The 57,194-nt window shown below is 65.0% G+C and carries 50 protein-coding genes and 1 rRNA gene (1 of these 51 only partly in view); 22 read left to right on the top strand and 29 right to left on the bottom strand.

What is annotated here, in order from left to right; translation table 11 throughout:
• A protein-coding gene (locus IT430_03815) for a ParB N-terminal domain-containing protein (protein MCC6907046.1) crosses the window boundary here: on the top strand, positions 1-1,343 show its 3' portion. The gene continues 25 nt to the left of window position 1, outside the view; the window shows 1,343 of its 1,368 coding nt (coding positions 26-1,368); the start codon falls outside the window, past its left edge; its stop codon occupies positions 1,341-1,343.
• Positions 1,340-1,894, top strand: a complete 555-nt coding sequence (locus IT430_03810) for a hypothetical protein (protein ID MCC6907045.1) — start codon at positions 1,340-1,342, stop codon at positions 1,892-1,894. The genes IT430_03815 and IT430_03810 overlap by 4 nt, the downstream gene beginning before the upstream one ends.
• 10 nt (positions 1,895-1,904) lie before the next feature.
• On the opposite strand, the gene IT430_03805 is transcribed toward IT430_03810, so the two are convergent.
• The 6 genes from IT430_03805 to IT430_03780 form a co-directional block, all read right to left on the bottom strand.
• Complete coding sequence (locus IT430_03805; GenBank protein ID MCC6907044.1) at positions 1,905-2,156, bottom strand: hypothetical protein; 252 nt, start codon at positions 2,154-2,156, stop codon at positions 1,905-1,907.
• Between the two features lie 3 nt (positions 2,157-2,159).
• The gene (locus tag IT430_03800; protein MCC6907043.1) at positions 2,160-2,435 is read right to left on the bottom strand and encodes a hypothetical protein; all 276 of its coding nucleotides are present in this window, start codon (positions 2,433-2,435) and stop codon (positions 2,160-2,162) included.
• Positions 2,436-2,438: 3 nt separating this feature from the next.
• Positions 2,439-3,014 (bottom strand): winged helix-turn-helix domain-containing protein, encoded by a 576-nt coding sequence (locus IT430_03795; GenBank protein ID MCC6907042.1) that lies wholly within the window; start codon positions 3,012-3,014, stop codon positions 2,439-2,441.
• A 90-nt stretch (positions 3,015-3,104) separates the two neighbouring features.
• Positions 3,105-3,404, bottom strand: coding sequence for a hypothetical protein (locus IT430_03790; protein ID MCC6907041.1), 300 nt, complete (start codon positions 3,402-3,404; stop codon positions 3,105-3,107).
• A 39-nt stretch (positions 3,405-3,443) separates the two neighbouring features.
• Positions 3,444-3,926 carry a hypothetical protein gene (locus IT430_03785; protein ID MCC6907040.1) on the bottom strand — a complete coding sequence of 161 codons (483 nt, stop codon included), beginning with the start codon at positions 3,924-3,926 and terminating at the stop codon, positions 3,444-3,446.
• Positions 3,927-3,965: 39 nt separating this feature from the next.
• On the bottom strand, positions 3,966-4,223 hold the full coding sequence (locus tag IT430_03780) for a hypothetical protein (GenBank protein ID MCC6907039.1): 258 nt from the start codon (positions 4,221-4,223) through the stop codon (positions 3,966-3,968).
• Between the two features lie 362 nt (positions 4,224-4,585).
• Between IT430_03780 and IT430_03775 the strand changes: the two genes are divergently transcribed.
• The 4 genes from IT430_03775 (at position 4,586) to IT430_03760 (ending at position 6,757) form a co-directional block, all read left to right on the top strand.
• Positions 4,586-4,999 (top strand): hypothetical protein, encoded by a 414-nt coding sequence (locus tag IT430_03775; GenBank protein MCC6907038.1) that lies wholly within the window; start codon positions 4,586-4,588, stop codon positions 4,997-4,999.
• A complete protein-coding gene (locus IT430_03770) occupies positions 4,996-5,244 on the top strand; it encodes a hypothetical protein (GenBank protein ID MCC6907037.1) in 249 nt (82 codons plus the stop codon). Before IT430_03775 ends, IT430_03770 begins: the two co-directional genes overlap by 4 nt.
• A complete protein-coding gene (locus IT430_03765) occupies positions 5,244-5,462 on the top strand; it encodes a hypothetical protein (GenBank protein ID MCC6907036.1) in 219 nt (72 codons plus the stop codon). The genes IT430_03770 and IT430_03765 overlap by 1 nt, the downstream gene beginning before the upstream one ends.
• A 284-nt stretch (positions 5,463-5,746) precedes the next feature.
• A complete protein-coding gene (locus tag IT430_03760) occupies positions 5,747-6,757 on the top strand; it encodes a transposase (GenBank protein MCC6907035.1) in 1,011 nt (336 codons plus the stop codon).
• Between the two features lie 250 nt (positions 6,758-7,007).
• Here the strand turns inward: IT430_03760 and IT430_03755 are convergent, their stop codons facing one another.
• The 3 genes from IT430_03755 to IT430_03745 all read right to left on the bottom strand — a co-directional run bounded on the left by IT430_03755 (position 7,008) and on the right by IT430_03745 (position 11,201).
• Positions 7,008-10,265, bottom strand: coding sequence for a protein kinase (locus IT430_03755; GenBank protein MCC6907034.1), 3,258 nt, complete (start codon positions 10,263-10,265; stop codon positions 7,008-7,010).
• Complete coding sequence (locus tag IT430_03750) at positions 10,262-10,828, bottom strand: sigma-70 family RNA polymerase sigma factor (GenBank protein MCC6907033.1); 567 nt, start codon at positions 10,826-10,828, stop codon at positions 10,262-10,264. Before IT430_03750 ends, IT430_03755 begins: the two co-directional genes overlap by 4 nt.
• A 109-nt stretch (positions 10,829-10,937) precedes the next feature.
• Positions 10,938-11,201 (bottom strand): hypothetical protein, encoded by a 264-nt coding sequence (locus IT430_03745; GenBank protein ID MCC6907032.1) that lies wholly within the window; start codon positions 11,199-11,201, stop codon positions 10,938-10,940.
• Between the two features lie 647 nt (positions 11,202-11,848).
• Between IT430_03745 and IT430_03740 the strand changes: the two genes are divergently transcribed.
• The gene (locus IT430_03740; GenBank protein MCC6907031.1) at positions 11,849-15,370 is read left to right on the top strand and encodes a lamin tail domain-containing protein; all 3,522 of its coding nucleotides are present in this window, start codon (positions 11,849-11,851) and stop codon (positions 15,368-15,370) included.
• 419 nt (positions 15,371-15,789) lie between these two features.
• On the opposite strand, the gene IT430_03735 is transcribed toward IT430_03740, so the two are convergent.
• Positions 15,790-18,735, bottom strand: a complete 2,946-nt coding sequence (locus IT430_03735) for a protein kinase (GenBank protein MCC6907030.1) — start codon at positions 18,733-18,735, stop codon at positions 15,790-15,792.
• Between the two features lie 43 nt (positions 18,736-18,778).
• Positions 18,779-19,390, bottom strand: a complete 612-nt coding sequence (locus tag IT430_03730) for a sigma-70 family RNA polymerase sigma factor (GenBank protein MCC6907029.1) — start codon at positions 19,388-19,390, stop codon at positions 18,779-18,781.
• Positions 19,391-19,664: 274 nt separating this feature from the next.
• Here IT430_03730 and IT430_03725 point away from each other — a divergent pair, with 274 nt between their 5' ends.
• Entirely contained in the window at positions 19,665-20,717 is a 1,053-nt protein-coding gene (locus IT430_03725) for a hypothetical protein (GenBank protein ID MCC6907028.1), read from the top strand.
• Between the two features lie 35 nt (positions 20,718-20,752).
• Here the strand turns inward: IT430_03725 and IT430_03720 are convergent, their stop codons facing one another.
• Positions 20,753-21,931, bottom strand: a complete 1,179-nt coding sequence (locus IT430_03720) for a methionine adenosyltransferase (GenBank protein MCC6907027.1) — start codon at positions 21,929-21,931, stop codon at positions 20,753-20,755.
• Positions 21,932-22,096: 165 nt separating this feature from the next.
• Positions 22,097-22,807 carry a hypothetical protein gene (locus IT430_03715; protein MCC6907026.1) on the bottom strand — a complete coding sequence of 237 codons (711 nt, stop codon included), beginning with the start codon at positions 22,805-22,807 and terminating at the stop codon, positions 22,097-22,099.
• 1,061 nt (positions 22,808-23,868) lie between these two features.
• Between IT430_03715 and IT430_03710 the strand changes: the two genes are divergently transcribed.
• Positions 23,869-24,075 (top strand): hypothetical protein, encoded by a 207-nt coding sequence (locus tag IT430_03710; protein ID MCC6907025.1) that lies wholly within the window; start codon positions 23,869-23,871, stop codon positions 24,073-24,075.
• 209 nt (positions 24,076-24,284) lie between these two features.
• Positions 24,285-25,439, top strand: coding sequence for a phosphoribosylformylglycinamidine cyclo-ligase (locus IT430_03705; protein MCC6907024.1), 1,155 nt, complete (start codon positions 24,285-24,287; stop codon positions 25,437-25,439).
• Between the two features lie 78 nt (positions 25,440-25,517).
• Here the strand turns inward: IT430_03705 and rpmA are convergent, their stop codons facing one another.
• Positions 25,518-25,793: a 50S ribosomal protein L27 gene (gene rpmA / locus IT430_03700; GenBank protein MCC6907023.1), complete on the bottom strand. Its 276-nt coding sequence runs from the start codon at positions 25,791-25,793 to the stop codon at positions 25,518-25,520.
• Positions 25,794-25,918: 125 nt separating this feature from the next.
• A complete protein-coding gene (locus IT430_03695) occupies positions 25,919-26,473 on the bottom strand; it encodes a hypothetical protein (GenBank protein ID MCC6907022.1) in 555 nt (184 codons plus the stop codon).
• Positions 26,474-26,699: 226 nt separating this feature from the next.
• Here IT430_03695 and IT430_03690 point away from each other — a divergent pair, with 226 nt between their 5' ends.
• The 5 genes from IT430_03690 (at position 26,700) to IT430_03670 (ending at position 32,225) form a co-directional block, all read left to right on the top strand.
• Positions 26,700-27,794 (top strand): GNAT family N-acetyltransferase, encoded by a 1,095-nt coding sequence (locus IT430_03690; protein MCC6907021.1) that lies wholly within the window; start codon positions 26,700-26,702, stop codon positions 27,792-27,794.
• A 745-nt stretch (positions 27,795-28,539) separates the two neighbouring features.
• Positions 28,540-30,069, top strand: a complete 1,530-nt coding sequence (locus IT430_03685) for an AAA family ATPase (protein MCC6907020.1) — start codon at positions 28,540-28,542, stop codon at positions 30,067-30,069.
• 166 nt (positions 30,070-30,235) lie between these two features.
• Positions 30,236-31,462, top strand: coding sequence for a DegT/DnrJ/EryC1/StrS family aminotransferase (locus tag IT430_03680; protein ID MCC6907019.1), 1,227 nt, complete (start codon positions 30,236-30,238; stop codon positions 31,460-31,462).
• 45 nt (positions 31,463-31,507) lie between these two features.
• A complete protein-coding gene (locus IT430_03675) occupies positions 31,508-31,819 on the top strand; it encodes a hypothetical protein (protein ID MCC6907018.1) in 312 nt (103 codons plus the stop codon).
• A 124-nt stretch (positions 31,820-31,943) separates the two neighbouring features.
• A complete protein-coding gene (locus IT430_03670; protein MCC6907017.1) occupies positions 31,944-32,225 on the top strand; it encodes a 50S ribosomal protein L28 in 282 nt (93 codons plus the stop codon).
• Between the two features lie 63 nt (positions 32,226-32,288).
• On the opposite strand, the gene IT430_03665 is transcribed toward IT430_03670, so the two are convergent.
• Positions 32,289-33,443, bottom strand: coding sequence for a hypothetical protein (locus IT430_03665; GenBank protein MCC6907016.1), 1,155 nt, complete (start codon positions 33,441-33,443; stop codon positions 32,289-32,291).
• 69 nt (positions 33,444-33,512) lie between these two features.
• On the opposite strand from IT430_03665, the gene IT430_03660 reads away from it, so the two are divergent.
• The 4 genes from IT430_03660 (at position 33,513) to IT430_03645 (ending at position 38,314) form a co-directional block, all read left to right on the top strand.
• Entirely contained in the window at positions 33,513-34,211 is a 699-nt protein-coding gene (locus tag IT430_03660) for a UvrB/UvrC motif-containing protein (protein ID MCC6907015.1), read from the top strand.
• Positions 34,208-35,359 (top strand): protein arginine kinase, encoded by a 1,152-nt coding sequence (locus IT430_03655; protein ID MCC6907014.1) that lies wholly within the window; start codon positions 34,208-34,210, stop codon positions 35,357-35,359. Before IT430_03660 ends, IT430_03655 begins: the two co-directional genes overlap by 4 nt.
• A gap of 37 nt (positions 35,360-35,396) precedes the next feature.
• Positions 35,397-36,269 (top strand): ComF family protein, encoded by an 873-nt coding sequence (locus IT430_03650; GenBank protein ID MCC6907013.1) that lies wholly within the window; start codon positions 35,397-35,399, stop codon positions 36,267-36,269.
• A gap of 561 nt (positions 36,270-36,830) precedes the next feature.
• A 16S ribosomal RNA gene (locus tag IT430_03645) occupies positions 36,831-38,314 on the top strand.
• 896 nt (positions 38,315-39,210) lie between these two features.
• Here the strand turns inward: IT430_03645 and IT430_03640 are convergent.
• The 3 genes from IT430_03640 to IT430_03630 form a co-directional block, all read right to left on the bottom strand.
• A complete protein-coding gene (locus IT430_03640; protein MCC6907012.1) occupies positions 39,211-41,883 on the bottom strand; it encodes a site-specific DNA-methyltransferase in 2,673 nt (890 codons plus the stop codon).
• Positions 41,884-41,973: 90 nt separating this feature from the next.
• Complete coding sequence (locus IT430_03635) at positions 41,974-45,036, bottom strand: DEAD/DEAH box helicase family protein (protein ID MCC6907011.1); 3,063 nt, start codon at positions 45,034-45,036, stop codon at positions 41,974-41,976.
• 69 nt (positions 45,037-45,105) lie between these two features.
• On the bottom strand, positions 45,106-45,930 hold the full coding sequence (locus IT430_03630; GenBank protein ID MCC6907010.1) for a hypothetical protein: 825 nt from the start codon (positions 45,928-45,930) through the stop codon (positions 45,106-45,108).
• 354 nt (positions 45,931-46,284) lie between these two features.
• On the opposite strand from IT430_03630, the gene IT430_03625 reads away from it, so the two are divergent.
• The 3 genes from IT430_03625 (at position 46,285) to IT430_03615 (ending at position 48,377) form a co-directional block, all read left to right on the top strand.
• Positions 46,285-46,665: a hypothetical protein gene (locus IT430_03625; protein MCC6907009.1), complete on the top strand. Its 381-nt coding sequence runs from the start codon at positions 46,285-46,287 to the stop codon at positions 46,663-46,665.
• A 240-nt stretch (positions 46,666-46,905) separates the two neighbouring features.
• Positions 46,906-47,853: a zinc ribbon domain-containing protein gene (locus IT430_03620; GenBank protein MCC6907008.1), complete on the top strand. Its 948-nt coding sequence runs from the start codon at positions 46,906-46,908 to the stop codon at positions 47,851-47,853.
• Entirely contained in the window at positions 47,850-48,377 is a 528-nt protein-coding gene (locus IT430_03615) for a hypothetical protein (GenBank protein ID MCC6907007.1), read from the top strand. The genes IT430_03620 and IT430_03615 overlap by 4 nt, the downstream gene beginning before the upstream one ends.
• 185 nt (positions 48,378-48,562) lie before the next feature.
• On the opposite strand, the gene IT430_03610 is transcribed toward IT430_03615, so the two are convergent.
• From IT430_03610 to IT430_03565, 10 genes are all read right to left on the bottom strand, one after another.
• Entirely contained in the window at positions 48,563-49,882 is a 1,320-nt protein-coding gene (locus IT430_03610) for a hypothetical protein (GenBank protein ID MCC6907006.1), read from the bottom strand.
• A gap of 441 nt (positions 49,883-50,323) precedes the next feature.
• Positions 50,324-51,043, bottom strand: coding sequence for a hypothetical protein (locus IT430_03605; GenBank protein MCC6907005.1), 720 nt, complete (start codon positions 51,041-51,043; stop codon positions 50,324-50,326).
• 9 nt (positions 51,044-51,052) lie between these two features.
• Positions 51,053-51,823: a hypothetical protein gene (locus tag IT430_03600; protein ID MCC6907004.1), complete on the bottom strand. Its 771-nt coding sequence runs from the start codon at positions 51,821-51,823 to the stop codon at positions 51,053-51,055.
• Positions 51,824-51,859: 36 nt separating this feature from the next.
• Positions 51,860-52,186 carry a hypothetical protein gene (locus IT430_03595; protein ID MCC6907003.1) on the bottom strand — a complete coding sequence of 109 codons (327 nt, stop codon included), beginning with the start codon at positions 52,184-52,186 and terminating at the stop codon, positions 51,860-51,862.
• A 456-nt stretch (positions 52,187-52,642) separates the two neighbouring features.
• Entirely contained in the window at positions 52,643-53,473 is an 831-nt protein-coding gene (locus IT430_03590) for a hypothetical protein (protein ID MCC6907002.1), read from the bottom strand.
• A gap of 9 nt (positions 53,474-53,482) precedes the next feature.
• Positions 53,483-54,262, bottom strand: a complete 780-nt coding sequence (locus IT430_03585) for a hypothetical protein (GenBank protein ID MCC6907001.1) — start codon at positions 54,260-54,262, stop codon at positions 53,483-53,485.
• A 1-nt stretch (position 54,263) separates the two neighbouring features.
• Entirely contained in the window at positions 54,264-54,794 is a 531-nt protein-coding gene (locus IT430_03580) for a hypothetical protein (protein MCC6907000.1), read from the bottom strand.
• A gap of 62 nt (positions 54,795-54,856) precedes the next feature.
• A complete protein-coding gene (locus tag IT430_03575; protein MCC6906999.1) occupies positions 54,857-55,513 on the bottom strand; it encodes a zinc ribbon domain-containing protein in 657 nt (218 codons plus the stop codon).
• A 9-nt stretch (positions 55,514-55,522) separates the two neighbouring features.
• Positions 55,523-56,311: a hypothetical protein gene (locus tag IT430_03570; GenBank protein MCC6906998.1), complete on the bottom strand. Its 789-nt coding sequence runs from the start codon at positions 56,309-56,311 to the stop codon at positions 55,523-55,525.
• A gap of 9 nt (positions 56,312-56,320) precedes the next feature.
• Complete coding sequence (locus tag IT430_03565) at positions 56,321-57,079, bottom strand: hypothetical protein (protein MCC6906997.1); 759 nt, start codon at positions 57,077-57,079, stop codon at positions 56,321-56,323.
• Positions 57,080-57,194 lie beyond the last annotated feature (115 nt).

Genomic DNA, 57,194 nt, shown 5'->3' with positions numbered 1-57,194 from the left:
AGCTTCGTCCAATTGAGTCGATCAAGCCTTACGACAAGAACCCGCGGAAGAACGACCCGGCCGTGGATGCGGTGGCGCGGTCGATCGTGGACTTCGGCTTCCGGCAGCCGATCGTCGTTGATGGCGAGGGCGTCATCGTCGTGGGCCACACGCGGTACAAGGCGGCGCAGAAGCTCGGGCTGGCGCGCGTGCCCGTGCACGTGGCGACGGACCTGACGCCCGACAAAGCCAAGGCGTACCGCATCGCCGACAATCAGACCGCAACCATCGCCGACTGGGACTTCGAGATTCTGCCGATCGAACTGGCGGAGTTGAAGGACCTTGGTGTGGACATCCGCCACCTCGGGTTCGACGACGATGAACTGGCCGAGATCATGGCCCCGCCGGGGAACGCGGGTCTGGTCGATCCCGACGAGGTGCCTGCGCCGCCCGACGCCGCGATCACGCAGCCGGGCGACCTGATCATCCTCGGCAACCATCGCCTGCTCTGCGGTGATTCATCGAAGCCCGAGGATGTGGACAGGCTGCTGGATGGGCAGCCGGTGCATCTCTGCAACACCGACCCGCCGTACAACGTTCGTGTTGAGCCACGATCCAACAACGCGATCGTCGCCGGTCTGAGTTCGTTCTCGCTCCCTGGCAAGGCCGATCAGCACGACCAGCAGAGCGCAGACCTCAACCGATACCCCGAGAAGGGGCGCGCAACGCACAAGAAGCTCAGGGCCAAGGATCGCCCCCTGGCCAACGACTTCGTCAGCGATGACGAGTTCGACCGTCTGCTCGACTCGTGGTTCGGCAACATCGCGCGCGTGCTCATCCCCGGCGGTGGCTTTTACATTTGGGGCGGCTACGCCAACTGCGGCAACTACCCGCCGGTCCTGAAGAAGCACGGGCTGTACTTCTCGCAGGCGGTGATCTGGGACAAGCAGCACCCGGTTTTGACGCGCAAAGACTTCATGGGCGCTCATGAATGGGCGTTCTATGGATGGCGTGAGGGCGCTGCGCACCGCTTCTTCGGCCCCGCCAACATCCCCGACCTCTGGCACGTGAAGAAGGTCAACCCGCAGTCCATGATACATTTGACCGAGAAACCCGTCGAACTCGCGGCTCGTGCGATGGCGTACTCATCCAAGCCCGGCGAGAACGTGCTCGACCTCTTCGGCGGCTCAGGCTCGACGCTCATCGCCGCCGAGCAGCAGGGCCGACGCGCGTTCCTCATGGAACTGGACCCGCTCTACTGCGACGTGATCGTGCAGCGGTACGAGTCGTTCAGCGGGAAGAAGGCCGAGCGGATTGCCAACGTTGGCACCACGGTCGCCCACGACGCGGAGTCGCCCAAGTGACCGCCCGCCTTCCCCGCTCCCGCGCCTACGCCCGCGTGGCCCGCCTGGAGGCCCGCGTGGCGGTTGCGCAGAAGATGACTATCCACGAAGCTTGCGACCGCTGGACCGACCGCTACGAAGCCGCCAGCGCCGACCACGCCGACCTGATCCGCCGCATCATCGACCGACGCAAGGTGCTGAACTACACCTGGTTCGGCGAGCCCGGCAAGCCCCGCCCGTGCGCGGCCCATCTCTCGTTCGGGCTCATCTACCAGGCCCCTGACCGGCTGTGGCCCAAAGACGGCTTGCCTCCCAAGGCGCCGCTCGTGCCCGACTCCAATGTGGTCGTGGCGCTGTTCATGGAGTTCATGAACTCGCTGGTGGAGTACCAGATCAGCCGGCGCGACCTGTACCCGCGCGAGCAGGCGGGCATCCGGGAACTGGCGCTTCAGCAGATCGCGCGGCGGCGGGAGCTGGCCGCAGCGGCGGCTCGGGCGGACACCGCTACGGACGCGCACTTGAAGTGCAGCACTGAGAAAACCCCGGCGGTCACCGGGGTGGGGGAGGCGTGAAGCCATGCGATCAAGCGGCGGGCTTCGGTTCGACGGGTGCTGGTTCCGGCGTATCGACCCTGCGCCGCAGCTTCGCCGCCGAGGCGAACGAGGTCTTGCGGCCCGTCCGCTCGTTGACCACGTCGATGCGCTTGCGCCAGCCACCTTTGTCGTCGTGCCACGCGGGGGGCACCTCGCGGATCGCCAGCACGCGGACGGTGGTGAGTTGGCCCGAGACCTTGGCGGTGTAGCGGCCGCCGACTTCAATCTCGTTGAGCTTCATGGGTTAGGCCCCCTTCCTGTCGCCGGAGGGCGCGTCGTCCGTTGGCGGGTCGTACCGCAGAGTCCCGGTGCCATCGGCGTTGATGATGGGCGGGTCGCCGTCCCATTCCCAGTCGCGCGGCTCCTCGTAGCACAGGATGTAGAGGCTCAGTACGCCGCCATGCACCTGCTGCATGGCGTCGGCGGCGTTGTAGCAATCGCCGTTGATGATGCCGGCGATGACCGGCGCATCGGGGTCGAGCCCGTTCAGGATGTCGGAGAGCTTGGCGACGGTCAACATGGTTCAGTTCGCCCCCTTCCCGGCCACGAAGAGGCCGCGGTCGTGCTTCTTGAAGCGAGCCTCGCGCCCCTTGGCGGCGATCTCCCTGATGACGGCGGCGTACAACGTTGCCTCGGGCGTGAGGCCCTTGCCGGTCTTCCACAGACCCTTCGCTTCCATCGCCGCGATCATGTCGGTGGCCTTCATGGGCTTGTCGCTGGCGGCGAGCACCTGCGCGGCGGCGTCGAGGCAGGAGACCTTCTTGACCTTCGGGGGCTTGGGCGTCTTGACCTTCTTGGCCTTCGGCTCCTTCGCGGGTTTCGGGGCCGGGGTCTTCGCGCTCTTGGCCGACGTTCCCGCGGGTGCGGCCTTCGCGCCCTTGCCGCGCGTGGTGCTTGGCTTGGTTTCGGCCGCGTCTTGGGCGGCCGTCGGGTCGGGGCCGGGTGCATCGGTCGCGTCCAGTCGCTCGATGCGTTCCTGAATCTCCGCGCTGGCCGCCTTGCGGGCCTTGTCGCTCGCGCCCTTCGCTGGCGTGCTGGGGGGGGGCTTGTTCGTGCTTTTCGCGCCTGCGCGCACCGATGTCTTCTTCTTGCTGCTCATGGTCGTCTCCAAATCAGGTTGCGGAACGCCCGTCGCACATCGCGTTGGGCAAGCGTGGTCGGCGCGGGCTACCGCGCCGCCGCGTGCAGTTCATGCTGTGGGCAACTCGGGGTTGCGCGGGCTGCTCGGGGCTGTGCCGCCCGCGGACTCCGCGCACGCATCGCCCCGCCCCTGTCGGTAGCCCGCGTGCAGACCCTCGCGGTAGCCGGTCTCGAAGGCGTGCCGCACGATGTCCTTGATCGACCACACGGGTACCTCGTGAATGTCGAGCGCGTCGCGCTTGCGGGTTTCCAGCGTCTCCAACAGCAGTTCGACCTTGGCCCACTCCATCTCGGCGCTGAGGGCGTTCTGCTTGGCGGTTCGGTCCAGGTTGGTCTTGGTGGTGCTCACGGTGGTGATCTCCTGGTGGTTGGTGGGGGGTGCGTGGGGTTACTCGCCGAACACGTAGTCGGCCAACCCGTGGGCGAGCAGGCCGGTGATGTTCTTGGCGGCCGCCGTGCTGGGTTTGATGGACCACCCACGGTCGAACTCGCAGACCACCTGGTCGGTGAGCTGGTCCCGCAGCCAGAACTTGCTGATGCGGCTCTGGTCCATCTCGTAGTCGGGGCTTTCCGCGTGCTCGGGGAACACGAGCGCCTCGAACTCGTGGCGGGCCAAGCATCCGGCCACCCAGCGGCCGCCCGCCCCGCCGCGCCGACCTTCGTTCTTCGTGATGCGCAGGTCGTCGAGAATCTCGTCGGCCGGAATCTCGCGCTCCCCCAGCAGGTCGAGAACCCGCGCGGCCGCGGCCCGCTGGTTGGCGGTGCTGTTGTTGCAGAACGCGTCCACCATCGTGCGGCAGGCGTCGGCAAGGGCCTGGTACTCGGGGGTGTGCGTGGCGGGGGGGGCGGGGTTGGTCGTTGTGTTTGTCATGTTCGTGGTCTCCTGGTGGTTGGTGGTGTGGTGGCCGGTTCAGATGCCCGCGACGCGCTCGATCTGGTCGAGCACCGCGTGAACCATCGAGTTGGTCGCCGCCGCGCCGCCCCGCCTGTCGGCCCGGTAGATGGCCCGCGCCACCGAGACGGCGCTGGCGTAGCGGTCCTCGCGGTCGTCACCCCGGCTGACCTCGGCGATGATGTCGTGGTTGCGGGTGGCTTGCGCCCCGGTCGCGGTGCGGGTGATCTCGACATCCCCGTTCGTTCCCTCGATGACGATGGCTTTGATGTTCATGGTCGTGTGCTCCTTCGCGGCGGGGGCGTTGGTTCCCGCTCGCGTGTGACACATGAAGCCATGCAATCCCCCCGTCAGCAAGGCGAATCCGAGAAGATTCTGCGGCATGTGGGCAAGTTCTTCGGCGCGCCTAACACGCGCCTAGTGCCGTCCGTACTTCAGCCCCACGGCCTGGCTGTTCATGGTGCTTCCGCGCCGTTGGGCGACGTTGGCCCGCGCGGGGCCGTTCCCGTCCGGCGGCGATTGCCGCCACGCGTTCCCGCTCGCGCCCACGCCGCCGCGTCGGCCAACGACCGCCGCGCTGGCCGATACGCCGCGCGTACGGGGTTACAATTCGCCATCACCATTCCGGGGGTGCATTCATGGAGTTCACGTTCGACGAGGGGCTGACGCCCGAGCAGGAGGCCGCGATCGCGGCGCTGCTCACCCAGCCCACGCTCGCCAAGGCCGCCAAGGCCGCCGATGTCAGCGACCGCACGCTCCGGCGCTGGCTCCGGGAGCCGGTGTTCCGCGAGGCCTTCCGCTCGGCCCGCCGCCAGATGTTTGCGCAGGCGATCGCGCTCACGCAGCACTACACGCCGCTCGCGGTGAACGTGCTGGCCAAGGTCATGACCGACCCGCTCAGCGCGAGCCCGTCGAAGGTGGCCGCGGCCGCCGCGATGATGCGCTTCGGCCGCGAGTCGATCGAGCTGGACGACTTGGTCGAGCGCATCGAGCGGCTGGAGGACGGGCAGCAGGGTGGCGACAAGCGCGAGGGCGAGCAATGGCGCGGTTGACCGCACGAGTCGGTCGGCTGGAGCGTGTGCACGCCAGGTTCGTGCGGGCGATGGCGCCGCGCCTGTGCACGTGCTGCGGCGGTGTCGATCCCGAGACCGGCACCGGCCCGCTCCGCGGCTGCACACAGCTCAACGATGACCTGATCATCTGCCGGGGCTGCCCGCGCGCGTGGCGGGGCAGGCTCGACGATTCCGGCGGCAGGCTGGTGCTCACCGGCGGTGTGCCGGCGGAGACGCCCTACTGATGGGACGCAGCCCCCTCCAGCGCCGCGTCTCGGCCATCGAGCGCCGTCTCGTGGCGGTTGCCGCGCGCTGCGACCTCTGCGGCGGCAATGGTCCCGGCGGTCTTGTGTTCGCCATCGAGCCCGACGAGCCCAAGCCCCCTTCGCCATGCCCCGGCTGCGGCCGCGCGAGCCGCGCGCTGCTCTTCAGAATCGGGTTGGCGACACCGCCCGCACGCTGACATTCGGGTGCCGGTAGGGTGGCAAACGCGGTGGTGTCAGCCAGGTGCCTTCAACCACCGTGGCGCAACAGCAGGCTGGTTTTCTCGCCAGATCATCCCCGCTACCGGGGAGATGCGCGCGGCGGCAAACCCGCCGTTAAGCGGCCAAAACCGGACACGAAACCCACCGCCACCACAGGAGGTCGAGTTGAATGTGAAGGTGTAGCCCTGTGACTTCGCTGCATTGCAACGTGTGCAAACTCCTGTGCAGCGGAGTATTGAGCGATCGAAAGTAGGCTGTCGGGATGGTGGTGTTCCTGACGTTTCTCCGCGGGGTCTTGGCAAACCACGCGGCACTGGCTGCGGAGAATGCCCTGTTGCGGCATCAGCTTTCTGTGCTGCAACGGTCGGTGAAGCGGCCGCGGCTGACGCGGCGGGATCGGATGGTGTGGGTTGTGGCGCGGCGGGTGCTGCGGCGATGGCGGGAGTGCCTGGTCATTGTCAAGCCGGCGACGGTGGTCGGGTGGCATCGAGCCGGGTTCCGGCTGTTCTGGCGCTGGAAGTCGCGGGGCGGGCGGCCGCCGGTAAGGACGAATGTTCGAGCTCTCATCAAGCGGATGGCGTCCGAGAACCCGCTGTGGGGAACGCCGCGGATTCAGGCGGAGCTGTCGATGCTTGGGCACAGGATTGGGCGGGCGACGATCGCCAAGTACCTCGGCCGTGATCGTGAGCGCGGGCCGCGGTCCTCGACGTGGCGGGCGTTCATCCACAACCACCTGGACTGCACGGCCGCGATGGACTTCTTCGCCGTACCGACCATCACGGGCCGCGTGCTGTACGTGTTCGTGATCTTGCACCATGCAAGGCGACGAGTCATCCACTTCAACGTGACGGCCCATCCGACGGCGGAGTGGGTTGTGCGTCAACTGCGAGAAGCCTTCCCGTTCGACTCGGCGCCACGGTTCCTGATCCACGACAATGACTCAGTTTTCGGCCAAGCGGTCGATCGGTGCTTGAGCGCGATGGGGATCACGCAGGTTCGGACCTCGCTCGGCTCGCCCTGGCAGAACGCGTACGCGGAGCGGGTGATCGGGACAATGCGACGAGAATGCCTCGATCATGTCATCGTTCTGAACGAGCAACACCTGCTGAGGTTGGTCGGGGATTACTTGAACTACTACCACGAATCCCGCTGCCATCAAGCGTTGGGTCGTGACTCGCCGAACGGACGCACGCCAGACCTTCCTGGGGACGGGCCGATCATCGCGGAGCCGATGGTCGGTGGCCTCCACCATCGCTACCGGAGGGCGGCATGACCGCCAATTTCGGGGACGTGATGAGGTAGTTGGCACCCACAGGGCTTTTTTTGTGAAATTATCCCCGCTACCGGGGAGATGCACGCGGCGGCAAACCCGCCGTTAAGCGGCCAAGACCGGACATTCCAGCGGCCGACCACAGGAGGTCGAGTTGAAGGCGCGAACGAAGCAGCGCACACACGTGGGGAACTCTCGACCTTTCCAGGAGCGAACTGGTCATTCTGGAGTCGATGGTCGGTGACCCTCACCATCATCGTGGCCAATCCGTCTCCGGCGTCGAGCGGTTGCTGTGCGCGGGCCACCAGCGGATGGTCGCCGGGGCGAGTGACTCAAATGTCAGCAGTCTTTGCTGGTCCGGATGCACGCGGGATCCCAGCCAGCTGCGTCCCGCACGCATGACCAGGGTTGATGCGAAGTCACGTGTGCTCCACACGCGAAGGTAGCCCGCAACATCAGTGACAACAAGGCTATCGCCATCCGCCATGAAGCCGACCGAAAGCGGCGCGGAATCAAGTTCCAGGTCCGCAATCAGAGTTGTGTCGGCAATTCGCCACACTTGCAGCTTAGAATCCCAGCTACCAATGGCCGCGAAGCGGTCGTCGGGTGAGACGGCAGCGCAGTTGACTCGATCGTTCGTGTTCTCCGGCAAGGTGCACACGACCGCGCCGCGTTCGATGTCCACAACACGCGCGACGCCGATGTCGGCGCAAACCGCTAGCCGACCGGTAGGACCTACCGCCAGCGGCAGTCCCAGCGAGGCTCCGGAACTGCTTAAGGGCACGGTGCGGAGGGATGCGGCGTCGATCCTCCAAGCGCTTCCGCCGGGTGATCCGATCAGCACTTCATTGCTGTTGGGCCTTGCCGCGAGCGCCGAGTCGTGGGCGACACCGCCGGGGACCTCGATTGTTCGAACGTGTTTACTGTCGACATCGATGCTGACCGTGCCGCCGACGCCCGAGGCAATCAAGGTATTGCGCTCGTGGACAAACTCAGCCGCGGAGACTCTCGAAAGCCCCGATTGGAGTTCAGCGCTTGTTCCAAGATCCTGCGAGCGGAGGATCGAGACCCTTCCTCCGTGCGGGGCAATCAAGGCCAATGCGTTGCCGTCGGATCGTATGGAAACACTGATCGGGGGCTCGGAATCCCGCTGCGCGAAGCCGAGTTCGGTGAGGCTCCAGCGATGAACCTGCCCGTCATAAGAACCCGTGAAGAGCGTACGGCCATCTGCGGATTGAGGGCCCACGAAGACGCCTCGCCCCGGGCAGAGCAACCGGTGCGAGACGATTCCAGATGCCGGGTCGATCAGTCGGAGTGCAGCGTCGACGCCTCCACCAGCGATCCAGCGATCGCCGCATACGAAAGCACCCGTGATGAATCTGGACACGGCGCTGACCCGAGCCGTGGTCCGCAGTGCGCTCGTCTCGAGAACTATCGCCTGGTCCGACATGGTCGCCATCCGTGCGCCGGATGACGAGACGCAGACATCAGCGAAGCCGTCGGGGATGACCGCATGTCGAACCAACCGACCGCTCTCGTCATGCACACACGCGCGGCCGGCGCCGACGGTCACAATGTTGCGCGATTCAGGCAGAAAAGCCAGGCCCCGGACCTCGTCTCCGAAGCGGGTGCGCTCCTTGAGGCTTGGATACTCACACAGAACAACCCGATTGTCGCGAGCATCTCGGAAGGCAATCAACGAGCCGTCTGTCGAGACCAGAAGGTCGTCGATCGGCACGGTCGAAGATTCACGCACAACTTCAAACGACTCCGCGCTGTACGACCTGAGACGGCCGTCCCATGCGCCGACGATCAGGACCGGCTCGCGCGGATGGAAGGCGCAGGCGATCGACTGCTGTCCGGCAAATCCCGGCAGAATCGCAACCGTTTCCAGGGTTGTCGAGTCCAGAACACGTATGTCTTCGTACGTCGCCGCGGCCGCGAGAAGACGTCCATCCGGGTTCAGGCTCAGTTCTTCGATGTTGTTCCGGAATGGGCGAGCCCGGGATTCCGCTCGGTCGGACTCCGCCGCGAGAAGTCGCCACTCCCACGGTCTTTCGTCGGGAGGAATGCTCAGGAGGCGCTGTTGAGCCGCAGTGGCGTCGCCGACTTCGATGTGGGCGGCTGCCGCCGCCAGGTTTGCCAGCGTTCGCTGGCGGCGCAGTTGCCGGTTGGCCTCCTCGAGTTCGACCCCGCGCCGAGTTGCCTGCTTGAGCGCATCGTCTGTCACCAGTCGCAACGAACGCTCCTGACGCGCCGCCCGCAGTTGCATGACAGAGACGGCAATGAGTGAAAACACACCGATCAGCACGGCCGCGACCGGGCCTTTGTTCCGTGCAGCGAGTTTTCGGAGGCGGTAGGTGCGAGAGTCAGGGCCAGCGGAAACGGGCAGCCCTGAAAGACATGCGACGAGGTCTGCCGCGAACTCCGCGGGACTCTGATATCGCCGGTCCGGTTCACGTCGAAGCGCCTCCATCGCGATCCAGCCCAACTCACGGGTCAGCCGAGCCGAGGCCGCAGTCGAGCGTGTGCCGTGCAGAGCGTTGGAACTGGGAGCGGGGAAGATCGGCTCAGACTCACAGATCAATCGAGCGATGCTCTCCGTGCTACGACCTTCGAGTGCCGTCTGATAGGCCGGTGGGCGATCGCTGATCAACTCGTAGAGCACGGCTCCCAACGCATAGACATCGGTCCGTGTGTCGATCTCGCCCGCCTCAATTGAGAACTGCTCCGGGCTCATGTACTCGGGGGTTCCCAGTGGGCCTCGTCCTTCCAGCGTGAGAGAGGGGCCTGCCGTGGCCTCGGCGATCTTGGCGATGCCGAAGTCGATCACGACAGGTCTGGGCCTGTCCGGCGCTCCGGCTACGAGGATGTTGCCCGGTTTCAGATCGCGGTGAATGACGCCCTTGGAGTGAGCGTACTGAATCGCCGCGGCCACTTCGACGAGCAACTTGATGCGCGTCGGGATCGGCGGATTGTGCTCGCGACAGAACTTCGACAGCGAGACGCCCTCGACATACTCCATGGCGAAGTACGGTCGTCCCTGTTCCGTCTCGCCGGCATCAAGGATCTTCGCGATCGCTGGGTGTGACAGGAGTGCCAGAGCGCGTCGCTCGTGATCGAAGCGGCTCAGGATTGCCCGTGTGTCCAGCCCGGGCTTGAGCACCTTGATGGCGACGAGTTGGCGAAATGGCTCCGTCCGTTCGGCGAGGTACACAAGGCCGTACCCGCCCTCACCCAACGATCGAATCGATCGGTAAGGGCCGAACGCCGCTGGAACCATCGAATCAGACTCTGCATCGAGCGCGCTGGCCGCGTACGCCGGGCTTATCGGCCTGACGATCCCGTGGGCTCGGCTCGATCGTTCCAATGCTGCAAGTAGCTGCTCGACTTCTGCCCTGAGCTCACGGTCTTCACCGCAGAGTTCGGTGAGCCGGCGTGCCCGTTCCTCCGGGGCAAGATCGACCACCTTGTCGAAGATCTGCTGGAGCTCTCTGACCGGATCGCTCATGGAGAGCGCCCCGGCGCTGCGATGTCGAGTTCCCGCTGGAGCCACGCGCGTGAGAATCGCCACTCCCGCTCGACCGTCCGCACCGACAACTCCATCGCCTCGGCGATCTGTTCGTGCGTCATGCCGACCAACAGGTGCAGGGAGGCGAGTTCGGCCTTGCGGGCGTCGAGGGCCTCCAGCCGCCCGATCACCTCGCCAAGCCGCTCGACCCCTTCGTGGGATTCATCACTTCGATCCTCAAGATCGACCGTTAGGCCCAGACGCACGCGATCGCCGCCTCGCTTCAGGCGGCTCCTCCGCCGTGCGTAATCGACGAGGATGAGCCTCATCGCCCTGGCCGCGGCACCGAAGAAGTGCGCACGCCCCTTCCAACGGGCATCCCCGCTCTTGACAAGCCTGACGTATGCCTCATGGACCAGCGCAGTGGTCTGGAGTGTCTGGCCTGGCCTGATCTCTCGGAGCCGCGCCCGGGCCAATCGGCGGAGTTCCTCATAGACCTCGGGGAAGACCTCGTCGGTCCGAAAGGAGCTCGTGGAAGCTGATGCGTCGGGTTCGGTCGTCATGGTCGCTCTGGGTGCCGGCCGCGGCCGGCATCCAGCGTCACATTGTCGCAGGAATCCTCTCGCGACGCAAGGCCTGCACGGACTCTGAACATGCCGACTTCCCCCGACCCTACGGCCTGCCGGCCGGCAACGCCTGCACGCGTCCCGCCCACTCGTTCACGCTCCGCTGGACCTGTTCATCTTCAGGGGCCAGAGCGTTTCGTCGCTCCCAGGCACGCAACATGAGGCGAGTCGCCGCGGCCCGCGCCGAGGCAGGAATGCTCGTCGGCGAACGACGATCGTTGAAGAACCAGTCGAGTTGCCGCACCGCCTCTTCGGCTCGATCGAGCGCGATGAGGGACTCTGCGAGCCCCAGGCGAGGGTCGATCGTCATCGGCTCAACCGCTACCGGACTGACCTCAAGACGGGTACGCACCGAGATTCGAGTGCGGAGGAATGGTCGGTACATCCAACGCCTCGGCCGTGACGCGAGGATCGATCGGAGAACCCAGCACGCCGGTCTCGCACGACCGGTCATAGGCATTGAGAAGCTCTTCAACCTCTTTCCGCACTTCGGGCCGTCCTGTGCAGAGCGAGTCGAGCAATTCACCCCGGCGGGAGCGGGGGTGAGAGACCGTCGCCTCAAAGACCTGCTCGACGGTTGGGGTATCAGAAGAACCCGGGTTCATTTGGGTGACTCGATTCGAGGCTGCAAGCCGCACGCCGCGGCGAAGGAGCCCGCTTTGTTCGCCGCTCTTAAACCCACCGTCTTCATTCGTCAAGGACCCACAACACCCGACGAAATCTTGTCGGGTCGCGTCAAACTCCGGCGAATGTCCTGTCAATGCCCCGTCGTGCGGCGGTCGGCAGCCCATCGTCCGGGGCCGAAGCCATCCCACGGCCGGATCCAGCCCGAGTCACAGTTTACAGCGCGAGGTCCCCATGAGAAGTGTGCTCCACCGAGAACCGCTCCCCTGTACGAACGGAAGCCAACTGGTCCCTGTTTCGCCGCGTGTGCGCCGACCGACCCGAGCCGCGATCATGATGCTCGGCCTGCTCGCCCCCAACGCGATCGCCAGCGCGGGTGACGTGGTCATCAGCCAGGTCTACGTGAATGGCGGAGCCGCAAGCGCAACATGGCGCAACGACTATGTCGAGCTGCACAACAGGTCTTCCAGCCCCGTGTCGCTGTCGGGTTGGTCAATCCAGTATGCCTCAAACACTGGGTCCAGTTGGACCCGCACGAACCTGTCCGCTACGACGTTGGCAGCAGGGCAGTTCTATCTGATCCAGCTCAGCGCCGGCGCCGGTGGTGGTCTCCAGCCGCTTCCCACGCCCGATGCGACCGGCACCACAAACATCGGCAACGGCAAACTTGCGCTGATGCGGATCAGCACGACGATCGCGTCGGGAACATCGTGTCCGGTATCAGATGCAAACGTTGCCGTCGACCTCGAGGATTTCGTCGGACTAGGCTCATCGAACTGCTTCGAAGGCGCCGCGGTGGCCCCGGCGAACCCGAGCGGATCAACGGCAACCTACCGGCGAGAGGTCGCGCTCGGTTGCACCGACACCGATCAAAACGGAGCCGACTTCACGACCGGCACGGCCGATCCACGCAATACGGCGTCAACACCAGCCTGGTGCGATGATGGCGCGTGCTGCTTCGGCGTCAACTGCACGGTCACCTCGCAGGCCGGCTGCAGCGGCGGCGTGTTCCATGGCGCAGGCTCATCTTGCAGTCCGGACCCTTGCTCGCTCGGCGCGTGCTGCCTGGACACCGGAGCCTGCCTGCTGCTCGACATCAATGACTGCGGTCTGCAGGGCGGAGTGGTTTTCCTCGGCGAGGGCACGACCTGTACCGGCGGCGCGTGCACGCCCGGTGCGTGCTGCTACGAAGGGGGGTGCTATTTCTATCCGCGCGAGTGGTGCTCGACCAACCCTCCCGGCCGCTACAACGGTGACGGCGTGGTCTGCGCGGGGCTCGATCCGTCATGCTCGCTCGGGGCGTGCTGCAGGGCTGACGGCCAGTGCACGTACGAACTGGAGCAGGACTGCGTCTCTGCCGGCGTGTTCATGGGCCTCAACGCGACTTGTGCGCCGGCGCTGTGTGCCCCGGCAGGCGCGTGCTGCTTCGGGACGTTTGGCACCCTGTGCGAGGTCCGATTTGCATCCAACTGCGTGTTGTCATCGGGGAGCGTCTACCGCGGAGACGGCACAACATGCACGCCGGGGCAGTGCCCAAACACGACAGGTGCCTGCTGCCTGCCGGATGAGACCTGCGTCCAGGCGAGCATCGGAGAATGCGGGTTCCTGAACGGGACGCACCAGGGCGTCGGGCTTGCGTGCACGATCAACCTCTGCGTGAGCGATCCCGTCGGTGCGTGCTGCCGCACGGCGATCTGCGAGATCCTGACCCAGTCGCTGTGCGCGTCAGTCAGCGGGACGTTTGTTCCGAACCAGACCACCTGCGCATCCAACCCGTGCGGCGCGCCGCTGGGGGCGTGCTGCTTCGGCATTAACTGTTCTATCGTGAGCGCTTCGGTCTGCGGCGGCAACCTCTTCCTGGGCGCGGGCTCATCGTGTCTGCCCGACCCGTGCGGCACGGGTGCGTGCTGCACGCTGGCGGGCGCGTGCAGCATCACCGATGTCGCGATGTGCGAAGGCGCGGGCAGTATCTACCTGGGCAACGGCGTCACGTGCTCGCCCGGAATGTGTGCAGACATCGGCGCCTGCTGCTTCGACAGCCAGTGCTACCTCTTGCCAGCCGTGCCGTGCCAGAACCTGAACGGCGACCCACGGGGCGCGGGCACGGGCTGCACGCCATCGAATGACTGCTTGACGGTGGTCTTCCGGGCGTGCTGCCAGACAGATGAATGCATGCTTTGGGATGCCGACACCTGCGATGCGCTGGGCGGAACGTTCCTGCCCAATGAGACGACCTGTGATGCCAACCCGTGCGGTGCGCCGCTGGGCGCGTGCTGCTTCACGCTGACAAACCTGTGCGAGATCCGATCGGCCGCGGCGTGCTCGGGGCCTGGCGGAGGCCCCAAGGTCTTCCACGGCGCCGGCACCAGCTGTGTCAGCAGCCCGTGCGGCGACCCCGGCCTCGGGGCGTGCTGCATCGCTTCGGCATGCACTACGCGGATCGCTTCGACGTGCACGAGCGCGGGCGGGTTGTTCCTCGGAGCGGGCGTGGCATGCGACGCCAACACCTGTCTGGTGGTGGGTGCGTGCTGCCTGCTCGATGGTGCCTGCGCCGAGTTCACCTCAACGGCGTGCGCCACGGCCTCCGGCGTCTACTCGGGCGACGGCACGACGTGCACGGCCAATCTTTGCCCGCGCGGCTGCTGCCTGCCGGATCAGTCGTGCGTCTTCGTGACCTCCACAGCGTGCACGGGGCTCGGCGGCACCTCGCGACCGGGTGCGTGCTCGCCGACGTTCTGCTTCGTGACCTGCTGCGCTCCCGACGGCACCTGCACGCTGGTGTCCGATGCCGCGTGCATCGCCTCCGGCGGTGTGCGCGAGGGGCAGAGCGCCTGTGGGTTGTTCAACTGCTTCGGTGCGTGCTGCTTTGCCAGCTCGGGCGTGTGCCAGGTTCGCGGCAAGCTTAACTGCGTCAATACACTCGTCGGCACCTACTTGGGCTACCAGACGCCGTGCCAGCCGACCACCTGCACCGGCGCATGCTGCATGCCGGGAACGATGACCTGCACGCTGGAGTTCCGCGGCGACTGCCTGGCGATGGGCGGCCTGTTCGTCGGGTTTGAGGTTGCCTGCGGGCCGACGGCATGTCTCGGCGTGTGCTGCGTTTCGACCGGTTGCACCAACGTCACCCAGTCGCAGTGCGATGCCCTCGGCGGCACCTACCGCTTCCACGGGTACAACTGCATCGGTGCGTGCGAGGGAGCGTGCTGTGACTCCGCGGGTGGGTGCTCGCTCACCTTGCCGTCGGGATGCGGCGCCGGATCGGTGTTCCGCGGTCTCGGCACCGTGTGCGATGCCGCGGCGTGCTCGGGCGCGTGCTGCACCGCAGCCGGCTGCGCCCTGGAGACAGTCGCTACCTGCACAGGTAGTTTCCAAGGCGTTGGTGCCGCGTGCGCACCCGGCTCGTGCGGTGGCGCGTGCTGCGTGCGTGATGCTGCTCCGTTCTGCCGGGTCGTTTCTCAGTCGGCGTGCACCCCCGCGTCGGGCGGCATCTACCTGGGCGATGGAACGACGTGCACGGCCACGAACGTGTGCTTCGGCGCGTGCTGCTTCGATCCCGCGGTCGAGGGGGTGCCGCTGGTCTGCCAGTTCACATCTCTTGGCTTCTGCTACGGCCAGAGTGGCGAGTTCCACGGCCTCAACACCACTTGCCAATCCCCGCCGGGGTCGGGCAACTGGGTGGAGTGCTGCGTCGTCAACATGAACATGGTCGGCGGCCTCACCGTGCAAGACTTGTTTGATTTTCTGGCTCTGTACTTCGCAATGGATACACGGGCCGATATCAACGACAGCGGGACGTTCACCGTGCAGGACATCTTCGACTTCCTCGCCGGCTACTTCTTCGGCTGCTCCTGACTTCACAACGCACTCTTGCTTGGTGTTGGATACGGACCGAGGGCGACTCCGCGATGGCGGAGCCGCCCTCTTGTCGCCCGGCGTCCGAAGCCTTGGTTTCGACTATGTTGGTCGGGTGGAACTGGATGACCTTCAGCACGCGGGCGATCTGACGGTCGCGTCCTGCACGTGATCCTGACCAGTTTGCAAGATTCGGCGCCGACGTTTGGGAGCGCAGAGTGCAGTTCAAACATCCGGAGGATTCGAGTTCCCATAAGTTAGGAGTACGGGGGGGAATAGGGCGCACTCCGAGTGCGAATGTCGATAGGGCCCCTTCGCTGGCTAGCCCACTTGTAGAAACGCGCCGCTCATTGCGACTCCGTTGTGGAAAACCGCGAAATCCTTCGAGAAAACCGGGGGTAGTTCGAACCCCATCGGGGTCATTCTGCGGCTTGCTTCGCGGGCGTGTCGCTCCCGGGGTTGGGCTGGCGCTCAGACAGCGCGGTGTCGAGCCAACGGTGCAGGCCGGGCAGGTCGTATCGGGGTGAATCGGGCTGGGTTGGGGCCAGCGTGTTCAACTGGTGGTTGACGTTGCCGCGGATGCACGCATCGTGCGCGGCGAGGTCCCAGACGATCAGTTCGCCGCGCTGGGTGCCGGCGATGATGTACCGGCCATCGGGGCTTGCCGCGGCGGCGGTGATCGGAAGCGGGTCAGGCGGCGCGAGCCAGAGCAGGACGCGGCCGTCGCAGCGGGCATCCATGAGCGAGATCGCGCCGGCGAACGCGACGGTGTGGAACTCGCGGTGAGCGGTGGTGTCGATCGCCACAACGGGTTCATCGCGCAGTCGAAACTCGGGCCACCAGGGGTTGTCGGTCCGGCCGATCAGCAGCGAACCGCGGGAAGTGCCAACAAGCACGCGCTCGCCGCGAGGTTCGATACCGAGCGAAGTGAACACTCGGGCCGCGTCGAGGGCTGTGCCGGACGGAATGAGCAGGGGAGCGCGGAGAACCGCCCCGCCGGGGCTTCGCAGGAAAACACGGCGATGATCATCCAGAGCGGCGAACGCTTCGCCGTCCGGTGACCAGGCGAAGGCGGATACCCGTGCATCATCAGTCGAGAAACGCCAGAGGTCGCGCCAAGCCCCATCGACGATGCGCACCGCGCCGCGGCCGTCGCTCACGGCGAAGAGGTTTCGGGGTCGGTTGAACGCGATCGTCGCGAGGCCGGTGGCCGCGCCGAAGTCGGCTGAGGGCGGATCTCGCGGCAAGCCCGACTGTCCCGCCGGGGAGATCGACCAGTGCCGGACACCTCCGCGTTCATCGCGTGTGAGGAGTGTCTCATCGTCGGTGAACCAAGCGGCCACGATGCCGACGCTGTGTGCCGCGAAGGTGCTTGCCCAGGGTCGAAGGCCCGGCGCCCAGAGCCGTGCGCAACCGTCCTGATCGATGGAGATGAACCGCTCCGCGTTGACGGCCGGAGTGCGATCTCGCGGAGAGTCCGGGAACGCGACCTTCGCCGCGAAGATGATCGGTGCGGCGTGGCCGATCAAATCGCGCCCGGCTTGGCCGCTGGCGTCGAGCAGATGCAGCCGTGCCGACCCGGGACCGACCCGGATGCCGGGTCCGGTGGTGGGCCGTGGGCCGAGTCTTGCCGACGGCGAACGCAGAGCCGAGCGGGCCTGATCGGCTTCGGGGCTCGGAACCTCCAAATCGTCGAGCGTGGACAGATCGAGCCTGTGCGGCTTGCCATCCTCTCCACACCAGAGGAGTGCGGGTTGAGAGCCCTGGTCGAACCTGATCGCGGCGGGCGCTGCGTCGAGTCGGGTGGAGGCGATGCAGGGATCCTGTACGTAGTGCGCACGCAGAGCCCAGAGTGCCTCGCGACGGATTCGATCGCGATTGGCCGCGGAGACGGGATCGGCGGGCTGGCCGGCGGTGAATGTTCCGAACATCACCCGCCAGAGGGATCGTTCGGCGGTCGCGTCGTGCCGGAGCACGTCCTTGTATTGAGCCTCCAGCACGTCGCTGTCGCGTGATGTGGAATCGGCCCGTGCGCTGTTCAGACTCGAAAGCAGTTTGGCGTTGGCGGTCTGGAGGGCGGCGTTCTTGAGCCTGAACGACTGCACGAAGAAGGCCATCGATCCGACCAGGAGCACGCCTGCGATGGCTAGCGGGACGCGGTATCGGCGTGCCGACTTGCGCAGTTGGTACAGGCCGCTGTCCCGCCGGGCCTCGACCGCCTCGCCGAGAAGCCAGCGATGCAGGTCGCGTCCGAGCGTGCCGGCGGACTCGTATCGCCGCGATGGGTCCTTGTGCATCGCGGTCAGGATGATGGTCTCGAGGTCCTTGTCGATCGCGTGGTTGAAGGTCGAAGGCCTCATGGGCTCGGCGGTCTCGATGGCCTGCAACTCGGCGATGATCGAGCCGGCGTGCTCGAAGGGCCATCGGCCGCAGGCCAACTCGTAGAGGATCACGCCCAGCGAGTAGACATCGCTGCGGACATCCGCACGCGCGGACGCGTCTGAGGCGGCGCGGAGACGTTCGGGTGAGGCGTACCGGATCGTCCCCCCGAAGTGCCCCTGCTGGGTGATCGCCGTCGCATCGCTCCGCAGAGGTCGGGCCATTCCGAAGTCCACGACCTTCGCGATGGCTTCGAGCCCGTCGCCCTTGACGAGGATGTTGGAAGGTTTGAGGTCCTGGTGCAGAGACCCTCGGTTGTGCGCGTGCTGAACACCCTCGCACACACCCAGGAACAGGCGGACCACGGACACGAGCCGGCGGCGGGCCGCGGCCGAGTGCCGCGAATCCGCGGTCGCAACCGGGCGCCACTTGTCGAGCGGAACCCCGTCGATGTGCTCCATCACGATCGCGTACCGATCGCCGCGCACGCGGAGCATGTGGTAGATCGTCACGACGTTGGGGTGGTCGAGCGAGGCCGAGATCTCGGCTTCGCGCTCGAACCGGCGGACCTGTTCCGGCGAGGCGAAGCGGCCCGCGAGCAGCATCTTGATGGCGACCAGGCGCTGGGTCTGAAGGTCGATGGCCTTGTAGACCACGCCCTGTCCACCCGCGTGGATCGAATCGAGGATTCGGTAGCCCGGGACCAGATCGGGCGAGACTTCGAGCGTGTCGATGGCCGGCGCGGCGCCGGGTTCACGCGGCTCGCGACCGGTGGGGGGAGTCAAGGGTTGTGCGGATTCTTCGGCGTACCCACGGACGAAGGCGATATTCGCGCTCGCGGCATCGATCCGCGTTCGGCAGCGGGCGCAGCCATCGAGGTGTGCCTGCTCGTGCGTGTTGGCGATCGCGCCGGCGGCGATCTCTTCAAGCCGATCGCTCGGCGGGCAGCCGTCGTGGCCATGGTTGTGGTCGGGCGTCGGCGGCACGGTGGAGGTTCTCGTGAATCAACATCCGCGGGCAACCGGGTGCTCAGGCCGGATCAACAAACTCCGCCTCGACTTGTTCGATGATCGAGCGGAGTTTTTCGGCGATGCGGGCCTTCGCCTGGTAGACCGAGGCGATGCTCAGGCCGCACTCGGCGGCGGCGGTCTCGGCGGGAATCTTGCGCTCGACGACCATCTCGAACGCGCGGATCGTTGCCTCATCGTGTCCGCTGTGCTCGCGGAGCCGGCGCTTGGCTTCATTCAAGACGGCACGGCGCTCCTCGGCGGTCCAGGCCTGGTCGAAGGTGTGCTGGTCGGGGAGGGCCACGATCGCCGACTCGCCGCGGCCGATGCGAGCCCGCCGCTCGGCGTTGAGCAGGTCAATCGCCCGGTTGCGGGCGATTCCGGCGATCCATGATCGGAGTCGGCCCTTGTCTCGGTTGTACTTGCCGAGACGGTAGTCGCGGACAAACTCGAACAGAACTTGCTGGGCCACATCAGCCGCATCCTCGGGCCGAAGGCCGAGCCTGAGCACGACCCCGAGGATAATGGGGCGGTACCGCGCGTCGAACTGCGACCACACCTCGGTGTTCGCGGTGTCGAAAAGGCCGGCGAGCAACTGGCTGGTGGTCTGACTGTGCGGCGGAGGATTGGGCAATGTGATTCGTCCCGCCAAGAAGAAGTCGCGCGGTCGCGGGCTGGCCGGGAGGTCGAACTACCCGTCCAAGTCCCTAAGACTGCTGATCCTGACTACCAAAGATGATACCGCGCCATCCCGGATCATGGCCGTGTGTCAGAAGACCCCTGCTTGCGGGCAGTAAGTCAAGATGGCTGTGGTATGTTCAGTACAGAGAATCCACGTTGGCCGAGCCTCTTGGCCTGTGCTTGCTCAAGTTGATCGGGACCCGAAGCCCCGAATCGAGGTGGTACGGATGACCGGGACGTGCTCATGGATTCGGGGGGCTGCGCGAGCCGCGCTGTGCGCGGCCGTTGTTTTCGCCCTGGCGAACGGGTCGGCCCTCGCGCAGGGGCAGCCGCGGAATGACCTGTGCGCCAACGCGACACTGATCCCGCTCTGCACCGACATCGCCGGATCGAACATCAACGCGGGGACTGAAGGCCAGACGACCTGCAGCGCCTCGGTGCGTGATGTCTACTACCGATTCATCCCGCCGGTCACACGCGCCTATCGGGTGTTTCTGTGCGGGTCGAGCTCGAACTGGGACAGCGTGCTGTCCGTGCACACCAACTGCCCGGCCGGGACCGCCAACGCCATCGCCTGCAACGACGACTTCTGCGGCGCCAGGTCGCAGATCGACGCGGTCTTCCTTGATGCCCAGACGCCGTACATCATCCGCGTCGCCTCCGGCGGACCGGTAGGAACCAACGGCAGCAACTTCATCCTAAAGGTCTGCTTCGCCGAGATGAGCACCTCCGGGGCGTGCTGCTGCACCGACACCTGCTCCTGCACGTTCATGGCTTCCGCCGCCGCGTGCACGTGCGAAGGCTGCAAGACCGGGGTGTGGATCCCCGGTGGCGTGTGCTCGCCGGTGAACTACTGCCAGGTCAAGGGTGCGTGCTGCGGAGCGGCCGGGTCGTGCTTCCTGACGACCCTGGATGAGTGCCTCGGCAGCTTCATCGGTGTGGGTGCGCCGTGCGAGCCGATTGATCCGTGCATCGCCACGCCCCAGGAGGGCGCGTGCTGCAAGGGTTCGACGTGCGAGTCCACGGCGGCGGCGAGTTGCACGGGCGCGAACACGCAGTTCATGGGCGTCGGAACGGTGTGCAACGCGGCCGGGAACAACACCGCGCCGTGCTGCAAGGCCGACTACAACCAGTCGGGCGGCGTGACCGTGCAGGACCTGTTCGATTTCCTGGCCGCCTACTTCGGCGGGAGCCTGCTCGTGGACATCAACGGGTCGGGGACGGTCAGCGTGCAGGACCTGTTCGATTTCCTGACCGCGTACTTCGAGGGCTGCCCGTAGCGGTCACCGCTTCCGGTCGGGCCCGCGATGCACGCTCACTTGATCGACGCCTTCAGCTGGGCTGCCCTGTCGGTGCGCTCCCACGTGAACGTGTCGTACTTCTTGCCCTTGTACGTGATCGAGCCGGGGGCGCGGCCGAAGTGCCCGTGCTTGGCGGTGGGGGAGTAGATCGGCGTGCGCAGGTTCAGGGTCTCGATGATCCCGCGCGGCGTCAGCTTGAACGTCTCGCGGATGGCCCTGGAGATCTTCTCCTCGGCGACCTTGGCGGTCCCGAAGGTGTCCACGTACACGCTGGTCGGCTCGGCGACACCGATGGCGTAACTCAGCTGGATCTCGCACCGATCCGCCAGGCCCGCGGCCACGACGTTCTTGGCGATGTAGCGGGCCATGTACGCCGCGGAGCGATCGACCTTGGTCGGGTCTTTCCCGCTGAAGGCCCCGCCGCCGTGCCGGCCCATGCCGCCGTAGGTGTCCACGATGATCTTCCGCCCGGTCAGGCCCGTGTCGCCGTGCGGCCCGCCGATCTCGAAGCGGCCGGTCGGGTTGACGTGGATCGTGATCCCCGGGTTCCACCACGAGCCCAGCACGGGCTTGATGATGTGCTCGACGACCTGCTTCTTGAGGTCCTCCTGGCGGTCGTTCCACATCGGCTCGTGCTGGGTCGAGAGCACGACCGTGTCGACGCGGACGGGCTTGTCGTCCTGGTACTCGACGGTGACCTGGCTCTTGGCGTCGGGCCGCAGGCCGGGGATCTTCCCGCTCTTGCGGGCATCCGCCTGCCGCTCGACCAGCAGGTGCGAGAGCTGGATGGGCAGCGGCATGAACTCGGGCGTGTCCTTGCACGCGAAGCCGAACATCATGCCCTGGTCGCCCGCGCCCTCGCGGTTGACGCCCATCGCGATGTCGTTGGACTGCTTGTTGATCGCGACCATGACGCCCGCGCTGTCGGCGTCGAACCGCATGTCCCCGGAGGTGTACCCGATGTCCCGGATCGTCTCGCGGACCAGGTCCGGGATGCTGACGTAGGTGTTGGTCGTGATCTCGCCGGCGACGACGACCATGCCCGTGCAGCACAGCGTCTCGCACGCCACCCGGCTGAAGGGGTCGTCGGCGATCATCGCGTCGAGCACGGCATCGGAGATCTGGTCCGAGACCTTGTCGGGGTGGCCCATCGAGACGGACTCGGACGTGAACAGGCGGGTCATCTGGGACATCGTGGGGCTCTCCCGGAAAATAGGGACGGGAGGGTAGGCGTTTGCGGCGCGGGGCGGGGAAACGGCCCACACGCCCGAGCAAACCAGCCGGAGGCGGCGCCCCATGCCTCCGGGGCGCATCCTCCGGCCGTTCGCGGGGCCTTTATCCGCCGTTCGCCGCGTTTTCTACGCCGCGACCCTCACCTCCGGCGCACCCTCGAGCATCGTGCTCACGATGCCCATCCCGCCGCCGCCCCCGCCGCCCACGCGGCCGAAGTTGATGGTGAAGATCGGGCTGACGGGCCCCGCGACATCCGAGCGCTGGCCCTGCACGGTGTACTGCACCATGTCCGGCCCGGCGAAGAACGAGTCATCGGTGAACTTCTTGGCGCCGGTGACGCCGACGAACTCGAAGTCGGCCGCGACGGCGGTGCGGCGGCGGATGATGTAGCTGGTGCCCTGGGTGCCGGCGGGGTTCGAGGCCTTCCACACCAGCACGGGCGCGCCGCTGGTCGGGTCGAGCGAGACGGTGAGGTCGGTGGGCTGGGCGGGCGGGGGCGCCGGCTGCGGGGGCTGGGGCGCGGGGATGTTGGCGATCACGTACACGCCCGGGTTGCCGGTGTTCTCGGCGAAGGTGCGGATGCTGCGGACCATCTCGGCGGCCTTCTTGCGCAGCTCGGCGAACTTGAGGTTGGTGTTGGCGGTGGCCGACTCGGCGGCCCCGCGGGCGATGTCGAGATCGGTCAGCGCGTTCGCCGCGTTCTCGGTCGCGACCTTGAAACCCGCGGTCTGCGCCGGGGTCGCGCCGATGGCGGCGGCGTGATCGATGAATGTCTGGGTGTGCGCGTTGCACCAGGCGAGGAAGTCTTCACGCGGAGAAACCGGGTACGTACCCATCTTGGTGTTCCTTACGTTGAGGGTCTTGGCGAATCGGCAGACTCTGGGAAAAACGTTGCGTTGCGGAACAGAGCCGCCGGTCACGCGACCGTCGGCGCTGGTCGGTATCGTCGTGACGATCCGCCCACTTGAACCCGACAGACCGGTTGTCCGCATTTCTTTGTGCGGGCGGGTCGCGCGAGTCGGGCAGCGCGGGGCGCGGAGAGGATGCGGATCGTTCTCCGGGAGTCGTTTCTCCGGGCAGGGGCACGGCCCCCGCAACCCCAGAGGCCAAAGACCGGAGGCGCCGGCTCGCAGCCCCAGTTCGCCGCCTTTCGGCCCCATCGGGGCCGCGGCCTGTAGCCACGGGTGGAGCGAGCGGGGGGCGCAGCCCCCGCGAGCGCAACCCGTGGAAGCGTGTGCCCTCAGATCATCCTGCCCCGGCGGGGCAGAGGACGGCTGCTGCGTACGCACGTGCCGCGAACATGCGCACGAAGGTTCCGGCTCTGCATCGAATCGAAGCGACGATGCCGGGCAGGGGCACAGCCCCCGCAACCCAAAGGCCAGGGGCGCAAAGGCACGCGCTCGGGCACTCGCCCTGGTCTTCACTGGGGGAGAGCACGAGAGGGGGCTTCCCCCTCTCGTGCAGAGAACCGGATTCGCGCGCGGTCGGTTCGCGAGCCTGTGCACGAGGGCTTCGCGCGCCGGGCGCGCGGTCGTGCCTGACCGTGCGATGCCCGGGAAGATGCCCTTGGGGTTGCAGGGGCCGTGCCCCCGCACAGAAAAACAAGCGCGCGACGATCGCGGGAAATCACCCGATCGCACGATGCGGAACGTGCGAAGGACGGCCCGGCGGTTCCTCTGCCCCGCCGGGGCAGGACGATCCGAGCACGCACACCCCCACGGGTTGCGCTCGCGGGGGCTGCGCCCCGCGCTTGCTCCACCCGTGGCTACAGGCCGCGGCCCCGTTGGGGCCGGAAGGCCCCGAGCGCGCAGCCTGGGCGGGCGTGATCCGGTGCGCGTGCGTTCTTTTCGCGCTGCGCGGGGTTCGGCCCTCGGCATCGGCACACCGAGCGGCGGACTTGACCCGTGGGGCGCGAAGAGGGTTACTCAAAGCGCGGTCTTTCGACCGCGAAAAATCATCCTTCAACCGTGAAGAGTCGTTCTTCAACCGCGGACCGCCGCGCTTCGACCGCGAGAAGCCGTTTTTCGACCGTGACGGGTCGCTCTTCGACCGCGACAAGCCGTTCTCTGACCGCGGAGCGCAGCGCTTCGACCGTAAAGGATGACTCTTCAACCGTGGAGAACCGCGCGGCAACCGCGCTGCGCAGCGCGGTCGGGCCGCGGCTCGGCGCTCCGCACCCCTTCCCCGGCCCTTCCTCGTTCCATCCGCGCTCCACACCCGCCGCCGGCCGTGGCTCGTACCGCCGCACCCCGCGCCGAATACGCTTGCCTCATGCCCCCACCCCCCGGCTCTTCCCCCGCCGCCTCCTCCGCGATGCGATCCCTCACCTACGCCGCCTCCGGCGTCAACCTCATCGAGAAGGATGCCTTCACCGAGAGCCTCGGCTCGATCATGCGGCGCACGCACGGGCCGCGGGTCATCGACAACCCCGGCGGGTTCGCGGGGCTGTTCCGCCTGGACTTCAACCAGAGACTCTTTGCCCGCAACTACAAGGACCCGGTGCTGGTGGCGTGCACGGACGGGTGCGGGACGAAGGTGAAGCTGGCGAGCCAGGTCGGCAGGTTCGACACGATCGGGATCGACTGCGTGGCGATGAACGTGAACGACATGGTGGTGCAGGGCGCGGAGCCCTTGTTCTTTCTCGACTACATCGCGGTGGGGAGGGTGGATGCGAGGATGCTGCGGGACATCGTGTCGGGCGTGGCCGAGGGGTGCAGGCTCGCGGGGTGCGCGCTGATCGGGGGCGAGACGGCGGAGATGCCGGATGTGTACGACATCGGCCCACCCCCCGATTTTGATCTTGCGGGGTTTGCGGTGGGCGTGGTCGAGCTCGCCCGCGCGACCGACCCCGAGCGCGTCGAGAAGGGCGACATCGTGCTCGGGCTGACCTCGAGCGGGGTCCACAGCAACGGGTACTCGCTGGTGCGGAAAGTGGTCCAGACGGCGGGGCTGGACCTGATGTCGGATGTGGGATTTCGGATGGCGGATGTCAAAGGCGAGAGCGCCGGGAATGGCCGTCGCGCGAAGGGCAAGCCGCCTGCTTCACATCCGACATCCGCCATCCGCCATCCGACATTGGGCGAAGTCCTGCTCACGCCCACGCGGATCTACGCCGACTCGATCACCAGGCTGCTCCGGCAGTACAAGGTCAAGAAGGTGGTGACGGGGATGGCCCACATCACCGGCAGCGGGATGGAGGGGAACCTCTCGCGCGCCCTGCACCCGGGTGTCGATGCGGTGGTGGACTTCGACGCCTGGCCGCGACCGCCGCTGTTCGCGTTCCTGCAGAAGCAGGGGCGGATCGACGAGGACGAGATGCGCCGCGTGTTCAACTGCGGGATCGGGTACACGCTGATCGTGCGGCCGACCTTCGCCGAGGCCGTGAAGGAGAAGCTCGAGAAGCTCGGCGAGACGGTGTACGTGATCGGGAAGATCGTGAAGGGGAAGGGGGATGTGCGGTGGAAGTAGGCGCGGAGGGGGCCATCGGTGCAAAAACACAACGACCCGCCAGAAGGCGGGTCGCGGAAGTCATAGGTTCGGGGCTTCTCAGGCCTTCAGCCACGTCGGCCGCGGTGTCTTGGGGTCGATCGGGTCGACGCTGACCTTGCGGCCCTGGAAGACGACCTTGCCGTGGCCGATCGAGTAGAGGGTGTCATCGCGTCCCTGCTCGACGAGGAAGCCCGGCTTGAGGGGCGTGCCGCGCTGCCGGACGATGATCGCGCCGGGCGTGGCGACCTCGCCGCCGTAGAGCTTGATGCCGAGGTACTTCGGGTTGGAGTCGCGGCCGTTCTGGGTTGAACCCTGGCCCTTCTTGTGTGCCATGACGATAATCCTCTAGCGAAAACCGAACAGCCAGCTCGGCCGAACGGGCGGGGATGATAGACCCAAGCCCGGCCGGCTTCCACCGTCGGAGGAGCCGATCGATGGTCGGCGGTCGGACGACCGGATCAGCGCATGATCCAGGATTTTTCCTTGATCGGCAGCGGCTCGGCCTTCTGACCTTCGAGGCTGCCGGGTGTGCTGTAGTCCAGCCGCAGGGTCTTGCGGAGGACGAACGTCTGCTTCGCGTCAGGGGAGGTCACCGACTTGGTCTCCCCCGAGAATCCCGCCGCGTAGACCGTGACTTGCTCCGGGTCCATCCCGCTCAGCGACCACACGACGATCCCGCGCTTGTGGTTCTCCTCGCCCTGGAGCAGTTCGCCGATGATGGAGATCTGGTCGAGCATGAACGGGTCCTGCATCCGGCCCAGCAGTTCGGTCGTGACCGACTGGGGCACATCGCGACCCGACCGCACGACCCGCCCATCGCCCAGCGAGAGCTCGAACATGGGGGCGAAAAGGAGGTCTTCGCCCGAGTTGTTCACGACCTTGTAGGTCATGTACAGGTACGAGCGGGGGCCGGTGTCGCGGACATCGACCGAGGCGACGCGAAGTTGGCCCGGGTCGATCTCGAGCTGCCACCTTCGCGGTACGGGATCGGGCTCGGGGGCCAGGGCGAGCATCGCCGCTCCGCAACAGGCGGCGGCAACAAATCGGACGGTGCGGGCTGGGGTACGAGGCATCAACAGGCTCCGGTCGGCCATGTGGCCGGTGCAGGGTCGATAGTCTAGTGTGGTCCGGTCATCCGTGCGCGGGCAGGGGAAGGACGGTTCGGGGGATTCGGTTCGTCGGGGGACTCGTGATTCCGGGCCGATCTTGGACACCGCACCGCACACAACGCCTTCCGGGATGCCAGCCCTGAACCCGGGCGTCCGGCTCATCCACGTCCCTCCCCGGCTGGTCTTCGACGCGGTTGTTCGGCTCGTGGGCGAACAGGCTGGCGATCCGCACGCCGCGGCCGAGCGGTTTCTCGAGAACGCGGGAAGCGTGGGGATCGATGTGGGGCTGATGTGGGCCACGGTGGCCGGCGATGATCGGCAGGACCAGCCGGTTCTGGTGCGGCAGGTGTCGCTGGCCGTGATCGGCGCGGGCGGCACGGCGATGATGTTCGTCTCCGGGCCCGGCCGACGGCCGTTGATCCGGCGAGGCGCAGACCCGTTGGGTGGGCCCGGCCTTGCGGCTGTCGAACGAGCCGCGGTTCTTCGGGCCGCGTGTCGGTGCGTCGCCGACGGTGCGCACGGACATGACCCTGCCCGGTTGGCCCAGGCCCTGCTCGAGCCCCACGAGAAGGAAGCGCTGGCCGCGTTTCTCGACGCCGGATTCACCCGGGTCGGCGATCTGGCCTACTTGCGACGAACGGGGACGCAGCCCCCGCGATGGGAACCTCTGCCCGAGGGAGTCCGGCTCCGGTCCGTCGCCGATCTGCACGGGTCGGGCCTGCCGGTTGCGGATCTCGATGCGGCGATCACGGCACTCCTGGAAGAGACCTACATCGACACGGCCGATTGTCCGGAACTGTGCGGCCTGCGCTCGGCCGAGGAGGTGCTGGCCTCGCATCGAGCGGTCGGACGGTATGACCCCGCGTTGTGGTGGCTGGTCTTCGAGCGCGAAAAACCTGTCGGTTGCGCCCTTTTCAATATCGTGCCCGAGCTCGAATCGGTCGAACTGGTATATCTCGGGCTTGCTCCGGCCGTGCGTGGCCGTGGTCTTGGGGCCAGGGTGCTCGAACGAGGGCTGCGGCAGCTCCTCGGCTGGTCGGATGCCGAGGCGGGGTCAGAGGCCGATCAGCGAGGTCGCGTTCTCGTCGGTTCCGGCGGGGTGACCTGCGCGGTCGATACCCGCAACGCACCCGCGCTCGGTCTGTACCGCCGCGCGGGATTCCAGCGGTTCTCGATCCGTGTGCCGGTGGTCAAGGGTCTGAGCGGGAGCGCGGGCCCGGCGTGAAGCGGTTTTTCCACGAACTGTGAGTGACGCGGATTGTGGATCGCGTGGACAACTTTTTTTTTCTCGCGCAACTGCTCGCGGATTCTTGACAAACAGCATTGTGGAAATCGATTTCGCGACGATTGCCCGTTGAGTTTGTCCCTTCCGTGGGTTACGCTGTTCCCGCCCCGGTCACGGAGAGACCAGCGACCGGCGCCAAGATCGACTTTGTGGACTCGCAACGCTCCCCAGCCGCGCCGCGGAGGTTCATGCCTTCACGCCCGGTCGGTCGTGCCTCGCACCCACCAGTCATCGCGGCCGCCGGCTGACTTCTGAAGGACTCTTTCCGACCGACGCCAAGATCGCGTCGGCTTCTTCTCAACCGCTCTCGAGTTGTCACGACGACAAATCGATGCTTCGCTCCGGCCCAGGCCGGTGAGAGGTGTGACCAGTGGAGACTCGTCACGCTCCGGGTGTTTCGTCCGATCCTGCCGACCTTCAACGATCAAGCCGGCCGCACGGCCGCAGGGAGAGCGAGAGTGAGCAACGCAGAGGCATCGCCGATCGGGCCCCGTCCTCGTTGAGGCTGCACGGGCGATCCGACGCCGCGGGTGTACAGACCTCCGCCGAGGCGGATCGTGCCGAGACCCCGGCCGATCGCGCTCGTGGGTTGCACCGGTTCGATCGTCGCGGACCCAGGCTCCGATTCGTCGCCGCTCAGGGCGATCCCCTGTCGGGCAGCACCGCGGAGCGAATCGCCGCTCGAATGGTCGAGCTCGTCGGCGCCGCCCGCTTCGATCGCTACTTCGCCGACCAGGCGCGGATCGAGGTGGACGGGCCCGTCGTCCGGGTGATCGCCTCGTCGCCGTCGCTCGCGGGGTTGCTCGATCGTCGCTTCGGCCAGGCCTTGCGCGATGTGGCGATCGAGGTGGTCGGTCCGATCGCCGGTGAGCCGAAGGTCGAGTTTGTCGCCGACTCCGCGAGTTTCGAGGGCGCGCCAGCGCCCGGCGCGGCGCGTTCGCAGGCCGCGCCCGCACGCGGGGCCGCGCCCGACGCGGCGGGAACGCCCGCGCGTCCATCGCCCGCCCGTCCCGCGGCCGGAAGCACCCGCACCTACCGCCTCGAAGACTTCGTGGTCGGAGACTCCAATCGGCTGGCGTACAACGCGGCCGCGAACCTCGTCGAGACCTCGCAGGACCGCCCGGCGCACGCGGGAACCGCGCCGCTCCTGTTCATCCACGGCCCGTGCGGGGTGGGGAAAACCCACCTGCTGCAGGGATTGGCGGCTCGCTTCCGCGAACTGCACCCCGGCGCGGTCGTGCGCATCACAACCGGCGAAGCGTTCATGAACGAGTTTGTCCATTCGATCAAGCAGACCACGGGTGGAGCCGCCGCGGGCGCTCCGCGGCGGGGAGGGGCCATGTCCGCCCCGGGTGTCGAGCGGTTCCGACGCCAATACCGCCGGTGCGATCTGCTCTGCATCGACGATGTTCACTTCCTCGCCAGCAAACAGGCGACGCAGCAGGAGCTGCTGCACACGTTCGACGAGATCGCGCTCTCCGGCGCACGCATCGCGCTGGTCTGCGACCGTCACCCGCGCCAGATCCGCCAGTTCAGCCCCGCGCTGGTCTCGCGGTTCATGGCGGGAATGGTCGCCAGCATCGAGCCCCCCGATCCGGCCGTTCGCGAGCGGGCCATCCGACTGTTCGCACAGCGTCGCGGCCTGATCCTCGAAGACGCCGCCGTTCGGCAGTTTGTCGAGCGGACACGCACCGCCCCGGGCTCGCCCGTGGTCGGGCTCCGCGAGATCGAGGGTCTGGTGACGCGAGTCGAGGCCATTCACCGGCTCTCGCCCTCGGGCGATGCTCCGCGCTCGGTCGGTGTTCTGACCATCGAACGAGCCCTCGGGGATTCTTCCTCGCTCGGCCCGGCCGATGCCGCGAGCGATCTTCCGGGCTCTCGGTTCAGCAGACCGGTCCGGATCGAGACCATCTCGGCGCAGACCTGCACCGAACTGGGCGTGGATTCGTCGGACCTCGGCGCGCCGACGCGCCACAAGCGGGTTGTGCTGGCACGCGCCGTCATCACCCATCTCGCCCGCCAGTTCACGACCATGAGCTACCCGGAGATCGCCCGGGCGATCGGGCGGCCGAGCCACTCGACCGTGATCACCGCCCATCAGCGGCTCCAGAAGCAGGTCGAGTCGGACGAGTCGTACGGTATCGGTCCCGAAGGTGAGACCATGACGATCCGTGACCTCCTCGCGCGGCTCAGGGCGTCCATTTCCAGAAACTGAGTCCGGTTCTCGGTCCTTCAGCCGGGTCGGACCACCCGTGCGCACCAGCGCGGGCTGTGTGGTGCACGTCGGCATCGGCAGTGCACCGGCCGCTCTCGTTTGCCGATAACAGACCCGCCCGACCGCGGCGCCAGTCCTGGCCCATTCCGCTCGGGCCGGAGCGAACATGCCGAACAGCGCCGCCTTTCACCCGACGACCGAAATCCCGCTCAGCCGGCCTGACATCACCGACGCCGAGGTCGAACTGGTCGTGGAGACACTTCGCTCCGGGAGGCTGTCGATCGGCCCTCGGCTCGAACAGTTCGAGGAACTCGTCGCGGCCCGCGCCGAGCGGCTCTACGGCATCGGCGTATCGAGCGGCACATCCGGGCTGCATCTGGCCCTCGACGCGCTCGGGATCGGCGAGGGCGACGAGGTCATCACCACGCCGTTCAGTTTCATCGCCAGCGCCAACGTCATCCTCTACGTCGGCGCCAAGCCGGTCTTCGTGGACATCTGTCCCAAGTCGCTCAACATGGATCCGACCGGGCTCGAGGCGGCCATCACGCCGCGCACCCGCGCCATCATCGCGGTCGAGACCTTCGGCAACCCGCAGCACATGCGCGAGTACGAGGCGATCGCCAAGCGTCACGAGATCCCGCTGATCGAGGACTGCTGCGAGGCTCTCGGCGCGGTCCACAACGCCCGACCCGCGGGCAGTTTCGGACGCATCGGCGTCTTCGCGTTCTACCCCAACAAGCAGATCACCACGGGTGAAGGCGGGTGCATCGTCACCAGCGACAAGCGCCTGGCGAGCCTCTGCCGCTCGCTGCGCAACCAGGGCCGATTCGTCGCCGACGGCCCGCCGCAGTTGGGCCCGGCCGCGGGCATCGGCGGGGTGGGCAGCGGCGCGCCGATCGGCTCGTGGCTCACGCACGAGCGCCTCGGCTACAACTACCGCATGTCGGAACTCTCGGCCGCGTTGGGCGTGGCCCAGATGCGCCGGCTCGACGAGATCATCGAGGCCCGCCAGCGTGTCGCGGCCTCGTACATGCGTCGCCTGATGGGCAACCCGCACCTGGTGCTTCCGACCATCGACCCGCACACCGCCATGAGCTGGTTCGTCTTCGTCGTGCGCCTCGACAGCAGTTTCACGCGCGAGGAGCGCGACCGCATCATCCAGGGGCTGCGACGCCACGAGATCGGCGCCAACGACTACTTCCCCTGCATCCACCTCCAGCCGTTCTACCGCGCCGATTTCGGCTTCAAGCCCGGCATGTTCCCCATCGCCGAGACCGTCAGCCACCGAACCATCGCCCTGCCGTTCCACAACCGGCTGACCGAGAAGGAGATCGGGATCGTGTGCGAAACCCTCGAGCACATGATCGAGCGCGAGTGTCTCAAGCGGTCGTGAATGGGTGACTTGTGCTCCCGGCAGGGCATGTGGTACGCTCTGGGCATGGCCAACACACGCATCATCGTCCCCGCTCTCGGAGCCCTCTTCTGCACCGCCCTTGCCGCCTGCGAACAGAAGGACCTCTCCGCGGGGTACGAGAAAGTCGCCAACGGCATGAACCTCTCGCAGGTCGAGAACCTGCTCGGCTCGGGCAACGACGAGACCCCCGCCGGCGGCTACGGGGTCGGCAGCGCCGGCATGCTCGACAGCAAGCCCAACCCCGAAAAGACCTACGTCTGGCGTGACGGCGGCGTCACGTACGCGATCGTTTTCAAGGACGGAAAGGTCGTGCAGAAGCAAAAGGCGGGACAGTGACGATCACCGGTTCTCGGATGATGTTTGGGTGCTCGCCGCGGAATCCGTGACTTTGGCCCCGCGAGTTCGCTTCCGCGTGCCGCCTGCCTAAACTCCCCGCCCTGAATCGATCGGAGCACGACCCATGCCCTTCGTCTGCCATTTCACCGGAAAGAAAGCGTCCTTCGGCAAGCAGCGCACATGGCGCGGTCAGGCCGTCAAGAAGGGCGGGTTCGGTCTCAAGCCCACCGGCATCACCCGGCGCAAGTTCCGTCCCAACCTCAAGGACGTGACCGCGATCATCGACGGGGTGCCCACCCGCGTCAAGGCTTCCACCAACGCCATCAAGAGCGGCCTGGTCGTCAAGCCCCTGAAGCGCAAATACGGTTACACCCGTCAGCAGAAGCTCGCGGCCGGCAAGCACTGATCTCCGGGTTCGTCACGCACAACAACCAGCGCCGATCCGGTTTTCCGGGTCGGCGTTGTCGTTTCACCCGGTCTTGCCCGGCCACCGATCCGGCTGCTGCTCGAGAAACTCCGCGTACGTCGTCTTCCAGCCTCCGGTCACGACTTCGTCCACATCCAGTTTGATCTCCGGCAGCGTCGGGTTCGTGGCAGGGAGCGCGGCGGCGTGCTTGTCCATGACTTCCGCCAGCGAGCGATCATCGGCGGCCGTGCACGCCGGGTGGAAGTACATGTACATCCGCGCGCCCGTGCGGATGAGGTGCGCCATCAGGTGTTCCAGCATCCACCGCCCGCCCCTGTCCATCGTGCCGGGGATGTGGCCATCCTTCGGCCGCGGGGCCTCGCGGATCACCGGCACGAACGGCCCCATCGCCGCGCCCGAGCGCGCGTGGTTCAGCAGGTCGATGAAGCTGTTCCAGTAGCGGTGGTGTTCGCGCCGGTCGTAGCGCTGCCCCTGCGGCGTCAGAAAGCACACCGGGCAGCTCGTCCGATCGTCAACCAGCGTGCCCTGACGGTACGGCCATCCGTTGTAGTCGTGCACCGTGAACGATGTGCGGATGTTGAAGAAGTTGACCGCCGCCGTGCGCTCGCCCCACGCCGACATCAGCCCCGATTCAATCGTGATCTTGCGCAGGGCTTCGATCTTCAGCCGATCCGCGTACCTCCCGAACTTGATGATCCATTCGTTGTACTCGGGTGTCATGACCTTGAGTTTCGCGACGTCATAGCCGCGGAGATCCTCGGGCATCCGCTCGCGTGCCGCATCGCTCTTGTAGACGTCGATGATCCGCTTCAGGCCCTGCGACCACGGCGAGAGGTCGGTCTCCGCGTCGTGGTACACCAGGTCCAGTTCGATCCCGCGTTTGGACAACTCGGCGCCGAGGTACCCGCAGGTCCGGGTGTCCTCGCTCGCGACGATCTCGCCGCGTTCGTAGATCGCCGTCACGTCGATCGGGTACTCGTCCGATTTCATCTCGTATCCCAGGACGTAGTACGGGTGCACGGCACGCATGCCCTCGGGCTCCCGCTCCATCTGTTCGGCGATCGCCACCGCCTGCACCCTGGCCGTTGATCGCTTGTACGCGTCGAGGAACCCCATCGCCCGCAGATACCGCTTGCTCAGGGCGTCATCCGCCAGGATCGGCCGGTCCGCGAACGCGATGAGTTGGCGCTGATTCATGGGGTTCTTCGGCGACCCACCCGGCCACGCGGTCACACGCCGCCCCGCCAAACGCCGATATCATTGCCCGTGAAGTGTGACCAGTGTGACAACGAGGCCACTGTCCACGAACTCGTGGTCAAGAACGGCAAGCGGCTGGAGCGGCACCTGTGCGAGGGGTGCGCCAAGGGCCAAGGGCTGCCCATACCCGCAAACACCCCGATTACGCAGTTGCTCACGCAGTTCATCACTTCCCAGGTCCAGCCGACCGGTGTCGCGTCGGCCTCGCAACAGCCGCGTCCCGCTGCCCAGCCAACCAACAACGCCTGCCCCGAGTGTGGCCTCGCGTTCGCGCAGTTCCGTCAGTCCGGCCTGCTCGGGTGTCCGGCTTGCTACGCCGCGTTCGAGGGCCAGTTGAGCCCGCTGCTCGCCCGCGCCCACGACCGCGGCACGCACCACAAAGGCAAACTCCCTCGCCGGCTGCGAGAGGTCTCGGGCACGAGCGTCCCTCCGCCGGTCAAGCCGGTCAGACCTGCGCCGGCGTCGAGAGCAGCCGCCGCGGAGATCGTGGCCAGGGTCAAGGAACTTCGGGAGCGTTTGACTCAGGCGATCGCCGCCGAGCAGTACGAGATCGCGGCCCAACTCCGCGACGAACTCATCGGCATCGAGAAAGCCGCGGGCGCGCCCAAGGCCGCACGCAAGACCGCCCCGGCCAGGGCTTCCCGCGCGGCCAAGCCCGCGCCGCCGCAGCCTCCCCCTCCGCGCAATCCCGAAACGGAGGGCCCATGAGCCAGCCGCCGCAGCCGGGTTTCTCCGCCGCGGCCGTCAAGCGCGGCGCCGATTGGCTCCGCGGCTCCGGCGCGGAAGCCGATGTCGTGGTCTCTTCTCGCGTCCGCTTGGCCCGCAACCTCGACGGCTTCCCGTTCCTCACGCGCGCGTCACGTCAGCATCGGCAGGCGATCCTCGACACCTGCCGCGAGCGGCTGCTCAACGCCGGACTGGCGCAGCAGATGCTCTGGGTCGATGTGCACTCGGCCCCGGTGCTCGACCGCACGCTCATGGTTGAGCGACACCTGATCTCCAAGGAGCACGCCCGCGGCCAGGCCCAGCAGCCGGCGACCAAGGGCCAGGGCGCCGACCCCGCGGGCCCCGCGGGCGGGGAACCTCGCGGCGTGGCGATCTCGCTCCCCGACGAGTCGCTCTCGATCATGGTCAACGAAGAAGACCATCTGCGCCTGCAGGTCCTTCGATCGGGCCTGGAACTCACGCCCGCGTTCGAGCACATCAACAAGATCGACGACCTGATCGAGGGCGATTGTCCCAAGTCCGGCTCATCGCTCGCCTACGCCTACTCGCCCCGGTTCGGGTTCGTGACGGCGTGCCCGACCAACGTCGGCACGGGGATCCGCGTCTCCGTCATGGTTCACCTTCCGGCGCTCAAGATGGCCGGCGAGATGGACCGCATCCGCCGCGCCACCAAGGACCTTGCGCTCGCGGTGCGCGGCTACTACGGCGAGGGCTCCGAGGCCGCCGGCGAGTTTTTTCAGATCTCCAACCAGACCACGCTTGGCAAGTCCGAGCCTGAGATTCTCGATCAGTTCGAGCGCAAGATCATCCCGGACCTCATCAAGGCCGAGCGTCTGGCGCGCAAGCACCTGATCGAGAAGCGTCGTCGCCTTCTCGAGGACAAGGTGTGCCGTTCGCTCGGCACGCTCCGCCACGCCCGCCTCCTCACGCCCGAGGAAGCCCTCACGCTTCTGAGCGATGTCCGCCTCGGGATCATGACCGGCATCATCGCCGACATCACCGAGCAGGCCGTCAATCAGCTCCTCCTGCTGACCCAGCCCGCCCACCTGCAGCGCGTCCTCGGTCGAGACCTGGACCAGGGCCAGCGCCGGGAAGCCAGGGCCGACCTCGTGCGGGAAATGCTCAAATGACCCGGTGATTCCGCGCGAGGCGCGATACGCTGCACCGATGTCCTCGTCCGGGGAGAAGTTCACCTGGCCGCCCCGGCCCGTCGCGCGTGAAGCCGAGAAGTCGGCGTCGGTCGTTCGCACGTTCCCGGCACCCGGCCGTGCGGCGGCCGGCGGTCGAGCGATCAAGCCGTCCGTCTGGGCCTCCATGGAGCGGGTTTTTCTCGACATCACGGCCCGCCCGCTCCGTGACCGTGCGGCCGAGGCTGGGTGGGCGCCGGACGATCCGAGCGAGTACTGCGCCCGTTGCGGCCGAACGTTGCACGCAAAGGCGGCGCTGCCCGAGGGCTGCGACACCTGCCGGGGGATGCGGCTCGCGTGGTCGCGCATCGTTCGACTCGGCGAATACGCGGGTCCGCTGCGGACCTGGATCCATGAAGTCAAGTACACGCGCTGGCGTCGGCTCGGACACGACCTCGGTGAGATGCTCGGGCAGGCCCTGCTCGCACGCTGGATCGAGCACGGACGTCTCTCCCCCGAACCAGTCATCGTGCCCGTCCCTGACGCCAGCCTGCGCCGGCTCCTTCGCGGGATAGACCACGCCATGGTCATCGCCCGTGGCGTCCAGGCGGCCACCGGCTGGGGGTTGGTGCAGCCGCTGCATCGCCGGTTTGGCTCGTCGCAGGTCTCGGTTGCCCCCAGTGAGCGAGCGACAAACGTCGCCAGATCGTTTGGTATAAGGAAGGATTCGGATATCGACCAGTTCTGCGGGGGTACCGTGGTGCTGGTTGACGATGTGCTCACGACCGGCGCGACGCTGCGGACATGCGCCAAACTGATTGCAAGTGCTTGTCGTAAAGGGGGTAAGGACGACGTTCCCGACGTTTGGGCCGCGATCCTGGCTCGAACCGGGGAAGCGAAACCCACCCGATGAGACCCGAAGTGCCGGGGGACGACCTCCCTGATTCGGGGAATTTCGACCAAATCCGTGGGTAAACTGCGGAAACTTCCAGAAGGTTTGATCTTGATCTTGACTGGCAGGGGTGGGGGGCTAAACTCTCCCCCGCCTCTGACGGAAACGGCAGTGGCCGGATGCGGTGTCGAGCGGTGGTGAACACCGGATGCTGCATCCAACATCCTTGAAAAGTGAAGACAGTTGGGTGGTCCGCGAGAATGTGCGGCCGGACAGCGGCGGTTCAAGCCGTGCCTGTGACAGGGCAGTCCGTGCCGATCCAAGTCCCGATCGTGTCACAGCGATCGGTGCTGATATTCTCTCGAACCACAACCCTCGCCCGTCGGTTTCGCTTCAGAGACCGATGGGTAGAATTGATGAGTTCAGCAAACAATCCGTCGGCTTAGCCGCCGACGGACGCTCGCGTGCGGCCCTCGGGCTTCGCGCGGGTGATGACCCTCCGGACGCCGCAAGGCGGACGGGGTAAACAGGTCAACCCTTCAAGTTTGACATTCAACCGCGCAAGCGGGAGATAACGAACAACAATTGAAGAGTTTGATTCTGGCTCAGATTGAACGCTGGCGGCATGGCTAAAACATGCAAGTCGAACGAACCCGCAAGGGTTAGTGGCGGAAGGGTGAGTAAAAGTATCGAATGTACCCCGAGGTGGGGGATAGGCATGGGAAACTGTGCGTAATACCCCATGATCTCGAAAGAGCAAAGTTCCGGCGCCTTGGGAGCAGCGATATACCTATCAGGTAGTTGGCGGGGTAAAGGCCCACCAAGCCGAAGACGGGTAGCCGGTGTGAGAGCACGGCCGGCCACATCGGGACTGAGACACTGCCCGGACTCCTACGGGAGGCTGCAGTAACGAATATTCCGCAATGCGCGAAAGCGTGACGGAGCAATGCCGCGTGCAGGATGAAGCGGTTTCGCCGTGTAAACTGCTGTCAGGGGCTACTAACTATGAAGAGCCCCAGAGGAAGGACCGGCTAATCTCGTGCCAGCAGCCGCGGTAATACGAGAGGTCCTAGCGTTAATCGGAATCACTGGGCTTAAAGGGTGCGTAGGCGGGCCTGTAAGTGCCTTGTGAAATCCCATGGCTCAACCATGGAATTGCAGGGCATACTGCGGGTCTTGAGGAATCTAGAGGCCGGTGGAACGATAGGTGGAGCGGTGGAATGCGTAGATATCTATCGGAACGCCAAAGGTGAAGACAACCGGCTGGGGATTTCCTGACGCTGAGGCACGAAAGCGTGGGGATCAAACAGGATTAGATACCCTGGTAGTCCACGCCCTAAACGATGCACACTAGACCGGTGCGGCTCTGACGTCGTATTGGTCGTAGAGAAATTGCTAAGTGTGCCGCCTGGGGAGTACGGTCGCAAGGCTAAAACTCAAAGAAATTGACGGGGGCTCACACAAGCGGTGGAGCATGTTGCTTAATTCGAAGCAACGCGAAGAACCTTACCCGGGTTTGACATGCATGGATTAGTCTCTGGAAACAGGGATGACAGTCGCAAGACCGGAACATGCACAGGTGCTGCATGGCTGTCGTCAGCTCGTGCTGTGAAGTGTTTGGTTAAGTCCATTAACGAGCGCAACCCTTGTCGCTAGTTGCTAACGAGTAATGTCGAGGACTCTAGCGAGACTGCCGGCGTCACGCCGGAGGAAGGGGGGGATGACGTCAAGTCCTCATGGCCCTTACATCCGGGGTTGCAAACGTGCTACAATGGTGCGTACAGAGCGACGCAAGGCCGCAAGGCGGAGCAAATCGCAAAAAACGCACCCCAGTTCGGATTGAAGGCTGCAACCCGCCTTCATGAAGTCGGAATCGCTAGTAATCGGAGATCAGCTACGCTCCGGTGAATACGTTCCTGAGCCTTGTACACACCGCCCGTCAAGTCATGGGAGCCGGGAGTGCCCGAAGTCACCTCGTTTCAGGGGTGCCTACGGCAAGTTCGGTGACTGGGACTAAGTCGTAACAAGGTAGCCGTAGGAGAACCTGCGGCTGGATCACCTCCTTTCTAAGGGATTCCTTAGATCCGCATGCAGAGCGATCTGCCGCGGAATCATCAGCGCAACCTCGCCCGCCGGCAGCCAGGCCGCCCTCAAAAGCAGCCCGGCCAAGGCGGATACCGGCACGGCAACGTGCCGCCAAAGGCGTCTACATACCCAACTGTTTGCAATTACACAACCCCTGGTGCTCGCACCAGGGGTTGTTCGTTTTTCTCGATCCTCTTCACCACCGAGCCACGGAAATCACGGAGTGGGCACAAAGCGAAAAAGGGTTGGGATCAGGCATCAGGCACCTGGCACTGGGCATTAGGGGAAGGCGTCAGGCACTGGGGAAGGCATCGAGGCGTCGAGGAGTCGAGGCGTTTTGGCCGCGAAGAGGCTCAGAAATCGCAAAAAAGGGCGGGAATCGGGACGGGGTGAGGTGTGGGCCAGGCGGGCCGAGGTTCTTCACCACGGAGCCACGGAGATCCACGGAGTGGGCACAAAGCGAAAAAGGGTTGGGATCAGGCATCAGGCACTTGGCACCAGGCATTAGGGGAAGGCGTCAGGCACTGGGGAAGGCACCGAGGCATCGAGGGGTCGAGGCGTCTTGGCCGCGAAAAGGCTCAGAAAGCGCACAAAAGGGCGGGAATCGGGACGGGGTGAGTTGTGGGCCAGGCAGACCGAGGTTCTGCACCACGGAACCACGGAGATCACGGAGTGGACACAACGCAAAGAGGGTTGGGATCAGGCATCAGGCACTTGGCACTAGGCATTAGGGGAAGGCGTCAGGCACTGGAGAAGGCACAGAGGCATCGAGGGGTCGAGGCGTTTTGGCCGCGAAGAGGCTCAGAAAGCGCAAAAAAGGGCGGGAATCGGTCTTTCGGAAAGGCGCGAAGGGCACGGAGATTCAAGGCTGAGGTTGCTACTCGATCTCAAACACCTGCATCACTTCGTCGCCGTAGTGGTTGATTACCTTTATGGCAATTCTGCCTGTGCTTGGCTTGTCAAACGGGCGGCTTACGGTTGAGTAGAGTTCGCTCCATGCATCCTCATCCACTTCGGCCCTGAGGGCTCGTTGAAGACGCTTGTACGGCTCGTCGGCTCCGGTGAAATACGCGTGACGGACAAAGAACGACTCGCCGTTGTAGTTGGTATCGATGAACCAGCAGGCGATGTCGTCGGTCGAGGATGAGCGGATGGCGCCGGTGGTCGGGTCATACACATCGAGCCCCCGGATTTCGACGGTGACTGTGCCGTCTTTCGCCTTTTTGATGTCGATATCCGGCTCGCCGAAGACCATGAAGAGGTTGCCGGCGCCGGTCTTCTTTAGGAGTTCATCGCCCATCGCCAGGTCGGGGTTCATCCGCGCAGGCAGCACGATGAGATCGCCGTAGCGCTTCGCTTCTTCGGTGACGGACGGATCGAAGGCGAAGCCGCAGATGAGCAGCACATCGAATCCGACGCCCTTGACCGCTTCCTTGGCGGCTTCCTTGATGAGTTGCGAGCCGACGGTGCCGTGCTCGGGTCCGATGCAGATGGCGACTCGCTTTTCAGAACCGTCCTTCTCGGCGAACGTGCCTTGGGCATGCAGCCAAGGATTGGCCATGACTTCGAGCGAGTCGAACTTGAGGCGCTCGCCCTTCTTCGTATTCTCGACACCGGCTTTGCGGAGGTTGTCGAGAATCATGTTGGTGAATGAACTGCCAGCGAGCATCTGAATGCCAATGCCGGTCTGCGGATCTGGCTGCGCCAGCGCCTTCTTCTCTTCAACGCTGATCGTCCGATGTGGCGAGAGGGATTCCACGGTGAACGGGCCGGTGACGCGCACGACCCTGCTGTCTTCGTACGGCTGATCGAAGAGCGTCTCCGTTTCCGCGTGCTTCGCGATCGCGGCGTCGATTGCTTCGCGGCTCATGCCGTCCTTGATGTCCGGATTGTTGGCGATGGATTTGAGTGTGACATGCGGCACGCGTTTGTAGACAAAACCCCGGCGGACGTTGTGGGCAGTTCGACCCTCTGGCCTGGTTGCGGGCGGCGTGTCGCGGAGGTACTGCTTGATCTCATCATCTGCCATGGCCGTTGTGGGCAGGTTCGGATAGTCATCGGCGAGGTGGTAGTAGGGGAACTTCGCCGCCATTAGTCGGGTCCGGGCGAGTGCGAGGGCGACGCGGGAGGTGTCGCAGGTGATCCAGCGCCGGCCCCACTGCTCGGCGACATACGCCGTTGTCCCGCTGCCGCAGGTCGGATCGAGGACGAGATCGCCGGGGTCGGTGGTCATGAGGAGGCAACGCTCAATGATCTTGGTAGACGTTTCAACAACGTATCTCTTATCTGATGCAAAGCCCGCGACGACTGTATCCGTCCACATGTTTGACCTACCGACCACTGGAAAGTCATCGAAAAACCGAACGTAGTACAACCCTCCATGCGTAGCTTCCAAGCGGTCTGCGTGTTTGAGCTTCTCCATACCTGGTTCGCCAGTCTTCCAATAACCGCGATTCGGTCTGTAGGTACGGCCGTTGAATTCGATAGGGAAGTCGCCAGGAGGACGCTGGCTGGTAAGGTTATCAATGCGATAAATTTTCGCACCTTTAGGAAGGCTGGATGGATCCAGCTTCTCGTGAGTACTCAGCTTCCGCGTCTTGCCATTCGGCAACAACACACGACCGTACGCGCTGCCGACGAAAGTCTCGGCCTTCATTGAATACAGATCGCGGTACTTGACATTGATCTTGCCCTGCTCTCTCTTCTTCTTCGCATACCACAAAATGTAATCCGCAACCCCCGGAAGTAACTCAGTCGTCGCACTGCTCGTCTTGGTACAGCTAATCAGTGCGCAGAAGTTCTCGCTCCCAAACACTTCATCCATGACGCAGCGGACGAGATGGACGTTTTCATCGCCGATCTGCACGAAGATGGAGCCGGTTTCGGTGAGGAGTTCCTGCGCGACTCTCAGCCTGTCCCGCAGATATGCGAGATACGAGTGGATGCCGAGTTTCCAGGTGTCGCGAAAGGCGCGGACCTGCTCGGGCTGGCGCGAGGCGTCCTCGGCCTTGCCATCCTTGACATCGCGCTTGCGGGTGGAGACCTGCCAGTTGCTGCCAAACCTGATGCCGTAGGGCGGATCGAGGTAGATCGTCTGGACTTTGCCCTTGAGGCCTTCTTTTTCAGCGAGGGAAGTCATGACCAGCAGCGAATCGCCGAGGATCATGCGGTTGGACCAGTGGGCTTGGTTCTCGTCTTTCTGTGAGTAGAAATCGACGCGATCGGCGAAGTCTTCGGGGAGGCCGTTGAAGTCGGCATAAAGAGTGAGTTGCTGCGGCTCGTGTTTCGCCTTCTCGCGGCCGACGTGGGCGCGGAAGTCGTCGATGATGGCTTGGGGATGGATCTTTTCCTGAATGTAGATGGGCACGACCGGGACCTGCAGGTCCGCCGCGTCCTGCTCATCTTTGCCCCTCCAGACGAGTTGCGGATCAAGGGAAGGGTCGCGCGGGTAGAGCATCTTCGCGGGCGCCTGCTCGTCCTGCTTGACGAAATCGCGCAGTTCTTCGGTTGGGATGTTGACGCGCGTGTCGGAATGGCGCAGCGAATCCATCCGGGACTGGTTGGTGCGCTTCCTGCTGGTCGGGCGGGGAGTTGAGGAGCGCCTGCCTGCCTTTTTCTTTGTCTTCTTCTTGGCCATGAGTCAGGCGCTCACCTCTTGTGGATGGTTTTTCGGTTGATCGGCGATGGCTTTGCGAATCAGGTTGCCGGCATCCCAGGGATCGGAGATTTCGATGAAATCCCACCGCCCAAACCCGCCATGGTTGTTGACGGCGGGAATCCAAAGCGTCTTCGCAGTGGAGACTTTTGCAGCCTTGTCCTTTTTCTTTTCACCGGTGACTTCGATGATGAGGTTGAGCAGATCATCGCTGCCCCGCGCGTCGTCGATGCAGGCGATGAAGTCCGGGTGGTACTTGCGCTCTTCGCCGTTGATCATGTAGGGGATGGTGAAGCCGAGATTCTGGTTCTTGACGTAGCGAACGACCTCATCCATGTCTTCAAGCGTTTCGGCGAGTTTCTGCTCCCATGAATCGGTGTCGGCGACGACGTGGGAGATATGACACTTGTCTTCGCGCGTGGCGAGTACGGCCTTGGTCGTATCGAAGTCAACGTAGCGCGTGGTGCCGATGGTGTCGTAGGGGTGAAGAATTGGCTCCAGGGTTGGCAAGCGCGCGTCTGGGCTGGTGTGAGCGGAGACGATTGATTTGTAGATCAGATCCGATGCGTCGTGGGCGAACTCGAGAAGCAGAAGCAATTGCGGAAAAGCGTTGTCTTTGAGCGTGAGGCACTCGTTGATCCACCGCCGTGTGATCTGCAGGAGTTGCGGAAAGAGCCAGGCTTTGACCTCGCCGTCAAATCGATGAATTGCCGGGCGGTCGGTGCGATCCTGTCCGTCCTGGCGAAAGTACTTTTCGAGCGTGAGCTTCGCCAGCAGGAATGCGACTTCCTGGAGGCGCTTGCGCTTGAGATCGTCGAGTGTGTGAATGCTCGATTCGCCGACGATGGGGGCGTTTTCAGTCTTCGAGGGGACGTCATGCGTTGAGAGGGACAGATGCGCCTCGTCTGTAAAGTTCAGTCGGGTGTCGAGACGCTCATCGGGAAGGCGGTAGCGATAGCCCGCCACGCGCGGGAACGTGATCTCGCACTCGATGCGGCTCTCCAGAGCGCGAACGCGAGTGGGAATGGGGCCGGGTTTGGGGTCCTTTGTGGAGCCGCTGCATGGGATGAAGGAAAAGGGGACGCCGTAGACTTCGGCGTATTCGGCTTCAAAACGGCCGTGGCCGTCGGCGGCGTAACTCATGCGGCGCAGGGCGCGGCCGACGACCTGCTCGCAGAGGAGTTGGGTGCCGAAAGCGCGAACGCCAAGGACGTGCGTAACGGTGTTGGCATCCCAGCCTTCGGTGAGCATGGAAACGGAGACGACGCATTTGACGTGTTCGCCGAGTTTGCCTGCTTTGCCGACCGTATTCATGACTTCGCGGAGGAGGTCTTCTTCGCTTACGGAGTCTGCATCCCGACCCGGGTAGCGCACTTGGTATTCCTGCTTGAACTCTTCGATTTCGCGCGCTGCGATTTTCTTGAATTCGGGACTCATCCCCTCGCCGGATTCGAGTTGACGACTGTCGACGAGAATGGTGTTGGGGCGGGCGTGCCAGCCTCCACGGCCATCGTCATTGCGGAAGATGTCGAGGTGGCCGGCCTGTGCCACGGTTGTGCCGTTCTTCAGAGGTTTGTCCCAGCCAGCGATCCATTCAAAGACGAGTTTGGAGACGTTTGTGTTGTTGCAGACGACTATGAACACGGGTGGTGTGATGCCTTTGGCGCGCGCCTCTTCGTTGTTTTCCCATAGGGCATAGTACTTCTTGTAGTTACCGTACAGTGAGTGCAATGCGCTTTCGAGTTCGACCGGAAGTTTGGGTTCGCCGGTTACTGGCTGGGTTCTGCGGCCCTTGTGAGGCAGGTGCTCGCGGATGCGCAGCCAGAGATCGCGATAGGTTGGCTGATCGCCAGTGCCGGAATCGTCGGAGACTGGCACGCGCGGAACCTTGACGATGCCGGACTCGATCGCGTCGATGAGTGAGAAATCGGAGACAACCCAGGGAAAGAGGGTGGCCTCGGGGTAGCCTGAGCCGCGCAGAAAGAAGGGCGTTGCGGAGAGGTCGTAGATGGCCTTAATGCCGATCTTGTCTTTGACGGCTGTGATGCCGGAAATCCAGACGCGAGCATCTTCCTCGCGTTGCTTGGATTCGTCGAGGTCATCGCCGGTGAGTTTGACCTCTTCGCCGTCGGGCTTGCGGCGATAGCAGTGATGTGCTTCGTCGTTGAGGACGATGATTTGCTTTTTGTTGCCCAGTTCGCGGCAGACGCGACGCACCATCCGCTCGGGCGATTCTTTGTTGATGCCGGTATCGTTCTGTCCGGCGAGTTGCTTGGTCAGGCGGGCGCCATCGGACCTCTCTCGAGGAAGGAAGGCGTGGAAGTTGGTAATGAGAATCTTGGCCTGCTCGATTCGCACGAGTTCCTCGCCTGTGACGATGTCGCGCAGGCGGTAGTAGTTCTGCGGATCGTTGGGCAGCAGGACGCGCAGGCGATCGCGAATGGTGATGCCGGGCGTGATGATGAGAAAGGTGTCGGAGAAGCGGGAGTCCTGCGGATTGGCGATCTTGTTGAGCGTGTGCCAAGCGATGATCATGGCCATCACGACAGTCTTGCCCGAGCCTGTGGCCATTTTGAGCGCGATGCGCGGCAGACCCGGATTTGACGAGTCGTTGGCGGCCTTCAGATCGTTCTCGATCCATGTGTCGCCGAATCGCTTAGCGGCTTCGGTGATGTAGATGGCGGTCTCAAGGGCTTCGATCTGGCAGAAGAAGAGCTTTCGCTCGCGATCGCGATTCGTCCAGTACTCCAGCAGCCGGCGCGTGGTTGCGGTGACGCCCTGGTAGCCGCCCTCTCGCCACTGTTTGATTCGCTTGCGGATGCTGTTGACGAGTTTGTTTTCCTCGATGCGGTCTTTCGTCCATTCGGTGTCGAAGGAAAGTTGTTTTTGACCTTTGCGACGCGGCTTGGCGATGGGGACGAAGTAGGAACTGGATCGGCGGCCGGGGTCGATTTCGTTGGTGATGCCGTCGTCGGTGAAGCGGAAATGCTGCTTCGGCTCTTCGAATGCGGAGTTGATGACCGGGTTTTCGATGACGACCTGTGCCATAGCCGGGCTGCCTCCTCGCTGGAGGGCAGTGTATGGCTTTTGGCTGGCTGGGGCGCGGCGAGTGGCGGGCTATCTGAAATGGCCCGCGCGTTTGCCTCGGGCTTCGCCGTAGCGGAGGTGGAGGCAGGTGCGGCAGAGGAGGGTGCGGGGTTGGAAGAGGGGGGTGTAGCGGGTGGCGATGGCGGCGTCGAGGGGGGTGGCCGGGGCATTGCGTGTGAGCGGGTGGGTGTTGAGCAGTGTGATGTATTCCTGGGCGAAGCCGGCGTCGCGGTATTCGTCCGCCGTGCACAGCGGGAGGAAGAGTTTGGTGACTTTGCGCTTGCAGCGCGGGCACTGGAGGAAGTGCTGGAGGCGGTAGCGCGGCTGCATGCAATTGAGGTAGGGATCGAAGCGCGGCGGCAGGGGGAAGAACCAGCGCTCGACGGCGATGGTCTGCGTCCAGTCGTCGGCGGGCAGGCCGAGGCGCTTGAGGCGTGTGGCGCCTTTATTAGGATTGGCGGCGGTGATGTAAGGCGCTTCGCGGTAGCGGCATTTCATGATGTTGGATTTGCGCGAGCGCAGGTCGCCGGCGAGCTGCTGGGGTTTGCGCTTTTCGTGGAGGTTGTTGAGGAAGCGGGCGTCGAGGGTGACGCGAGCGATGGCGATGCGGCAGGGTCTGGTGCCGCGCGGGCGTGGCGGGGCGGATGAGTCGGAGGGGGATGCGGGGGCGGGGGCGTTGGAGAGGCGCGTGTTGTAGCCGGGCAGGCGGTGGGGCGGGAAGTCGGCGTGGCGCCAGAGTTCGGAGGTGCGGAGTTCGATGCACGCCGAGCGGTCGGTGCGGCCGGCGCGGTTGTGCCAGGAGGGTTTGGTGTGGAGGGTGGCGAGTTGCGGCGGGGTGGGGCGGTAGTGGGGCATGGGGCAAGTGTGCGCCGCGGCGGCGCGGGGGGCTGAGTGAAATGGAAGTTGATGGCGTGAAGGGGCGCGCGGGCGAGGTTTTGTGCGGCGGCGTGCGCGCGGTGGGGCGCGGTGGGGCGCGCATGGGAGAAGTGGATCGCGATGTGTGCTTTGAGCGGCCGTTGAGGTTTTGTGCGGTGGTGTGCGCGCGGTGGTGCTTGCGTTGGAGAAGTGAATCGTGATGTTGATTTAAGTTCGAAGCGCGGGGTCGGCGAGGCGCCGGCTGGCAATGTGTGGAATCGAGAGTACATTTATTGGCCGTGGCGGGGTTCGGTCCGAACGCCTGCCGAAACCTTTTACGTGGAGGATTGAGCGATGAGTCGGCAGATGCTGTTGGCGGTCGTCGTCGTGGGGTTGCTTGCGGTGGCGGGGCAGGCGAGCGGGCAGGTGCTGTCGCAGTCGGGGCCGTGCCCTGGCACGAAGACGTTCAGCGTGACGGGCGGGGCGCCGTTCACGCGATTTGCTTTTATTCATGCGGCGAACACGGGATCGTGGACGATTCCCGGCGGGCTGGTGTGCTTCGGCACGACGACGGGTCTGGCGGCGCCGGTGACGCTGGCGGGATATGTGGCCGCCAACGGCTCGGGCAACGCGGCGGTGACGCAGTTCATCCCGGCGCCGGTGTGCGGCAACCGGTACCTGCAGGTGGTGGATACCATGACGTGCACGGTGTCGAACGTGATATTGATTAATTAGCCGGCGCGAATGGCGTGACTGAGTGCGGCGCGGCGGGCGCGCCGCTGAGTCAGACGCGGCGCGGCGAATGAGAGAGGGAACGTGCGGCGGTTCGGCGCGGCTTGCAGTTGCAGGCGGCGCCGGCCGCTGCTTTTTTCTGCCGGCGGTGCAGGCGGCGGCGCCGGCCGGTGGGCGTAGTATGCACTCGCCGCCTGGCCGGGTTCGCAAACGCGGCGGGAGCATGGGACGAGGAGCCCCCGCATGAACGAAGCTGTCGCGCCGCCGATTGTCGGAACGGTCAACGACGTGGTCGTCGAGGCGATCGAATGCGTGCGGTGCGGGCGGAGTCTGCTCGGATTGAAGGTTGGTGATTCGTGCCCCGATTGTCATGCGGCGGTGAGCGATGCGATCGGGCTACCCAGTGTCGATGATGCGTTCTGCATTCAGTGCGGCTATGCGCTGCGCGGGCTGCGCGAGGGCGGCGCGTGTCCGGAGTGCGGCACGCCGATCAGCAAGTCGCTGCGCGGCGACCTGCTGGGCTGCTGCTCGCTTGATTATGTTCGATCGCTGCGGCGGGGGGCATGGATGGTGCTGGCGTCGATCGCCGTGCAGTTCGTATTGCTGCTGGGCATTATATTGACGGCGGTGCTGGCTGGTGCGGCGCCGTTGGCCACACCGGCCGTTGATCTCGCGATGAGCATCGCCGGACTCGTGGTCGAATTCGGCTCGCTCTACGGCTGGTGGTTGCTCAGCGCGCTCGATCCGGCGTACAGCGGCCGCGATGACGGCGCAACGTCGCGCAAGGTGCTGCGCTGGGCGCTGGTGTTCGGCGCGATCTACGCCATGGGCGATTTCGTGGTGCAGATGTTGCCGGGCGCGACGCCGAATCAGGCGATGGGGTGGATCGAGGTCGCGACGGCGATGGCGGCGCTGGCAGTGATGGCGGTGCAGTTCTTTGCTTCGATGATCTATCTGCGCTGGATCGCGCGGCGCGTGCCTGATCGCACCGTGCACGAGCGGGCCAGACGCTTCATGTGGCTGGGGCCGCTGCTGATGACCGTGGGAATCCTCTGCGTGGGCATCGGGCCGATCATCGCGATCGTTATGTACTGGAACATGATCTACTGGCTCTATAAGGATCTGCGGCGCATTGAACATCAGATCGCCATCGAAGAGACAGCCGTGAACGCGGCAGTGGATGCAATATGAGGTGGCGCGGCAACCGCTCCAGCGTGCGCGGGCCGAGCCAGGAGTTTCGCCTGGTTGATCCGGAAACAGGCGAGCCCGTCATCCTCGTGCGCGAGCAGGTGATGAGCGGCCCGCCGCTTTGGATTCTCGCGGTCATCTTTATCTTTGCGACGGCGTGGTACACGTTCTGGTATGGCTTGGGAACGTGGACACTCATGCGGTGGGTGGGCTGGGAACTTGTCGCCGCGGCTGTGCCTGTGGCGCTGCTGGCGACGATTCGCATCGCGGCCCGCTTGCGCGAGAAGCAGGCGGTCGAGAACGGCTGGCCGAGCCCGGTGATGCGGCAGCGCCAAGAGGTGCTGCTGCTTCTCGTGCTGCTGTCGGTGGCGCTGGGCGGCTGGTCGGGATGGCTGCTCAACCAGATTCCCGCGGTCGCCGGCGTGGGCTTCGATGATGTCATTGTTATGGGCGTTGCGGCGATCTGGAGCGCCATCGGGATGCTGCGCAAGATTCCAAAGCAGCCGGCAACGAAGGTGGAGCAATAGTGCGCCGCTGTCTGCTCAGGAAGACAATCAACCGCAGAGAGCGCCAAGAGCGCAGAGAGTGGCGGCGCGGCAGGATCGGTCAAAGCCACACGCTGCATTCCTCGGCGCTCTCGGCGATCTTTGCGGTCAATACTGCGCTTAGACGGGCCTGAGCGCCAAAGGGCAGAGCTTCAACGCAAAGCGCACTACTTCTTCAGTGCCTCAAGCCGCTGGGCGGCCTCGCGGGCCAGGTCGGTGTCGGGGACGAGTGCGATGACCTGCTTGAGCTTCTCGCGCGCGAGGTCGGGGCGGCCGGCCTTGATGTAGTTGTCCACCATCGAGAGCAATTGCCGGGCCTGGTCGCGCACGCGGGCGGCGTCGAGCGCGGCCTTGTTGGCCGGGTCGGCGGCCCACTGCGCGGCCTTGAGCCGCGCCGTGCGGCCGGCAGCGGTCTGCGCGAAGCGATCGGCCACGGCCTCGAGCAGTTCGTAGCCCGCGACGGCGTCGGCATCGAACTTCTCCAGCGCCAGCACCAGCGCATCGGCCGCCTCGCGCTCGATCTTCTCCATTGCCTCCGCCTCGGCGGCGCGGCGCTCGGCCAGCGGCGCATCGAGCGCCTCGAGTCCTTTGTCGAACCACTCGGCGTCGGGCAGCGTGTGACCCATGTCCGGCACTTCGAGATACGTCGCGTGCGCGAAACGCTCCTTGACGAAGCCGTGCTCGTAGATCGTCGCCGTCTCGGTGCGGTTGAAGTCTTCGCTGCCGGTGAGCAGGACGTAGCGGTTGTCGCGCACCGCCCTGGCGAGAACGGGGCCCGGCGGCGGCTGGTAGCGCTCGATGTACACCTTGCCCGGCTGGTCGGGCACGGGCGTGCGGCGATAGAAGTCGCAGCCGACGATCATGAACGCGCCGGCAAACTCGTCGGCGTAGGCCACGCCAAGGCGGCTGGCGATGCGGCCCCCGCCCGACATGCCCGCGATGTAGAGGCGCAGCGGGTCGATGTTATATGTCTGCCGCATGTTATGTGCGGCGTCGAGGGCGAGGCCGAAGCGGTACCACCCGATTCGCTCGTTGCCGGCTCCGTTGGCGCCGACCCAGATGAAATCGCGCCGATCGAGCACGGGCAGCCATTGCGGCGGCGCGGCTGCGGATTCGCTCGGACTCGACCAGACGATGAGGCCGTACGCGCGGGCCGGGTCGTAATCCGACGGCACATACACCTCGAAGGATTCATCCTCGATGTCGTATTCGGGCGCCGGCTCGGTGGTGGCGTAGCGCATGCGGGCCTTGATGCGGCTGATGGCGCTGCCGGGGTGGCGCTGCGTGAAGGTGATGCGGTACGCGCCGGTGCGCGGCGGGAGGTCGAGCGTGCCAGGCGTCAGGTCGCCATCGTCGCCGGTCGGTGGCGGTTCGTCTCGCGGCAGGGGGCTCTGGGCCCGGGCGGCGGACATGATCACGGCGAGCAGCGCCATCGCAAGCAGGGCGATGAGACTGCGGACAAGGCGGCTGGTCGGGCGGGGCGACATCGTGGCCTCCGGTGCAAACCTGCGGCTGCGGCAATCGGGGACAATACGCGCGTGAAGCGCCTGCCGCACTGAGCCGGATGCGCATGCGGCGGCGGCGCGGCAGAATCATGGAAATCCGGGGCCACGTCGATGGGGCTGGGCGCAAACGGGTGGCGAACGCTTCACCACGGAGTCACGGAGAGCACGAAGAGGACACGAAGAGGAAGTTGAGCAGCGGTCCCGACCTACGCGTGCGCGCCGCATTCGGGGCAGGTGCCGGTGGTGTGACGGGCGGTAGGTCGGGACAAGGCTGTGCGCAGGCCCGGCGCTTGGCGGGTCGATGCGCGGCGCGTTCGTTTTGCAGCACCGCCGCGACTGCGCGAACGGGTGGCGAGCACTTCACCACGGAGTCACGGAGAGCACCGAGAGGACACGAAGAGGAAGTCGAGCAGCGATCCGGACCTACGCGTCCGCGCCGCATTCGGGGCAGGTGCCGGTGGTGGTGGCTCGGAGGTCGTAGTTGCAGGTGGGGCAGCGGCCGCGCCAGATTCGCACGCGCCGATGGACAAACGACGCCATCAGGAGCAAACCGAACCAGAACACGGCGTAGAACACTTGGCCAGCGAGAATTGGTCGGATGGGCAAGACGACATCACTTGAGGCGCCACGGCCGGACTTACTCACCGTGATCCCCGTATGCGGCATGAGGCTGCTGTCGTTGCGCGGACTGACGCCACTTCCGAACCCTGTCAGCGCGTATCCATGCGGTAGCTGAACGGCGTGCCACAGCATGCGGAACGGGAATCCGACCGATGAGAACTCCCACATCGCGTCGGGTGACGCCTCGTGCATCCGTTGTCCGCTCAGCGCTCTTCGCAGCCACAGTGGCGCGGTGCCGCTAACCGTACGTTCACGCCGCGCGAGCGAACCATCAGAATCGGCGGGGGACAGATACACTTCATGGAACGACTTTGTGGTGGAAGCGAAGACCTCGGCAAAACAGCTTTTGTTATCGTCCACTGGCGCGAAACTGATTCTCGATCGAGTGCCAGCGAATGGAGAATCGCAAGACGTTGCGGCCCAGATGGACCAGAGAACGTTTGTGAGCAGCAGAAGGCTCAGCGTCCACAGCATTGTGGACGAGATTCGCCGGCGCAGCAATGACGGGAGCGAAGCGGTCATCGCGTGATCCTACGTCGCGGCGCGCGGCGTGATCGCCGCGCCGCATTCGGGGCAGACGCCGGTGGTGGTGGCTCGGAGGTCGTAGTTGCAGGTGGGGCAGTGGCGGGTCTGTTGACGGATAGCCCGCACCGTAGAGAGAACATGCCGCCGTGCGAGCGTGAGCACCGCAAACGCAACCGCAACGTAGAGTGCCTGCAGTGAGAACCACCCAATCATGTCCGTCCAGAGGATTGTGGGCTTGTCACTTGCGAGATCGGCGGTCGGGAAACTCCCCGCACGGGCTTCCAGTGTGTATCCCCGACCTCCCGGTTGCCATTTGATTGGCAGTCCGCGCGAGCCGGCCCACACCCCGCTGACGGAGCTTTCTTCATGGGTGTCTGCGTCGATGTACCATACGCGCTGTGACGATTCATCGTAGCCGACCACTTTGTGGACAGGTCCGATTGGAGCATCCAGCGCCAGGTTCCTCTGACCCGGCCGATACACCAGATAAAACGATGCTTTATGATGCTGGTACCAGTTGTGCCCGGGCGGACCTGCATACAGGTCGAGCTTCAGCCAGTATGAATCCTGTGTATCAGCATCGAACCGACGGCCGGACGTTGTGACCGAGTATCCGTCGAGCGGATTCTTCAATAGCCATGCGCATTCGGGGAAGACCAGATAGACAAAGAGGGCGAGTGCGACCAACGCCCACGCCCAAAGTGGCGCGAGCGCCCAAGCCGTACATCGGTAGATGGGCGAGATCTTGGGGCTGCGTCGTTGCCAGTGCGTGTGCATCTGTACCAGTGTACGAGCCTCCTCGCTTCGACAACATCATGCAACCGACGACAGCGAATAAATGACCGCGCCGCATTCCGGGCAGACGCCGGTGGTGGTGGCTCGGAGGTCGTAGTTGCAGGCGGGGCAGTGGCCGCGTCGGACGCGAAGGCGTTGACGACTCAGCCGGACCAGGGTGGCCAGCGCGAGCAGGACCGCGGCGTAGATGAGAGTGTTGACGATCGCGCCTGGCCAGTAGATAGCCAGCGGAAGGGCGCGTGATATTCGATTGCCGTTGCCCGCGTGCGGAACGACGATCCCGTCGCGAACTTGAAGAGGTCCACCGCCGAGCGACTCACCTGCAAAGTACGAGGCGCTCCGCATCGGCCATCCAGAAGCGACCTCGACACACCATCCCCACGAGGATGCATTCGGATAGTAATCAAAGTTCGGGTCGGTGGAGATGTGAGTGAACCTCGACCACGCGGGAGGCATGGATCTGGTTGAGACGAGATCTTCATCACTTCGCCACTCAGCCGAGCTCCAGTCCGGCCTCGAATCGTCTACGGAATCGGCAGGATCAGAGCGTGAACGCCAGAAATCGGCTAAGAGCGAATCTCGGCCTGTTGAACGACCCCGGATGACAAGGACTCGCGAGTGCCGCACCGGCTCCCGTAGCTTCAGCACCCATGCGTCGGTAGTCGGATCCTGCGATGTCTGCAGGGAGAATCCGCACGCGACGAGATGCTGCAGCACCGCCCCGGACGCGAGGCAAATGGCGAGTCGCCTCGTCCTGCTGCGCAAAGGTGACGATGGCTGAGCGTGCGACATCGGTTGATCCTACGTCGCGGCGCGCGGTGTGATCGCCGCGCCGCATTCGGGGCAGACGCCGGTGGTGGTGGCTCGGAGGTCGTAGTTGCAGGTCGGGCAGCGGCCCCTTGCGGTTCGCCATCTTCTGCGCTGGAAGGTCGGCAGGGCGAACAGGAGCCACGTTGCCGTTGCATATAACATCGTGTTGAACGCAAAACCGGGCCAGATGGGGCGCAGTGGGAGCCACCGGAACTCGTCGGTCCGGTACCTTCCATCGGGCATGTTGAGCGGGATGATCGCGATGCGTTGCTCCGTCAGGATGATGCGCCGCCGATTCGCGTCGTATACGTATGCGCCGGGCATCGGTCGGCGCACCCCGCCCATGAGGCAAAGCATGGGCCATCCGCGCGCATCCGCGATGCTGTCCCAGTAGTGCCATTCCTGGCCCGTATTCGGAACGGCTTGAGTTCTGACATCGTGAACTTGGAGAACCGGCTGCGCCCAGGGCGAAAGAAGGTCTTCGGGCGTCCGGGGATTTGGTTCGGGCGGCATTCCGCTGGTTACGTACAGAGATGATACGGTGACACGCTCAGCTCCTGTGCGGCGCCATCGCACAATGACAATGCCCGGAAACCGATCAGAGGGAGGAACATCGACCTCTTCTCGCATGAGCAGGAAGTAGGAGTTGTCAATGTCTCGGTAGTAGTCTTCCTGAACCTCCGGAGGAAGCTCACCCATCGCACGACGAAAGTCGAGTCCGATTGCCAGTCCCCACGCGACGGCCAGGTTGATGATCACGCCGAGCAGCATGAAGATGCATGCTCGCGCGATGAGTCGGCGGTTGAGCCAGCGGGTTGGCATCGCTTGATCCTATGGCGTCTCGCGTGGCGTGATCGCCGCGCCGCATTCGGGGCAGACGCCGGTGGTGTTGCCGCGCAGATCGTAATTGCAGAAGGTGCAGCGGCCTCGTCGTGCGCGTTGATCGCGCCAGCCGCGACGAAGTACCCACCAGGACGTGCGGAGCAGCGCGACGACGGCGAACCAGAATGACCCGTAGATCAGTTGGCCGGTCCAGACGGGACGGAAGGGGAGAACGCTGGCAGCGGAGGCGACTTCCTGACCGCCGGGCTCGTTCAGGACAATGGCCGTCGAGCGGTCAGCCGCCTGACCGGATTGGTCTCGCTTCCACCTGCACCAGAGCAGCCTGACGGGCCAGCCTGTTGCCGTGAACATCTCGACTTCGAACTCGCCTGCGGCGAGCCGATGCGCATTGCGGAGCCGCTCGGGTTTGACCCAGCTTGGCGCTGCATCCGGCTGCGGCTCAAAGAACTGAGGCCATAGCTCGCGTTGTTCTGGCGTAGTGCGCTCCGGCCCGGTTACTGTGTCAAAGCGCGAGAGCCACGGATAATCCACCTTCGTCTTCCATGGAACGATGTAGGTGACGCTGTACTGGTCGTCTGCGGCGAGATATCCGAACGGATCGGATGGATACGTGATCAGAAACTCCCACCACTGCTCTTCGTAGGAGGTTGGAAAGTACTGCGAAAACCGCCACGACCAGTATGCATTCGTTACAAGCAGCAGCGGGAGTGACCAGATGAGGGTTGTCAGGATCGAGCGGCACCGGGATTGAGTTTGAGAGGGCTTCACATCACTTCGCCTTGTCGCCGCCCGCGTCTATTGCCGCGCCGCATTCGGGGCAGACGCCGGTGGTGTTGGCGTGGAGGTCATAGCCGCAGGTCTTGCAATGCGGACGGGTTCCGACCGGAGCGCTGTTTGGAAGCGAGAGCGCACAGACGACGCAGATCAGAATCGCCGCCAGCGCAGTGGCCACAACTGCGGCCGGAATGTGGTCAAGTGTGCCCGTCGGCTTCAGAAAGAGACCAGACAGGGCGGCCGACGCCAGGATCGGCATGAACGCACAGAACGTGGCGTGCAAAGGCGCCTTTCGCTGCAGGCAGAGTTTCACGAGTGGGTACAGCACCAGCGCGCACATGACTCCCAGGCCCATCGCTACAGCCGGGAGAATGACAAAGATGGCCAGCAACTCGCTGAGAGAGGATGAGCTGATCAAAGCGGACGCAAGCAGGCAGAGCAGTGCAGCGAGTGCGCCCGTCAGCATCGACTTCCAGAACAGGCTCATCTGCACCAATCGATTCAATGTCTTCTTCCATTTGCCCATCGTGGCAATCCGCAATCTGCGTGTTCGCACTCGAATCCAGGCCAGCGTGAACTGGCTTCGCGTCAACTCCTGAGTGTACCGCATTCGGGGCAGACGCCGGTGGCGGTGGCTCGGAGGTCGTAGTTGCAGTTGGGGCAGCGGCCGTGCTTGAGACGTCGCCTTGTGATGATCTTGCGCGGCGCGGCCAGCACGAGGATCCAAAGCACTCCGCCGTAAAGTGCTGAGTTGAACAGGAAGCCGCACCACAATGGTCGAAGCGGCAGGGAAGAGAGCAGGGAATCTTCAACGTCCAGCTCCGATTCAAGTCGCCAGAGTCCGACTGCATGAAGCTCGACACGGTCCTGGAATCGCCCAGGCCCATCGTCGTACGTGGTGATGCACCAAAGATGACCCCTCATGCTCTTGAGGGGCAGGCCAGCTCGAACTGAGCCGTAGAGAGTCTTGCCCCAATCGATCGAAGGGTCGGAATAGCGGAGTTGCACGTCAAACCCCGGCGCGAGAACTTCTCCGGAAAAACCGTACTTGCTCTTCCATTCAAGTGGTGCGTGATTCTGCCACCACGGTAACTCGGAGTGGATATCGTCGATCAAGCCAACTCTGCGACCGCCCGCGCCCGGATACACACACGCCCACGCGACGGCTACGTTGATGATCGCGCCGAGCAGGAGGAAGATGCTTGCTCTCGCGATGAGTCGGCGGTTGAGCCAGCGGGTTGGCATCGCTTGATCCTATGGCGCGGCGCGTGGCGTGTTCGCCGCGCCACATTCGGGGCAGACGCCGGTGGTGGTGGCTCGGAGGTCGTAGTTGCAGGCGGGGCAGTGGCCGCGCCGGCGGCGGAGGTGACGGCGCGCGAATGGAACCACAGTGAACGGAACGAGCAGGGCGGCAGCGTAAATGAGTGTGTTGGCGATGGCGCCGGGCCAGATGATGCGGAGCGGGATGGCACGAGGGGTTTTGCCAGGATCATGGAGTGCATTGCCAATGAATATCCCTTCGCGCACGGTGCATGCCCCCGACATGATTGAGCGAACTGAGAAGTAGGAGGCGCTCTGCATCGGCCAGCCGGATGCCACCTCAAGACATGGGCCCCAGCCCGTTTGCGGATAGTAATCGAAACGCCGGTCGGTGCGGATCGAGGCGATGCGGGACCACACAGGTGGCGGGTTTTGAGTAACCATGAACGTGAACGGGTCGCCCATGACTGGCTCGCGTTGCCACCATCTCCCCCAGGACCAGTCGGGATGCTTTGGGTTTGCCGGCATGCCCCGCGATGAAAGGAAAGAGAACTGGCCCGAAAGCACAAAGCGACCAAGCGATGCGTAGCGCGTTACGGTAAGTGTGGCCAAGCCGCCGGAATGATCGACTCTCAGTTCCCAGCTTGTCCCGCGCCTGCCGGATGACGTGAACATGCCGAAGGCGGCCGCGACAGCGTACTGAAGTATGGCGCCGAGGAGGATGCAGAGGATGAGTCGTTTGAAGAGGCGGCGCAGCGCGGAGGATTGGCGCGGGCTGGGCATCGATCAATCCTACGTCGCGGCGCGTGGCGTGATCGCCGCGCCGCATTCGGGGCAGACGCTGGTGGTGGTGGCTCGGAGGTCGTAGTTGCAGGCGGGGCAGCGGCCGCGCCGGTGGCGGAGGTGACGGCGGGCTGCCGGGAGCAGTGCGAGGGGGATGAGCATGATCAGCGCGTACAGGATTGTGTTTATCAAAGCACCGTTCCAATGCACCTTGAGCGGGATGACGGACGGCGTGCGGTCTGAGTCAAATTGCGGGCTTTCAAGGGCGAAGCCATCATGCACGGCGAATGGATTGCGTTCATCTGACATGGTGAGAAAGCACGAGGCGCTGCGCGCCGGCCAGCCGCTCCCGATTTCGACGGCGAGCGTATAACTGGACACGCTGGGGTAGTGATCAACGGCCTCACCTGTGGTGATCTGACGGAATCGCGACCAAAGAGGAATCCCTGCAGGGGCCTCACTTCGTTCGAACTTCAACGATTCTGGATCGAGCCACCCCCCGTCTCCCCAGGCAACGAATGGGCTGTACGAGAAGAGGTTGCCAACCAGGATGTCTCGACCAAATGATTTGCTGGTGTCCACGATAAGGTAGTAGGTCGCCTCGTCGCCGCAGTGGAATTCTTCGCCCAGTCTGGATCTTCCCCATGAACGCGAGAAAGCGCAGAGCGCGACCGCGACCGCGAATTGAAGAATGGCGCTGAAGAGAAGGCAGATGACGACTCGTTTGATGAAGCGGCCGGGCGCGGAGGTTGGGCGCGGGCGGGGCATTGGGTGATGGTATCGTGCAGGGTCGGTGGGCGGGGTGGGGGACTCTGTCGCCCCTTCGGGGCTCGGGATTTGTTTGCCGGCGTTCCACGGGTTGCGCTGCGCACGCGAGAGCGCG

The organism is Phycisphaerales bacterium, assembly GCA_020852515.1.
Classification (GTDB): Bacteria; Planctomycetota; Phycisphaerae; order Phycisphaerales; family UBA5793; genus UBA5793.
This window is presented reverse-complemented; position numbering and strand designations above follow the sequence as displayed.

What these genes read in the sequence shown, in the direction of transcription:
- IT430_03610 (MCC6907006.1), bottom strand. Translation starts at nt 49,882, where the DNA reads ATGTCGCCCCGCCCGACCAGCCGCCTTGTCCGCAGTCTCATCGCCCTG.
- IT430_03720 (MCC6907027.1), bottom strand. Translation starts at nt 21,931, where the DNA reads ATGTCCCAGATGACCCGCCTGTTCACGTCCGAGTCCGTCTCGATGGGC.
- IT430_03755 (MCC6907034.1), bottom strand. Translation starts at nt 10,265, where the DNA reads ATGAGCGATCCGGTCAGAGAGCTCCAGCAGATCTTCGACAAGGTGGTC.
- IT430_03800 (MCC6907043.1), bottom strand. Translation starts at nt 2,435, where the DNA reads ATGTTGACCGTCGCCAAGCTCTCCGACATCCTGAACGGGCTCGACCCC.
- IT430_03605 (MCC6907005.1), bottom strand. Translation starts at nt 51,043, where the DNA reads ATGACCGCTTCGCTCCCGTCATTGCTGCGCCGGCGAATCTCGTCCACA.
- IT430_03575 (MCC6906999.1), bottom strand. Translation starts at nt 55,513, where the DNA reads ATGCCAACCCGCTGGCTCAACCGCCGACTCATCGCGAGAGCAAGCATC.
- IT430_03805 (MCC6907044.1), bottom strand. Translation starts at nt 2,156, where the DNA reads ATGAAGCTCAACGAGATTGAAGTCGGCGGCCGCTACACCGCCAAGGTC.
- IT430_03595 (MCC6907003.1), bottom strand. Translation starts at nt 52,186, where the DNA reads ATGCGGAGCGCCTCGTACTTTGCAGGTGAGTCGCTCGGCGGTGGACCT.
- IT430_03760 (MCC6907035.1), top strand. Translation starts at nt 5,747, where the DNA reads ATGGTGGTGTTCCTGACGTTTCTCCGCGGGGTCTTGGCAAACCACGCG.
- IT430_03785 (MCC6907040.1), bottom strand. Translation starts at nt 3,926, where the DNA reads ATGACAAACACAACGACCAACCCCGCCCCCCCCGCCACGCACACCCCC.
- IT430_03780 (MCC6907039.1), bottom strand. Translation starts at nt 4,223, where the DNA reads ATGAACATCAAAGCCATCGTCATCGAGGGAACGAACGGGGATGTCGAG.
- rpmA (MCC6907023.1), bottom strand. Translation starts at nt 25,793, where the DNA reads ATGGCACACAAGAAGGGCCAGGGTTCAACCCAGAACGGCCGCGACTCC.
- IT430_03675 (MCC6907018.1), top strand. Translation starts at nt 31,508, where the DNA reads ATGGCCAACACACGCATCATCGTCCCCGCTCTCGGAGCCCTCTTCTGC.
- IT430_03775 (MCC6907038.1), top strand. Translation starts at nt 4,586, where the DNA reads ATGGAGTTCACGTTCGACGAGGGGCTGACGCCCGAGCAGGAGGCCGCG.
- IT430_03725 (MCC6907028.1), top strand. Translation starts at nt 19,665, where the DNA reads ATGACCGGGACGTGCTCATGGATTCGGGGGGCTGCGCGAGCCGCGCTG.
- IT430_03625 (MCC6907009.1), top strand. Translation starts at nt 46,285, where the DNA reads ATGAGTCGGCAGATGCTGTTGGCGGTCGTCGTCGTGGGGTTGCTTGCG.
- IT430_03615 (MCC6907007.1), top strand. Translation starts at nt 47,850, where the DNA reads ATGAGGTGGCGCGGCAACCGCTCCAGCGTGCGCGGGCCGAGCCAGGAG.
- IT430_03630 (MCC6907010.1), bottom strand. Translation starts at nt 45,930, where the DNA reads ATGCCCCACTACCGCCCCACCCCGCCGCAACTCGCCACCCTCCACACC.
- IT430_03750 (MCC6907033.1), bottom strand. Translation starts at nt 10,828, where the DNA reads ATGACGACCGAACCCGACGCATCAGCTTCCACGAGCTCCTTTCGGACC.
- IT430_03690 (MCC6907021.1), top strand. Translation starts at nt 26,700, where the DNA reads ATGCCAGCCCTGAACCCGGGCGTCCGGCTCATCCACGTCCCTCCCCGG.
- IT430_03600 (MCC6907004.1), bottom strand. Translation starts at nt 51,823, where the DNA reads ATGCACACGCACTGGCAACGACGCAGCCCCAAGATCTCGCCCATCTAC.
- IT430_03715 (MCC6907026.1), bottom strand. Translation starts at nt 22,807, where the DNA reads ATGGGTACGTACCCGGTTTCTCCGCGTGAAGACTTCCTCGCCTGGTGC.
- IT430_03670 (MCC6907017.1), top strand. Translation starts at nt 31,944, where the DNA reads ATGCCCTTCGTCTGCCATTTCACCGGAAAGAAAGCGTCCTTCGGCAAG.
- IT430_03695 (MCC6907022.1), bottom strand. Translation starts at nt 26,473, where the DNA reads ATGCTCGCCCTGGCCCCCGAGCCCGATCCCGTACCGCGAAGGTGGCAG.
- IT430_03570 (MCC6906998.1), bottom strand. Translation starts at nt 56,311, where the DNA reads ATGCCCAGCCCGCGCCAATCCTCCGCGCTGCGCCGCCTCTTCAAACGA.
- IT430_03635 (MCC6907011.1), bottom strand. Translation starts at nt 45,036, where the DNA reads ATGGCACAGGTCGTCATCGAAAACCCGGTCATCAACTCCGCATTCGAA.
- IT430_03620 (MCC6907008.1), top strand. Translation starts at nt 46,906, where the DNA reads ATGAACGAAGCTGTCGCGCCGCCGATTGTCGGAACGGTCAACGACGTG.
- IT430_03650 (MCC6907013.1), top strand. Translation starts at nt 35,397, where the DNA reads ATGTCCTCGTCCGGGGAGAAGTTCACCTGGCCGCCCCGGCCCGTCGCG.
- IT430_03705 (MCC6907024.1), top strand. Translation starts at nt 24,285, where the DNA reads ATGCGATCCCTCACCTACGCCGCCTCCGGCGTCAACCTCATCGAGAAG.
- IT430_03580 (MCC6907000.1), bottom strand. Translation starts at nt 54,794, where the DNA reads ATGGGCAAATGGAAGAAGACATTGAATCGATTGGTGCAGATGAGCCTG.
- IT430_03680 (MCC6907019.1), top strand. Translation starts at nt 30,236, where the DNA reads ATGCCGAACAGCGCCGCCTTTCACCCGACGACCGAAATCCCGCTCAGC.
- IT430_03745 (MCC6907032.1), bottom strand. Translation starts at nt 11,201, where the DNA reads ATGACGATCGACCCTCGCCTGGGGCTCGCAGAGTCCCTCATCGCGCTC.
- IT430_03740 (MCC6907031.1), top strand. Translation starts at nt 11,849, where the DNA reads ATGATGCTCGGCCTGCTCGCCCCCAACGCGATCGCCAGCGCGGGTGAC.
- IT430_03590 (MCC6907002.1), bottom strand. Translation starts at nt 53,473, where the DNA reads ATGCCAACCCGCTGGCTCAACCGCCGACTCATCGCGCGAGCATGCATC.
- IT430_03685 (MCC6907020.1), top strand. Translation starts at nt 28,540, where the DNA reads ATGGTCGAGCTCGTCGGCGCCGCCCGCTTCGATCGCTACTTCGCCGAC.
- IT430_03765 (MCC6907036.1), top strand. Translation starts at nt 5,244, where the DNA reads ATGGGACGCAGCCCCCTCCAGCGCCGCGTCTCGGCCATCGAGCGCCGT.
- IT430_03655 (MCC6907014.1), top strand. Translation starts at nt 34,208, where the DNA reads ATGAGCCAGCCGCCGCAGCCGGGTTTCTCCGCCGCGGCCGTCAAGCGC.
- IT430_03565 (MCC6906997.1), bottom strand. Translation starts at nt 57,079, where the DNA reads ATGCCCCGCCCGCGCCCAACCTCCGCGCCCGGCCGCTTCATCAAACGA.
- IT430_03640 (MCC6907012.1), bottom strand. Translation starts at nt 41,883, where the DNA reads ATGGATTCGCTGCGCCATTCCGACACGCGCGTCAACATCCCAACCGAA.
- IT430_03665 (MCC6907016.1), bottom strand. Translation starts at nt 33,443, where the DNA reads ATGAATCAGCGCCAACTCATCGCGTTCGCGGACCGGCCGATCCTGGCG.
- IT430_03795 (MCC6907042.1), bottom strand. Translation starts at nt 3,014, where the DNA reads ATGAGCAGCAAGAAGAAGACATCGGTGCGCGCAGGCGCGAAAAGCACG.